The 57,671-nt window shown below is 65.6% G+C and carries 42 protein-coding genes and 7 pseudogenes (2 of these 49 only partly in view); 29 read left to right on the top strand and 20 right to left on the bottom strand.

Translation table 11 applies throughout. The features are described 5' to 3' along the window. Window positions 1–1,647: the 5' portion of a feruloyl-CoA synthase gene (locus ACETMP_RS25640; RefSeq protein ID WP_375158338.1), read on the bottom strand. It extends 207 nt beyond the left edge of the window; 1,647 of the gene's 1,854 nt are visible here — the first part of the coding sequence; the start codon lies at window positions 1,645–1,647; its stop codon lies off the left edge, out of view. A 151-nt stretch (window positions 1,648–1,798) separates the two neighbouring features. On the opposite strand from ACETMP_RS25640, the gene ACETMP_RS25635 reads away from it, so the two are divergent. Beyond that, on the top strand, window positions 1,799–2,293 hold the full coding sequence (locus ACETMP_RS25635; RefSeq protein WP_375158337.1) for a MarR family winged helix-turn-helix transcriptional regulator: 495 nt from the start codon (window positions 1,799–1,801) through the stop codon (window positions 2,291–2,293). Window positions 2,294–2,487: 194 nt separating this feature from the next. Further along, window positions 2,488–4,317, top strand: a complete 1,830-nt coding sequence (gene atzF / locus ACETMP_RS25630; protein ID WP_375158336.1) for an allophanate hydrolase — start codon at window positions 2,488–2,490, stop codon at window positions 4,315–4,317. Between the two features lie 197 nt (window positions 4,318–4,514). Here atzF and ACETMP_RS25625 read toward each other — a convergent pair whose 3' ends face one another. The 10 genes and pseudogenes from ACETMP_RS25625 to ugpB all read right to left on the bottom strand — a co-directional run bounded on the left by ACETMP_RS25625 (window position 4,515) and on the right by ugpB (window position 16,171). Further along, window positions 4,515–5,237 (bottom strand): GntR family transcriptional regulator, encoded by a 723-nt coding sequence (locus ACETMP_RS25625; RefSeq protein ID WP_257197523.1) that lies wholly within the window; start codon window positions 5,235–5,237, stop codon window positions 4,515–4,517. After that, window positions 5,234–5,629 carry an oxalurate catabolism protein HpxZ gene (hpxZ, locus tag ACETMP_RS25620; RefSeq protein WP_028133903.1) on the bottom strand — a complete coding sequence of 132 codons (396 nt, stop codon included), beginning with the start codon at window positions 5,627–5,629 and terminating at the stop codon, window positions 5,234–5,236. The genes ACETMP_RS25625 and hpxZ overlap by 4 nt, the downstream gene beginning before the upstream one ends. 1 nt (window position 5,630) lies before the next feature. Then, window positions 5,631–7,026: pseudogene (locus ACETMP_RS25615) on the bottom strand (AtzE family amidohydrolase). A 7-nt stretch (window positions 7,027–7,033) separates the two neighbouring features. Further along, the gene (locus tag ACETMP_RS25610; protein WP_028133901.1) at window positions 7,034–7,213 is read right to left on the bottom strand and encodes a DUF4089 domain-containing protein; all 180 of its coding nucleotides are present in this window, start codon (window positions 7,211–7,213) and stop codon (window positions 7,034–7,036) included. 19 nt (window positions 7,214–7,232) lie between these two features. Next, window positions 7,233–9,014: a dipeptide ABC transporter ATP-binding protein gene (locus ACETMP_RS25605; RefSeq protein ID WP_375158335.1), complete on the bottom strand. Its 1,782-nt coding sequence runs from the start codon at window positions 9,012–9,014 to the stop codon at window positions 7,233–7,235. A gap of 274 nt (window positions 9,015–9,288) precedes the next feature. Then, complete coding sequence (locus tag ACETMP_RS25600) at window positions 9,289–10,188, bottom strand: ABC transporter permease (RefSeq protein ID WP_375158334.1); 900 nt, start codon at window positions 10,186–10,188, stop codon at window positions 9,289–9,291. Window positions 10,189–10,409: 221 nt separating this feature from the next. Continuing rightward, the gene (locus ACETMP_RS25595; protein ID WP_126257204.1) at window positions 10,410–11,423 is read right to left on the bottom strand and encodes an ABC transporter permease; all 1,014 of its coding nucleotides are present in this window, start codon (window positions 11,421–11,423) and stop codon (window positions 10,410–10,412) included. Between the two features lie 214 nt (window positions 11,424–11,637). Beyond that, a complete protein-coding gene (locus ACETMP_RS25590; RefSeq protein WP_375158333.1) occupies window positions 11,638–13,260 on the bottom strand; it encodes an ABC transporter substrate-binding protein in 1,623 nt (540 codons plus the stop codon). Between the two features lie 406 nt (window positions 13,261–13,666). Then, complete coding sequence (locus ACETMP_RS25585) at window positions 13,667–14,626, bottom strand: aminoglycoside phosphotransferase family protein (protein WP_375158332.1); 960 nt, start codon at window positions 14,624–14,626, stop codon at window positions 13,667–13,669. A gap of 221 nt (window positions 14,627–14,847) precedes the next feature. Next, window positions 14,848–16,171 (bottom strand): annotated as a pseudogene (ugpB, locus tag ACETMP_RS25580) (sn-glycerol-3-phosphate ABC transporter substrate-binding protein UgpB). Between the two features lie 204 nt (window positions 16,172–16,375). Here ugpB and ACETMP_RS25575 point away from each other — a divergent pair. The 10 genes and pseudogenes from ACETMP_RS25575 to ACETMP_RS25530 all read left to right on the top strand — a co-directional run bounded on the left by ACETMP_RS25575 (window position 16,376) and on the right by ACETMP_RS25530 (window position 27,738). Then, window positions 16,376–17,371 carry a TRAP transporter substrate-binding protein gene (locus ACETMP_RS25575; RefSeq protein ID WP_375158331.1) on the top strand — a complete coding sequence of 332 codons (996 nt, stop codon included), beginning with the start codon at window positions 16,376–16,378 and terminating at the stop codon, window positions 17,369–17,371. Between the two features lie 63 nt (window positions 17,372–17,434). Continuing rightward, window positions 17,435–19,457: pseudogene (locus tag ACETMP_RS25570) on the top strand (ATP-binding protein). Next, the gene (locus tag ACETMP_RS25565) at window positions 19,427–21,172 is read left to right on the top strand and encodes a DUF3369 domain-containing protein (protein WP_375158330.1); all 1,746 of its coding nucleotides are present in this window, start codon (window positions 19,427–19,429) and stop codon (window positions 21,170–21,172) included. The pseudogene ACETMP_RS25570 and the gene ACETMP_RS25565 overlap by 31 nt, the downstream one beginning before the upstream one ends. Window positions 21,173–21,182: 10 nt before the next feature. Beyond that, window positions 21,183–21,920, top strand: a complete 738-nt coding sequence (locus ACETMP_RS25560) for a response regulator (RefSeq protein ID WP_028133891.1) — start codon at window positions 21,183–21,185, stop codon at window positions 21,918–21,920. 353 nt (window positions 21,921–22,273) lie between these two features. Further along, window positions 22,274–22,885 (top strand): sigma-70 family RNA polymerase sigma factor, encoded by a 612-nt coding sequence (locus ACETMP_RS25555; RefSeq protein WP_375158329.1) that lies wholly within the window; start codon window positions 22,274–22,276, stop codon window positions 22,883–22,885. A gap of 356 nt (window positions 22,886–23,241) precedes the next feature. Then, complete coding sequence (locus ACETMP_RS25550) at window positions 23,242–23,940, top strand: cytochrome c biogenesis CcdA family protein (protein ID WP_375158328.1); 699 nt, start codon at window positions 23,242–23,244, stop codon at window positions 23,938–23,940. A 31-nt stretch (window positions 23,941–23,971) separates the two neighbouring features. Next, entirely contained in the window at window positions 23,972–24,535 is a 564-nt protein-coding gene (locus tag ACETMP_RS25545) for a redoxin domain-containing protein (protein WP_375158327.1), read from the top strand. 103 nt (window positions 24,536–24,638) lie between these two features. Further along, window positions 24,639–25,611 (top strand): annotated as a pseudogene (locus ACETMP_RS25540) (hypothetical protein). A 365-nt stretch (window positions 25,612–25,976) separates the two neighbouring features. Continuing rightward, window positions 25,977–26,570, top strand: coding sequence for a L,D-transpeptidase (locus ACETMP_RS25535; RefSeq protein ID WP_028133886.1), 594 nt, complete (start codon window positions 25,977–25,979; stop codon window positions 26,568–26,570). 130 nt (window positions 26,571–26,700) lie between these two features. Then, window positions 26,701–27,738 carry an amino acid ABC transporter substrate-binding protein gene (locus ACETMP_RS25530; protein WP_375161987.1) on the top strand — a complete coding sequence of 346 codons (1,038 nt, stop codon included), beginning with the start codon at window positions 26,701–26,703 and terminating at the stop codon, window positions 27,736–27,738. A 329-nt stretch (window positions 27,739–28,067) separates the two neighbouring features. On the opposite strand, the gene ACETMP_RS25525 is transcribed toward ACETMP_RS25530, so the two are convergent. Both ACETMP_RS25525 and ACETMP_RS25520 read right to left on the bottom strand, forming a co-directional pair. Beyond that, window positions 28,068–29,207: an acyl-CoA dehydrogenase family protein gene (locus ACETMP_RS25525; protein WP_375158326.1), complete on the bottom strand. Its 1,140-nt coding sequence runs from the start codon at window positions 29,205–29,207 to the stop codon at window positions 28,068–28,070. A 123-nt stretch (window positions 29,208–29,330) separates the two neighbouring features. Continuing rightward, a complete protein-coding gene (locus ACETMP_RS25520; RefSeq protein ID WP_375158325.1) occupies window positions 29,331–30,530 on the bottom strand; it encodes an acyl-CoA dehydrogenase family protein in 1,200 nt (399 codons plus the stop codon). A gap of 138 nt (window positions 30,531–30,668) precedes the next feature. Here ACETMP_RS25520 and ACETMP_RS25515 point away from each other — a divergent pair, with 138 nt between their 5' ends. Together ACETMP_RS25515 and ACETMP_RS25510 are read left to right on the top strand one after the other, a co-directional pair. Further along, window positions 30,669–31,214 (top strand): carboxymuconolactone decarboxylase family protein, encoded by a 546-nt coding sequence (locus ACETMP_RS25515; protein ID WP_375158324.1) that lies wholly within the window; start codon window positions 30,669–30,671, stop codon window positions 31,212–31,214. A 109-nt stretch (window positions 31,215–31,323) separates the two neighbouring features. Beyond that, the gene (locus tag ACETMP_RS25510; RefSeq protein ID WP_375158323.1) at window positions 31,324–31,818 is read left to right on the top strand and encodes a VOC family protein; all 495 of its coding nucleotides are present in this window, start codon (window positions 31,324–31,326) and stop codon (window positions 31,816–31,818) included. A 224-nt stretch (window positions 31,819–32,042) separates the two neighbouring features. Here ACETMP_RS25510 and ACETMP_RS25505 read toward each other — a convergent pair whose 3' ends face one another. Together ACETMP_RS25505 and ACETMP_RS25500 are read right to left on the bottom strand one after the other, a co-directional pair. Then, window positions 32,043–33,275 carry an MFS transporter gene (locus tag ACETMP_RS25505; protein WP_375158322.1) on the bottom strand — a complete coding sequence of 411 codons (1,233 nt, stop codon included), beginning with the start codon at window positions 33,273–33,275 and terminating at the stop codon, window positions 32,043–32,045. A gap of 229 nt (window positions 33,276–33,504) precedes the next feature. Further along, entirely contained in the window at window positions 33,505–34,752 is a 1,248-nt protein-coding gene (locus tag ACETMP_RS25500) for an MFS transporter (protein ID WP_375158321.1), read from the bottom strand. A gap of 209 nt (window positions 34,753–34,961) precedes the next feature. Here ACETMP_RS25500 and ACETMP_RS25495 point away from each other — a divergent pair, with 209 nt between their 5' ends. Further along, on the top strand, window positions 34,962–37,031 hold the full coding sequence (locus ACETMP_RS25495; RefSeq protein ID WP_375158320.1) for a prolyl oligopeptidase family protein: 2,070 nt from the start codon (window positions 34,962–34,964) through the stop codon (window positions 37,029–37,031). A gap of 422 nt (window positions 37,032–37,453) precedes the next feature. On the opposite strand, the gene ACETMP_RS25490 is transcribed toward ACETMP_RS25495, so the two are convergent. Then, window positions 37,454–38,125 carry a DUF938 domain-containing protein gene (locus ACETMP_RS25490; protein ID WP_375158319.1) on the bottom strand — a complete coding sequence of 224 codons (672 nt, stop codon included), beginning with the start codon at window positions 38,123–38,125 and terminating at the stop codon, window positions 37,454–37,456. 240 nt (window positions 38,126–38,365) lie between these two features. Between ACETMP_RS25490 and soxX the strand changes: the two genes are divergently transcribed. From soxX to ACETMP_RS25445, 9 genes and pseudogenes are all read left to right on the top strand, one after another. Next, complete coding sequence (gene soxX / locus ACETMP_RS25485) at window positions 38,366–38,716, top strand: sulfur oxidation c-type cytochrome SoxX (RefSeq protein WP_375158318.1); 351 nt, start codon at window positions 38,366–38,368, stop codon at window positions 38,714–38,716. A 24-nt stretch (window positions 38,717–38,740) separates the two neighbouring features. After that, a pseudogene (soxY, locus tag ACETMP_RS25480) lies at window positions 38,741–39,223 on the top strand (thiosulfate oxidation carrier protein SoxY). Between the two features lie 13 nt (window positions 39,224–39,236). After that, window positions 39,237–39,548 carry a thiosulfate oxidation carrier complex protein SoxZ gene (gene soxZ / locus ACETMP_RS25475; RefSeq protein WP_375158317.1) on the top strand — a complete coding sequence of 104 codons (312 nt, stop codon included), beginning with the start codon at window positions 39,237–39,239 and terminating at the stop codon, window positions 39,546–39,548. Next, window positions 39,548–40,411, top strand: a complete 864-nt coding sequence (gene soxA / locus ACETMP_RS25470; RefSeq protein WP_375158316.1) for a sulfur oxidation c-type cytochrome SoxA — start codon at window positions 39,548–39,550, stop codon at window positions 40,409–40,411. The genes soxZ and soxA overlap by 1 nt, the downstream gene beginning before the upstream one ends. Next, window positions 40,408–40,713: a hypothetical protein gene (locus ACETMP_RS25465; RefSeq protein ID WP_375158315.1), complete on the top strand. Its 306-nt coding sequence runs from the start codon at window positions 40,408–40,410 to the stop codon at window positions 40,711–40,713. The genes soxA and ACETMP_RS25465 overlap by 4 nt, the downstream gene beginning before the upstream one ends. Before the next feature lie 54 nt (window positions 40,714–40,767). Then, the gene (soxB, locus tag ACETMP_RS25460; protein WP_375158314.1) at window positions 40,768–42,519 is read left to right on the top strand and encodes a thiosulfohydrolase SoxB; all 1,752 of its coding nucleotides are present in this window, start codon (window positions 40,768–40,770) and stop codon (window positions 42,517–42,519) included. After that, window positions 42,516–42,971, top strand: coding sequence for a hypothetical protein (locus ACETMP_RS25455; protein ID WP_375158313.1), 456 nt, complete (start codon window positions 42,516–42,518; stop codon window positions 42,969–42,971). Before soxB ends, ACETMP_RS25455 begins: the two co-directional genes overlap by 4 nt. Window positions 42,972–43,180: 209 nt before the next feature. After that, complete coding sequence (locus ACETMP_RS25450; protein ID WP_375158312.1) at window positions 43,181–44,218, top strand: MBL fold metallo-hydrolase; 1,038 nt, start codon at window positions 43,181–43,183, stop codon at window positions 44,216–44,218. Window positions 44,219–44,306: 88 nt separating this feature from the next. After that, window positions 44,307–44,477 carry a hypothetical protein gene (locus tag ACETMP_RS25445; RefSeq protein ID WP_375158311.1) on the top strand — a complete coding sequence of 57 codons (171 nt, stop codon included), beginning with the start codon at window positions 44,307–44,309 and terminating at the stop codon, window positions 44,475–44,477. Window positions 44,478–44,657: 180 nt separating this feature from the next. Here ACETMP_RS25445 and ACETMP_RS25440 read toward each other — a convergent pair. Then, window positions 44,658–45,806 (bottom strand): annotated as a pseudogene (locus tag ACETMP_RS25440) (IS4 family transposase); the annotation flags it as partial. A 339-nt stretch (window positions 45,807–46,145) separates the two neighbouring features. Here ACETMP_RS25440 and ACETMP_RS25435 point away from each other — a divergent pair. Then, complete coding sequence (locus tag ACETMP_RS25435; protein ID WP_375158310.1) at window positions 46,146–47,357, top strand: MFS transporter; 1,212 nt, start codon at window positions 46,146–46,148, stop codon at window positions 47,355–47,357. A 141-nt stretch (window positions 47,358–47,498) separates the two neighbouring features. Here ACETMP_RS25435 and ACETMP_RS25430 read toward each other — a convergent pair whose 3' ends face one another. Then, the gene (locus tag ACETMP_RS25430) at window positions 47,499–48,848 is read right to left on the bottom strand and encodes an MFS transporter (protein ID WP_375158309.1); all 1,350 of its coding nucleotides are present in this window, start codon (window positions 48,846–48,848) and stop codon (window positions 47,499–47,501) included. A gap of 142 nt (window positions 48,849–48,990) precedes the next feature. On the opposite strand from ACETMP_RS25430, the pseudogene ACETMP_RS25425 reads away from it, so the two are divergent. The 4 genes and pseudogenes from ACETMP_RS25425 (at window position 48,991) to ACETMP_RS25410 (ending at window position 53,593) form a co-directional block, all read left to right on the top strand. Further along, window positions 48,991–49,643: pseudogene (locus ACETMP_RS25425) on the top strand (ABC transporter ATP-binding protein). Next, window positions 49,640–52,102 carry an FtsX-like permease family protein gene (locus ACETMP_RS25420; protein ID WP_375158308.1) on the top strand — a complete coding sequence of 821 codons (2,463 nt, stop codon included), beginning with the start codon at window positions 49,640–49,642 and terminating at the stop codon, window positions 52,100–52,102. The pseudogene ACETMP_RS25425 and the gene ACETMP_RS25420 overlap by 4 nt, the downstream one beginning before the upstream one ends. Then, entirely contained in the window at window positions 52,092–53,174 is a 1,083-nt protein-coding gene (locus tag ACETMP_RS25415) for a lipocalin-like domain-containing protein (protein ID WP_375158307.1), read from the top strand. Before ACETMP_RS25420 ends, ACETMP_RS25415 begins: the two co-directional genes overlap by 11 nt. 29 nt (window positions 53,175–53,203) lie before the next feature. Continuing rightward, window positions 53,204–53,593: an MAPEG family protein gene (locus ACETMP_RS25410; RefSeq protein ID WP_375158306.1), complete on the top strand. Its 390-nt coding sequence runs from the start codon at window positions 53,204–53,206 to the stop codon at window positions 53,591–53,593. A gap of 158 nt (window positions 53,594–53,751) precedes the next feature. Here the strand turns inward: ACETMP_RS25410 and ACETMP_RS25405 are convergent, their stop codons facing one another. Both ACETMP_RS25405 and ACETMP_RS25400 read right to left on the bottom strand, forming a co-directional pair. Beyond that, the gene (locus ACETMP_RS25405) at window positions 53,752–54,942 is read right to left on the bottom strand and encodes an ABC transporter substrate-binding protein (protein ID WP_028133862.1); all 1,191 of its coding nucleotides are present in this window, start codon (window positions 54,940–54,942) and stop codon (window positions 53,752–53,754) included. A 284-nt stretch (window positions 54,943–55,226) separates the two neighbouring features. Further along, window positions 55,227–57,671, bottom strand: partial view of an efflux RND transporter permease subunit gene (locus ACETMP_RS25400; protein WP_375158305.1) — the 3' portion only. The gene runs 723 nt beyond the window's last position; the window shows 2,445 of its 3,168 coding nt (coding positions 724–3,168); its start codon lies beyond the right edge, outside the window; its stop codon occupies window positions 55,227–55,229.

Genomic DNA, 57,671 nt, shown 5'->3' with positions numbered 1-57,671 from the left:
CGCGATGGCGCGCCTGACCTTGTCATGGGCGAGCAGCTCGCTCACGTCGGCCGTCTCGCCCAAGCCGGCCTGGGCGCGGCAGGCCGCGATGTTCGGGAACACCAGAAATCGCACCTCGTCGCCGCCATGGCCTGCGACCACGATGTCCTGCGCCAGCGGCGCCAAGGCGGCGATGCCGGCGACGCGCAGCGTGCCGACATTGACCCATGTGCCGGAGTTGAGCTTGAAATCCTCGGCGACGCGGCCGTCGAAGAACAGGCCGCGCTCCGGCCGCGCATTGTCGGCAAGCTTGACGGCATCGCCGATCAGGTAAAAGCCCTCGTCGTCGAAGGCCTGCCGGGTCAGCTCCGGCGCCTTCCAATAGCCCGGCGTGACGTTGGGGCCGCGCACCCGCACCTCCAGCTTGTCGCCGGAGGCGACCAGCTTCAATTCGGTGCCGGGAATGGGCACGCCGATATTGCCGGAGCGCTCGGCGAGGAAATGACAGTCGGTCGCGAGCGGCGACGTTTCCGTCGAGCCCCAGGCCGAAACCATCGGCAGCGCGCGGCCGACGGTCTTGATCGAAAGCTCCGCGAGCGCGTCCCAGAGATTCTGCGGCAGCGCGGCGCCGGCATAGAAGGCGAATTTCACCTCGCCGAAGAAGCGGCGGCGCAGCTCCTCGTCGCCGCGCAGCGCCGCGATCAGCATGTCGAAGCCGCGCGGTACGTTGAAATAGACCGTCGGCAGCACGCTCTTGAGGTTGGCCAGCGAGGTCGCGAACAGACCGGGCGCGGGCTTGCCGCCGTCGATATAGAGCGAGCCGCCATTGCGCAGCACGAGATTGAAATTGTGGTTGGCGCCGAAAGTATGGCTCCACGGCAGCCAGTCGAGAATGACGAGATCGCCGCGCGTCTGCTCGAGAAAGGTCCAGGTCTGCGCCTTGGCCTGCTGGCTCGAGGTCAGCATGCGCTGGGTGTTGATGACGGCTTTCGGCGTGCCGGTCGAGCCTGACGTGAACAGGAACTTTGCGATCGTGTCCGGCGTCACCGCGGCGAACGCCGTTGCGACGTCCGGGCTCTCCGGCGTTGCCGCGATGATGCCGAAGGCGAGCGCGTCGGTATCGTCGGCATTGCCGCTGATGATCTGCGCATCGTGCAGCGGCGCGATGGCCGCCAGCGCGGCCGCGAAGGGCCTGGTCGCAGAGACGTAGATCGCGCCCGGCTCGAGCAGCGCGATCATGCTCTTGAGCTTCTCGAAATCCCGCGACATCAGCGAATAGGCCGGCGAGATCGCGGCCGAGGGCACGCCGACATGCTGGGCGGCCAGCGCGAGCAGCGCGTGATCGATGCTGTTATCGGAGAGGATCGCGAGCGGGCGTTCCGCGCTGAGGCCCTGCGCCAGGATCCAGGACGCCGCCGCACGCACCTGGCGCAGCGCCTGCGCATAGGTGACGGTGATCCAGGGCGCTTCGACATTGCCGCGCTCGGCGAGGAAGATCGCATCCGGCGTTTGACGCGCAAAATGCTCCAGCCAGTCGCCGACACAGCGCGCGCTTTCGCCGAGCGGATCGGGCGATCGCAACACGATGCTGCCGTCGGCGCGATGCTCTGCGACGGTCCGCGGGCTTGCGAACAGGCCTGCAACGTCACCACGTGGGGCGACTGTCATGTGGGTCTCCTCCCTCCGTCCGGATACGGATCGGCCGCAACCTCGTTCGGGCTGCTTTGGCCATAATGTTGGGCATGACAATTGTTGTCGTCAACAACAATCTTTCGCTTGTGCCCCTGACGCGCTAAGGTTGGCGGGCGGGAGACACGATGTGACAGCCAGCGCCCCCCAGACTGCCCCACGCAAACGCACCGGCAATGGCGCGGCGCCTCGCGATGCCACCGACGACATCGGGCTCGATGCGCTGGTCGGGCACGCCGGCTACGCGGTGCGGCGCTTCCAGATCTGGATTTTCCAGGACTTCATCAAGACGCTCGGCGCGGTCGACATCCGGCCGACGCAATATTCGGTGCTGACGCTGATCGGCGCCAATCCGGGCCTGTCACAGATGGCGGTGGCCAAGCGCCTCGGCATCGAGCGCGCCCGGCTGGTGCACCTGCTCGACAGCCTCGAGCAGCGCAAATACCTCAAGCGGGTCAAGTCGAAGGCGGACCGCCGTTCCCATGCGCTGCACCTCACCGCGCAGGGCGAGACGGCGCTGGCGAAATTCAAGCGGCTCGCGGCCGAGCACGAGCGGCACGTGGAAGAGAAGATCGGCAAGGAAAACCGGGCGCAGCTGCTCCGGATCCTCGCTGGCTTCACTTGATCCCGACCGCCTATTATTTGAGCAGATGCCTGTCGGAGGGCGGTGATGTCGCCGCCGATAAGCTTGCTGAAATTCCTCATAAGCAACTGATAAAACGATTACTTTCCAGATCTGTCGTGCCGCCCTGGCATTGTACACAATGGCACATCGCTTGCTTCCTCGCGATGAGGCCAGATGGCCGGAGTTTTGTCGCCATGGGGGCTGAAATGGGGGCTGAGCAGCCTGAAACGATCGCCGCGATTGTGGCCGCGCATCGCGCCGGCACGCTGACGCCGGCGGAGACGGTCGCGCGGACCTATCAGCGCATCCGCGACCACAACGATCCCGCCATCTTCATCAGCCTGCGCGAGGAGAAGGATGCGGTCGCGGAGGCCGAGAGGCTCGCCGCGCGCGCGGATGCCGCCGGCCTGCCGCTGTACGGCGTGCCGGTCGCGGTGAAGGACAATATCGACGCGCTGGGCTTTCCGACCACAGCCGCGTGCCCGGCCTTCGCTTACACGCCGGCGCACGATGCGACCGCGGTGGCACGGCTGCGCGCCGCCGGCGCCATCATCATCGGCAAGACCAATCTCGACCAGTTCGCGACCGGTCTCGTCGGCGTACGCTCGCCCTACGGCATTCCCCGGAACTCGATCCGTGAGGATCTCATTCCCGGCGGTTCGAGCTCCGGCTCGGCCGTGGCGGTCGGCGCCGGCCTCGTGCCGCTGTCGCTCGGCACCGACACCGCCGGCTCAGGGCGCGTGCCGGCGATGCTCAACAACATCGTCGGGCTGAAACCGAGCCTTGGCATGATCTCGAATGCCGGCCTGGTACCGGCCTGCCGCACGCTCGACTGCATCTCGGTGTTCGCGCTGACGGTCGACGATGCGGCGCTGGCGCTGTCCGTGATGGCGGGACCGGACCCGGCCGATCCGTTCTCGCGCGACCGGCCGCTCGGCGCGATGACGCCGCTCCCGGCAGATCTGCGCCTCGGCGTGCCGCGCAACGGACAGCTGATCTTCTTCGGGGACCGGGATGCCGAGACTGCCTACGCCGAGGCGCTGAAGCGCTGGACCGCGCTCGGCGCAACGCTGGTGGAGTTCGATCTCGAGCCGTTCTACGAGACGGCGCGGCTGCTCTATGAGGGACCGTGGGTCGCCGAGCGCTACCTCGTGATCAAGGATCTGCTCGCCTCCGCGCCCGATGCGATCCATCCTGTCACGCGCGAGATCACCGCGGCCGGTGCGCGGCTGACGGCGGCAGAAACCTTCTCCGCGCTGTATCGCCTGCAAAGCCTGCGCAGGATCGCCGAGCGCACCTTTGCCAATATTGACGCGCTGGTGCTGCCGACGGCGCCGACGGCCTATACGACCGCGCAGGTGCTCGCCAGTCCGATCGAGCTCAACAGCCGGCTCGGCACCTACACCAATTTCGTCAATCTGCTCGACCTCTGCGGCCTCGCGCTGCCGGCGTCGATGCGCGCGGACGGCATTCCGTTCGGCATCACGCTGCTCGCGCCCGCGGGACGCGACGCGCTGCTCGCGAGCATCGGCCGCGTGTTCCATGCGGATACGAAGCTAGACCTCGGCGCAAAGGGCGCGGCACAAGCACCGCTCGCGCCGCTGCCGGCACCCCGCAGTGACGACATCCCGATCGCCGTGGTCGGCGCGCATCTGTCCGGCATGGTGCTGAACGGCGAGTTGAAAGCGCTGAACGGACGCCTGATCGAGGCAACCAGGACTGCGCCAGATTACAAGCTCTACGCGCTCAAGACCACGCCGCCGAAGCCCGGCATGATGCGCGTCGCCGCCGGCACGGGCGCGTCGATCGAGCTGGAGATCTGGTCGCTGTCCCCAGCCGCCTTCGGCCAATTCGTCAACGCGATTCCTTCGCCAATGGCGATCGGCACGGTGCGGCTTGCCGATGGCCGCAGCGTGAAGGGATTTCTCGTCGAGCCGGAGGTGCTGGGCGACGCGCGCGATATCACGGCTTATGGAGGATGGCGGACGTTTATGAAGGAGGTTGCGACGGCGCACGTCCCGTAGGGCGGGCAAAGCGAAGCGTGCCCACGATCTCCATCCATCACGCAAGAAGCGTGGGCACGGCGCGTTGCGCCTTTGCCCACCCTGCGGCGCTGCTGAATCGGGACCCATGAAGCAGCGCGTGAAATGGACAGATGGGTCCCGGCTCTGCGGAGCAGCGCTGAAGGAGCGCTGCACCGCGTCCGGGACACGAGTTTGCCCTACACCGACACCGCGTAGATCTCGTACTCCCCGCGCACCAGCTCGATATGCGCGCGCATCGCGGCGGCGGCGCCCTGCTTGTCGCCGCGCATGATGGCGACGACGACGCGGTCGTGCTCGGCATGCGATTTTGCCAACCGGCCGAGGTTGCGGAACTGGGCGCGGCGGAACGGCTGCACGCGGACGCGGGTGGCCAGCGTGATCTCGGCGATGTAGCCGTTCTGCGAACCGGCATAGATGGCGTTGTGGAAGCGTTCGTTCACCTCGTGAAAGCGATCCGGGTTGCCGGTGTAGCTCAGCACGCGCAGCTCTTCGTGGATGGCCTCCAGGCCGTGGCGCTCGGCGGCCGACATGCGCTCGGCCGCAAGGCCGGCGCACAGCGCCTCGAGCTCGGCCATCGCCTCGAACATGCTTGTCAGCCGCTCGATCGAGGGCTGCGCCACCACCGCGCCGCGATGAGCGCGCGCCTCGACGAGGCCGCTTGCCACGAGCTGACGCAGCGCCTCGCGCACCGGCGTCCGCGAGACGTTGAAGCGGCGTGCGACGTCGGTCTCGTCCAGCGGCGCACCGGGCGCGAGGGCGCCGCGCACGATCTCGTCGGCGAGTTGCAGCCGCAGCTCTTCGGCGCGCGTGACCTTATGCACGCTGGGCCGCGCCCGGTCGACGCGAGGCACCACCGGCTCGGCCGGCGCTGTCCCCTGCGGAAGATCGTCGAGCGTCATGCGGACTCTTTCGGCTCGTCGATGACGCTGACATGGGCGGCGACCACGCGCCAGCCCTCGGGGAAGCGAATCCAGGTCTGCATCTGCCGGCCGACCTTGCCGGGCGCGGTGTCGCGATAGAACAGGGTGGAGGCCACCGCGGTGTCGCGGCCATAGCTGGTAATGACCGTCCTGGCCGTGCGGCGGTTCAAGCCGACGGGCGAGCGTGCGGCGCGGAAGCCGCTGATCGCCGCATGGCCATAGAGGTTCTCGCCGATGCCGTAGCGCAAGGTGCGGGGATCGTTGCGGAAGAGTTCGCCGAGCACGGCGACGTCGTTGCTGACGAGGGCCTGCTCATAACGATCGAACGCGGCTTTGACTTCCGCGATCACGTCGGGGAGATCGATCTCCATCTCAGAGTCCTCTCGGCGACGGCGCGGCGACCACGCCCATCTTTTCCAAGGCGTAGGCGACGCGGAGCGCAATGTCCTCGCGCCAGGGCGCGGCGATGATCTGCACACCGATCGGCAACGGCTCGAGCGGCACCGGGACCGCCACGACCGGGAGACCGATGAACGAGATCGGCTGGGTGTGGATGCCGATATTGGCGCGCACTGGCAGCTCGACGCCGTCGAGATTGAAGTTCACCTGGCCGAGCTTCGGGGCCGTACAGGGCGTCGCCGGTGCCAGGAGCACGTCGATCGACTTGAAGATGTCCGCGAGCTGCGCGCGATACCAGCGGCGGAATTTCTGGGCGCGGTCGACCAGCGGCGCCGGCACCATCGCGCCCGCGATCAGCCGGTCGCGCACCGCCGGATCGAAATCGTTCGGGCGCCCGCGCAGGCGATCGAGATGCAGCGATGCGCCTTCGGTCGTGGTGATGACATAGGCCGCCGCGCGCGCACGGGCGGCCTCGGGCACGTCCACGACCTGCGTTGCGCCGAGTGCCTTGGCGACGCGGCTGACCGCTTCGACGGCCTCCGGAAACACGTTTTTCTGGAAGTAGCCGCCGGCAATCGCGATGCGCAGATCCGACACCGGATTGGCGATCAGCGGCAGCGTCGGCTCCAGGCCACGCGTGGTGCAGGCGCTGTCCTCCGGATCCGGCCCCTGCATCACGTCATAGGCCAGCGCGAGATCGGTGACGGAGCGTGCGAACGGACCGAGATGATCGAGGCTCGCGACGAACGGGAACGAGCGCGCCCGCGACAGCCGGCCATAGGTCGGCTTCAAGCCGAAGATGCCGCAGAACGACGACGGCACGCGGATCGAGCCGTTGGTGTCCGAGCCGAGTGCGATCGGCACCAGCGCGCCGCCGACGGCGCTGCCCGAGCCGCCGGAGGAGCCACCGGTCATCCGCGTGGTGTCATGCGGATTGCGCGAGGGGCCGTCATGGACGTTCTCGCCGGTGAAATCGTAGGCGTATTCGCCCATGTTGAGCGCGCCAACCAGAATGGCGCCGGCGGCTTTCCATGCGCTCGATCAGCGTGGCGTCGCGCTTGGCGGGTGCGAGATCGCGATTGATCTTGGAGCCGGCGCGCGTCGGCAGGCCCGCCACGTCGAACAGGTTCTTCACGGCGAAGGGAACGCCGGCGAGCGGGCCGACCTCCTTGCCCGCGGCGAGGTCGGCATCGATCGCACGCGCCTTGGCGCGGGCGCGATCGGCGGTGACGTCGGTGAAGGAATTGAGGATGCCGTCATGCTGCCTGATGCGCGCGAGCGCGGCTTCGACGGCATCGAGAGCGGACATTTTGCGGGCCGCAACCGCGCCCGCGATGTCCGCGGCCGTCATCTCTGGCTTGCCGGTCATGACAGCATCACGCCGTGAAGATCGGCGCCGGCTCGGTCTCGTCCGGCAGCGCGAATTCGTCGACCATGCGGCCAAGCCGCAGCGAGACCTCGAGATTGGCGCGCACCGCGGGCCTCCAGGCGTCCTCGACCGGCAGCGCCAGCGCCTTCGATAATGCGTCGATGTAGTCGTCCAGCGGCTCGGCCATCACGCTCCCAAACAATCTCTCAATGCACCGGCAACGGCGGATGCGGGATCGCCGTCAGCAGTTCCTTGGTGTAGTCGTCCTGCGGATCGCTCAAGACCTGCTCGGAAGAGCCCTCTTCGACGATCCGCCCCGTCCGCATCACAATGACACGATCGCACAGCAAGCGCACCACATTCAAATCATGCGAGACGAACAGATAGCTCATACCTAGCCGCGCCTTGAGGTCCTGAAGCAGGTTCAGCACGACGGCCTGAACCGAGACGTCGAGCGCCGCCGTCGGCTCGTCCAGGATGACGAGCTTCGGATGCAGCGCGATGGCGCGGGCGATGCCGACGCGGGCCTTCTGGCCGCCGGACAATTGGTGCGGGAAGCGGTCGAGCAGATTGTGCGGCAGGCCGACCATGGTGGCCAGTTCCTCGCAGCGGGCGCGGAGCGCGTCGCGCCCCTTGATGTCACCCAATTGCATGATCGGGTCGGCGATGGCGCGCACGGCGGTGAAGCGGGGGTTGAGGCTGTCGGTCGGATCCTGAAACACCATCTGGATGCGGCTGCGCTGCGGCAGCCGGGCAAAGGCCGCGGGTGCGATGCCGGAGATGTCCTCGCCGTCGAACTGGATCAGGCCGGAGGTCTGGTCCAGGAGCCGCATCACCATCATCGACGTCGTCGATTTGCCGCAGCCGGATTCGCCGACGAGGCCGACGCTCTCGCCATGGCCGATCGCAAAGCTGATGCCGTCGACAGCGCGGAACACGTCCGGCTCCACGGGAGGCTTGCGGCCGAACAGCTTGCCGAGCACGGCAGTGGCGCCCTGGCGGGGGTACTCCTTGACGAGCTTGTCGACGAGAAGCAGGGGCTGTGCGCTCTCATCACCCCCGGGCTTGACCCGGTGGTCCATCGACTGAGACGGATCTTGCGAAGCGTCATGGATGGCCGGGTCAGGCCGGGCCATGACGGCTGAGGCTTGCAAAGCGCCCTCCTCTTCCGGCAACAGGTCGCGCAAGTTCACGCCCAGCCGCGGCGTCGCGCGCATCAGCTTCTTGGTGTAGGGGTGCTGCGGGTTGGCAAAGATGTCGGCAGCCTTGGCGGTCTCGACCACGCGGCCCTTCTCCATGACGACGACGCGGTCGCAATAGGCAGCAGCGAGGCCGAGATCGTGGGTGATCAGGATGGTCGACATCGCGCGGCGCCTGGTCAGCTCGACGATCAAATCCATCACCGCCTTCTGTGTGGTGACGTCGAGGCCGGTGGTCGGCTCGTCCGCGATCAGGAGCTGCGGATTGCAGGCGAGCGCGAGCGCGATGACGACGCGCTGGCACATGCCGCCGGACAGCTCGAACGGATAGGCGTGGTAGCGCTCGCGCGGGCGGGCGATCTTGACCTGCTCCAAGGCCTCGATCGCCTTCTCGCCGCGATCTCTGACCTGGGCCTGCTGCACATGGGTGCGCAGCACGTCCTCGATCTGATCGCCCACTTTCCGGATCGGGTTCAGCGCGGCGCGCGGATTCTGGAAGATCATCGAGACTTCGCGGCCGCGCAGGTCGCGCATCTGGTCTTCGGTCGCGGCCTTGACGTCGATGCCGGAGAACATCACCGAGCCCTCGGCGATGCGCCCGGCGCGGTCGAGGATGCGCATCACCGCATAGGACGTCACCGACTTGCCGGAGCCGGACTCGCCGACGATGGCGAGCGTCTCGCCCTTGGCGACGGAGATGTTGACGTGCTGCACGGCTTTGACAATGCCGCGGCGAGTGGTGAATTCGACGGTGAGGTCCTTCACGTCGAGCAGCGGCTGGGCGGTCATGAACGGCACCCCCGCTCGAAAAAGTGCGAAAACAACCCCATGCACAGTAGAATGAGATTGATTTCATTGGGGAATTTTGGGCACAGATTTGCGCGTGAGAGAGGCACAAGCCTCTCGCTCCCTCCCCCTTGTGGGGGAGGGTTGGGGAGGGGGTAGCCCCAAGCGAGGTCGGAGTTCGTGGCTACCCCCTCCCTGCCCCTCCCCCACAAGGGGGAGGGGATGAGAGAGGCGCGCCCACCTCACTTCCAGGCGTCAAACCGGGCTGGATCATCGCTCACGTCCTCCGCTGGGGATCGACGATGTCGCGGAGGCCGTCGCCGAGGAGGTTGAAGCAGAATACGGCGATCATCAAAGCGAGGCCGGGAAAGAGCGCGATCCACCATTCCCCCGACACCATGAAGCCGGCGCCTTCGGCGACCATGATGCCCCATTCGGCCGTCGGCGGGCGGACACCGAGGCCGATGAAGGACAGGCCGGCGGCGTTGAGAATGGCGTAGCCCATGGTCAGCGACATCTGCACGATCATGATCGGCATGATGTTGGGCAGGATGTGCACCAGCAGGATGCGGAATTCGCCGTTGCCCGAGAGCCGCGCGGCCTGCACGAAGCCGGCGTTGCGGCGGACATTGGCCTCGGCGCGGGCGACCCGGGCATAGAGCGGGAAGTTCACGATGGCGGTCGCCAGGATGATGTTCTGCACGGTGTTGCCGAGCGCGGCGACGATGCCCATCGCCAGCACGAACAGCGGGAAGGCCATGATGGTGTCGGCGATGCGGCCGACGATCCGATCGGTCCAGCCGCCGAAGTAACCGGCCGCGATGCCGGCGAGGCCGCCCATCAGGAACACCAGCGCGACCGAGGCGACCGCGATGAAGGTGTCGAGCCGCGTTGCCACGATCACGCGGCTGAAGATGTCGCGCCCGAGTTGGTCGGTGCCGAACCAGTGCGCCGCCGACGGCGGCTTCAGCGCCGCAGCGGTGTCCGAAGCGAGCGGATCATACGGCACCACGTAGGGGCCGAAGATCGCGGCAAGAAGGATCAGGATCAGGAGCGCGAAGGCAAAGCCCGTGACCTTGTTCTCGCCGAGGACGTAGCGGGTCTGTTCGAGGATGGCCGTCAGCCCGGATGTGCGGGCGGGACCGACGGGTTCGACAGCAGGCGCAACGGAGCTCATGGATTCTCTCCTGGAGCTTTGGAGCGTTGGGACGAACGGACCAGCGGCAAGCTCGCTTCACCTCTCCCGCTTGCGGGAGAGGTCGCGCCGAAGGCGCGGGTGAGGGCTTTCTCCTCTTGGGGGCTCTCGCCCGCGGAGAGACCCCCTCCCCAACCCTCCCCCGCAAGCGGGAGAGGGAGCGCACCGTCCATGTAATTCGCATCGAACGCGATCATGGTCGGCTAGCCCTCCAGCCGCACGCGCGGATCGATCACGCCGTACAAAATGTCGATCACGAGATTGAGCAGCACGTACATCACCGCCATGGTCAGCACGAAGCCTTGCACCGGTGCAAAGTCCGACGCGATCAGGGCTTCCACGGCGTAGGAGCCGATGCCGGGCCAGGCGAATACTTTTTCCACCAGCACGTTGGCGCCCAACAGAAACGAGAACACCATGCTGAGCGTGGTGATGACGGGCAGCATCGCGTTGCGGAAGGCGTAGGTGACGATCACGGTCGCCGGCGACAGCCCGCTGGCGCGCGCGGTGCGGACGAATTCGGATGCAAGCACCGCCAGCATCGAGGCACGCGTCATGCGCGCGATCGGCGCCAGCGAGAAGATCGCAAGCGTCGTCGCCGGCAGGATGAGCTGGCTCAGCGCCGAGCGGAACGCCTCGAGGTCGCGCGCGATCAGCGTGTCGATCAGGTAGAAGCCGGTCACCGTCGGCGGCGCGCTGTAGAACACATCGAGACGGCCGAGCGGCGCGGGCGACCAGCCCAGGCGGAAATAGAACACGTAAACCAGCACGAGGCCGGTAAAGAACACCGGCAGCGAGACGCCTGCTGTCGTCGTGACCCGGCAGAGATGGTCGATCCACGACCCCGGCCGCGTCGCAGCCAGCACGCCGAGCGGAATCGCGATCACGACCGAGACGATCAGGCCGAGCAGCGTCAACTCGGCGGAGGCCGGCAGACGGTTGCGGATCTCGGCGGCGACCGGCTGGCCTGTCGTCAGCGAGTTGCCGAAATCGCCATGGGCGAGATCGCTGGTGTAGCGGAAGAATTGCTCGATCAGCGGTCTGTCGAGGCCGAGTTTTTTCCGGATCTGCTCGACCGCTTCTTTCGTTGCGGCGGGGCCGGCGAAGTAGGCGGCGGGATCGCCGGGCAGCGCGCGCGTCAGCAGGAAGGTGACGATGACGACGCCGATCAGCGAGGGAATCGCGAACATCAGGCGCTTGCCGATCATGGTCAGCATGGGATGCTCCGGCGCGTGTTGCGCACGCTGCTCGCCACGCACTCCGCCGCGTTCCCTCCCCCTTGTGGGGGAGGGTTAGGGAGGGGTGGCCCCGGGAGAGGTCTGAGTTCGTGGCTACCCCTCTCCCCAGCCCTCCCCCACAAGGGGGAGGAAGCCCGAAGAGCGTGCCCGCCTTACTTGGGAGGACAGCCAGCACTGTTGGCGCCATGCCGCCTCACCCCTTCGCCATCGCGCGATAATCGAGCCTGCGGTGGAACCAGTACTGGTAGCCGCTGATGTTCTTCTGCATCGCGACGTTGACGAAGGGCTGATAGAGCGGAATGCGCGGGATGTCGGTGAAGGCGAGATCGACGAAGCCTTTGACGTCCTTGTCGTAGGCCGCCTTGTCGCCCGCTGCCGCCGCCGTGCGCGCGCCGTCGATCAGCTTGTCCATCTCCGCCGACTTGTAGCTCATGGTGTTGAAGACGGAATTGTTGCCGTGATAGCACCAGTAGAAGAAGTATTCGGGGTAATCGAGCCAGCCCGAGAACACGTTGGTGAAGAGCGGCATCTCCTTCTTGTTCAATTCGGTGCGCCAGTTGGCGCCGGGCACCTTGTTGATGGTGGTCTTGATGCCGATCTGGGCCAGAGATTCCTGCACCAGCACGCAAAGCGGCTCGTTGACGCCGGCGAAGTTGAGATCGAACGAGATCGTGGTCTCGAAACCGTTGGCGTAGCCGGCCTCAGCCAGCAGCGCCTTCGCCTTCTCCATGTCGGTGTTGAATTTGTGCGGCTGCGGCCAGGCCACTTCGGTCGGCTTGTCTTTGGCGGCACCGAACATCGGATTGGCGAGGCCGAACATCACGGCGTCCATGATCTTCTGATAGGGCAGCGCGTAGGCGACGGCCTGGCGCACCTTCGGATTGTCGAAGGGCGGCTTGGTGACGTTCATGCCGATATACTGGATGCCGTTGGAGAACGGCAGCGACACCACGTTGAGCTTGCCGTTCGCCTTCATCTCCTGAAAGTCCTTGTTCGGCAGCTCGTAGGAGATGTCGGCATCGCCGCGCTCCAGCAGCGCGCGGCGGTTGCCGGCCTGCGGCACCATGCGCCAGATCACGCGCTTGATCTTCGGCAGCGGACCGCAGACCCAATCGTCGTTGCGCTCCATGATGACTTCGGTGCCGGCGGTCCATTTCGTCACCTTGTAGGCGCCGGAGCCCGCGGTCTGCTGCTTGGTGAATTCCAGACCCCAGGGATCCTTCTCGCTGGCATTCTTCTTCACCAGCTCGGAATTGACGATGCAGGGCACGATCACGGCGAGATCGGGAATCGTCAGCTTGTCCTTCTTCAGGAAGTCGACCCGCACGGTATGGTCGTCGATGACGACGAACTGCTCGGGCTTGGTCAGCGAGCCCGCGCTCATCTGGAAGGTCGGGAAGCCGCCGACGCTGACGGCGCGGTCGAGCGACCACTTCACGTCCTTGGCGGTGACGGGCGTGCCGTCGTGGAATTTGGCGTTCTTGCGCAGCTTGAAGGTGACCGACATGTCGTCGATCTTGAAGTCTTCGGCGAGCTCGCCCTTGAACTTGTCGCGGTCGTAATAGGGCACCCCGCCGGGGCCGCTCTTCATCTCGTGGCTGATCAGCCGGTCGTAGCAATTCCAGGACACCTCATAGCCGGGCACGTTGGTGCCGACGCCGTGGATGTCGAGATTGTTGGGGCCGCCTTCCGAGACGATCAGCAGCGTCTCCGAGCGGGCGTCGGCATAGGCGGTGGAGATCACGGACGGCATGGCCGGAAGCGCCGCCCCGGCGGCCAATCCGGAAACGGACTTGAGGAAATCGCGGCGCTTCATGAAATGCTCCAACACAAAGGTTTTGGTTGGAACCGGATTCGCAAGGTTCGTGCCAGAGCTTAACGAGGCGTTAGAAACATATAAACCATTGATCTAATTCGATTTATCAGATGATGGCTAAGACTGCGGAGCGCGGCGATGCTCCAATTGCATACAAAGATTGTTATTTGCATATAAATTAGGCAGCTCAATATGGTCGCTCGTCGCGAGGCGACACAGGATGACCCCTTCGGAGAACGATCCGCTGCGGCTGCACCATCGCCGTCATTCCGGGGCGATGCGCCGCATCGAGCCCGGAATCTATCGGGTGGCAGCACGCGCGGGACAATGGATTCTCAGGTGCGCAATTGCGCACCATAGCTCGCCTCTTCGCGGCGCCGCGGAATGACGGTAGCGCCCGGAGTGATCAGCCCGGCCAGATCAGCTCCTGCAGCCCGACCAGATCATCCGCCTGCTCCTGCCAGGCCTCGATGCAGATGTGGCTGTTGAGATCGCTGGCCCGGTGCAGCAGCATCAAGGCCATCAGGCGGCGCTTGAGCGCGAAATCCGATTTTGAATAGCCAAAGCCTTCGAGCAGGCTCTTCACCCTTCCCGGCCGGCTCGCCGCCATGAACGCGCTGGGGCCGAGCAGGTCGTATTCGCGCCACCCCGCCAGCACGTCGCCGAAGTCGAACAGACCTTTGAGCGACCATTGATCGTCATGGCAGGCGAGGAGGAAATTTTCCGGGATGTACTCGCCGATCAGGATCACCGGCGGCGCGTCCATCGGGATCAGCGCTTCTGCATCGCGCAGGAGATCGTCGAGGCCGGCGAGAAACTTCGGCGCAAGGCCGAGACGGGTGTGCCTGGCACGGCAGCCCTGCATCTGCCGGCACATGAAGTCGTTCCAGCGCGGCTCAATCGACGCGAGCGGTCCGAGCGGGACGCGCTGGACGGCCACGATGGTCTCGCCGATCTGGCGCAGCAGCCGCTCCTTCTGGTCTTCCGGCAGTGAGGGCCAGACCTCCGAGCCGAGCGTGCCTGATAGCCGCGTGATGATCAGGTAAGGCCAGCCGTCGCGCATCCCCTCTGCGACGATCTCGGGGATCGGCAGCGGAAGGCGGCCCGCGAGCTGCATCAACGAGGCGCGCTCGGAGACGAATTGCGCGTGCAAGAGCGGCGGGAAGATTTTCAGGATCAGCGTCTCGCCGAGACCGACGACGAGATTGGTACCGGTTGCGAACACATGCGGCGCGCTGGTATCGAGGCCGTGGCTGCGGGCGATGTCGAGCGTGATCGGCAACCAACGCGATGCATCGGAGCGGAAGGCGCGGAAGCTTTCTGCGTCGGTGAGGTGAGGCAGCTGTTGCAATGAGGCGGTGGTCATCTGCACTCGCTCATCGATACAAGTTTGATTGATTCAGTGCGAACCGAGCAGGCGGTGCACCTCTCCCGCTTGCGGGAGAGGTCGCGCCGAAGGCGCGGGTGAGGGCTTTCTCCTCCTGGGGATGTCCCGTTGCGGAAGCACCCTCTCCCCCGCCCTCCCCCGCAGGCGGGGGAGGGAGCGCACCGTGCTCGCGGCGACAGCCCGGCTCATCCGCAACTCCGCTACCGCTCCGGGCTGGCGCGCTCGAACTGGCGGAGCAGCTTGTTGCCGCGCTCGACGGCGGAATCCAGCGCGGCCTGCGCGCTCTTGTGGCCGGCAAAGGCCTGCTCCAGCTCGTCCTCGATCACCCCGCGGATCAGCACGAAGGAGCCGAGCCTCATGCCCTTCGAATTCTCCGTCGGCGGATGCAGGGTGATCTCCTCGAAGGAAATCGCCGAGCCCGGATTGCGCTCGTAAAAAGCCTTGCGACCGCGTCAGCTCGAACGCGGCGCGGGTGATCGGCAGGTAGCCGGTGTTCTGGTGCCAGGCGGCCTGCACGCCGGGCTGCGACAGATAGGCGAAGAAGCGCGCCACGCCCTTGTATTCCTCGCGCGGCCGGTCGCGCAGCACCCACAGCGTGGCACCGCCGATGATCGAGTTGCGCGGCGCGTCCTTCACGTCGGGCCAATACGGCATCATGCCGTAGCCGATATCGAATTTGGAATTCGCCTTGATGTCGGCGCGCGTCGCCGAGGAGCCGATGAAGATGCCGCATTCGCCGCTCTGGAAGCGCGGCTCGGCCGCTTGTCCGCGGCCGCCATAATCGAACAGCTTGGTCTTCTGCCATTCGGCGAGCTGGGCGACGTGACGCACGAGGGTGGGATTGTTGATGGTCAATTCCGCATCCAGCCCGGCAAAGCCGTTGGCCCGGCTCGCCACCGGCAGATTGTGGAAGGCGGAAAAGTTCTCGACATGGATCCAGGACGGCCAGGACGTGGTGAAGCCGCAAGGAGCGCCGCGGTCGCGCAGGCGCTTTGCAGCCAATCCCAATGCCGGCCAGGTCTTCGGCGGCGTCTCGGGATCGAGGCCGGCGTCGCGGAACATGGTCTTGTTGTAATAAAGGATCGGCGTCGAGGAATTGAACGGGAACGACAACAGATTGCCGGCCGCATCGGTGTAATAGCCGGAGACCGCGGGCAGGTAATCGGCGAGCGAGAACGGCTCGCCCTGGTCCCGCATCAGGCTGAACACCGGGTAGATCGCGCCCTTGGCCGCGGTCATGGTGGCGGTCGCGACCTCGTTGACCTGGACGATCGCCGGCTGGCTGCGCGAGCGGAAGGCAAAGATCGCGGCCGTCACCGTCTCGGTGTAATTGCCCTTGTAGACAGGCACGATGCGGTAGTCGGACTGCGAGGCGTTAAAGTCCGTGGCGAGCTTTTCGAGCTGCCGGCCAAGCTCGCCGGACATGGCGTGCCACCAGGCGATGTCGGTGGCGGCGCGCACGGGGGCGGCCAATGAAAGCGCCGCAACGACGGCAGCGAGCTGCAAGAGGCGTAAGGCTGACATCAGGATGGCTCTTCCCGGCCCGCGGTCAAAAAACGCGGCTGTCCTGCTTAAGGCGCGGCATCCCCGGTTTCAACCGGGAATGAACGGCGGCCGCGCCGCACAATCGGTCCGCGGACTTACGCGGGATGGCCTTCCCCTTACCATCTGCTAGATTGCATTGAACCTTTTCCATCCGCCATAGACTCCACCACTGAGGGGTTGAGTGTGCCAGTGTTGAGCCGTGCCGAACTCTCGCGGACCGGGGTGATCTTCGTCGCGCTGCTGCTTGCCGTCTGGACGACGGGCGCCGCTGCGCGCGAATTTCGCGCCGCCGACACCCAGGCCGAGGATTACCCGACCGTCCAGGCGCTGCGCTACATGGGCGCCCTGATCGCCGAGCGCACCCAGGGCCGCCACGAGATCAAGGTGTTTCACTCCCGCCAGCTCGGCGAGGAAAAGGAGACCATCGAGCAGACCCGGGTCGGTGCGATCGACCTCAACCGGACCAATGTGGCGCTGATCGGCAACTTCGTTCCGGCGATGAACGTGCTCGCCATGCCGTTCCTGTTCCGGTCCATCGAGCACATGCAGAAGGTGCTGGACGGGCCCGTCGGCAGCGAGATCCTCGACAGTTTCGAGCCGTACGGCTTCGTCGGCCTCGCCTTCTACGATTCCGGCGCGCGGTCGATCTATAACGGCGTCCGCCCGGTGCGGGGGCTTGCGGACCTCAAGGGATTACGGATCCGGGTGCAGCAGTCGGAGTTGATGAGCCAGATGATCCGCGCGCTCGGCGCCGAGCCGGTCGAGCTGCCCTATGGGCAGGTGCTGACCGGCCTCGCCAACCATCTGATCGACGGTGCGGAAAACAACTGGCCATCCTTCGTGACGACGGACCATTACAAGCATGCCGGCCACTACACCCTTACCGAGCACACGATGAGCCCCGAGGTCCTCGTGATCTCGCTGAAGGCCTGGCAGAGCCTGTCGCCGGACGACCGGAAGATCTTCCGGGAGGCCGCCCAGCGCTCCAGCCGGTTCATGCGCGAAAAGTGGCGCGATCTCGAGGAGCAGTCGCAGCGCAAGGCGCAGCAAGCCGGCGTCACCATCATCAGGGATATCGACCGGAAGCCGTTCGAGGACGCGATGGCCCCGATCTACGCCAAGGCCGGCCGCGATGCCGCCGCGGCCGCGCTGATCGAACGCATTCGCAAGGTGGAGTGAGCCGCGTTGGCTGCGCTTGGACATCACGAGCACGCGGAACGGTCGCCCGGCCCGATCGGGCGGATGCGCGCGCGCCTGGTCGGGGTGCTGCGGGCAGTGCCGATCCGCTGGCGCATCCTGTCGATCGCCGCGCTGAACTCCGCCGTGGTGGTGGTGCTGGTGGCGATGATCTGGAACGGCGCGCAGGTGCTCGGCTCGGCCTGGGACGATGTCCGACAGGTGCGCGAATCCGACCGCATCCTGGCGTTGCTCGAAAGCGAGACCGGACGGCTGCACAATCTGATCCACCGCTATATCAACCAGCCGAGCCCGGACCTGTTCGCCGAGATCCTGTTGCTGCGCGAGGCAGTGCTGGGCACATTGTCCAACCGCGCCGCCAAGGACCCGATGCTGTCGGGCTCGGTCGAGGAGCTCGAGCGCACCACCGACCGCTTCCTCAACGGCTTCGGCGAGCTGCGCGGCGTGCAGGCCACCATCGCGAAGACTTATGAGGAGCAGGTGCAGGGCCCGGCGCGGGACATGGCAGGCCTCTACTCCATCATCGAAGGCGCCACCGGCCACCGCGACGCGCTGATCTGGCCCTCGCTCGGAAAATCCCGCGAGGCCTTCACCGCGATGCTGGTCGCCGCCAATTCCTATTACCTGTCGCTGTCGACGGGCGCGGCCGACGACGCGCGCCGCAATACCGAAACGATCGAGAAGACCATCCCCGTGATGATCGATCTCGCCGACAACGACCTCCAGCGCATGGCGCTGCAGCGGCTCGCGGCCCGCACCGCCGCGCTGCGCGAGGGCTTTGCCAAGCTCTCCGAGCAGCTTGCGAACCGCACCGAGCTCCTGCGCAACAGCATCGACGCCAGCCAGGCCGAGGCGATCGGCGCCATCGACGACCTCTCCACCAAGATGCGCCAGCGCGAGCAGAAGGCGCAGGCAACCTTTGACCGCACGCTGGCGGATATTTCGCGGCGGGTGCTGTCGATCGCGGTGATCTTCCTCGGCATCATCCTCACCGCCGGCGTGATGATCGCGCTGTCGATCCGGCTGCCGCTGCAGCAGATCATGACCGCGATGCGCGCGATCACACTGGGCGACCTCGACCGCGAGGTGCAGGGCACCAAGGCGCGCGACGAGGTCGGCGCGATGGCGCGCGCGGTGGAGGTGTTCCGCGAGAACGCCATCGCCAAGCGCCAGACCGAGGACGAGCTGCGCGCCTCCAAGGAAAAGGCCGAAAGCGCGCTGCTCGAGCTCAATACCGCGCAGCAGAACCTGATCGACGCCGAACGGCTGGCGGCGCTCGGCGGCCTCGTCGCCGGCGTCGCGCACGAGGTCAACAACCCGATCGGCATCAGCCTCACGGTTGCCTCGAGGCTTTGCCCGGCGCACCGAGATCTTCGAGGCCCAGCTCAGGGGCGAGGGCGGCCTGCGCCGCTCGCAGCTGGAAGAGTTCGTGCAGTCCTCGCGCGACGCCTCGCAGCAGCTGGTCGCCAATCTCCAGCGCGCCGGCGAGCTGATCCAGTCGTTCAAGCAGGTCGCGGTCGACCGCTCCCATGCCGAGCGGCGGCAATTCTCGCTCAGCGAGGCCACCGACCAGATCATCGCCAGCCTGCGCCCGGTCTTGAAGCGCTCGCCGATCACGCTCAAGGTCGACGTGCCCGAGGGGCTGCTGCTCGACGGCTATCCGGGCTCTTATGGCCAGATCCTGACCAATTTGTTCCTCAACGCCGCCAACCACGCCTTCGCCGACGGGCGCGCCGGCACCATCACGATCTCGGCGCGGCCGCGCGGGGCCGAGGACATCGAGATCATCTTCACCGATGACGGGGCCGGCATGACCCCGGACGTGCAGCGCCAGGCCTTTGACCCTTTCTTTACCACCCGGCGCAATGAAGGCGGCACGGGTCTCGGCCTGCATATCGTCTATAACCTCGTCACCCAGCAGCTCGGCGGCCGCATGATGCTGGAATCCAAGCTGGGACAAGGCACTACTTTTCGCATTATCATGCCCCGCATCGCCAAGGGCGGCGCGCAAAGCACAGAAATCGACGGGACTTCTCAATGGCCGAACAGGACGATGTCCTCCACCTGATCGACGACACCGGTACCGCATCGGAGGATGCCAATGCCCGGAAATGGAAGATCGCCGTCATCGACGACGATCCGGCGGTGCATGACGGCACCCGTTTCGCGCTGTCGGATTACAGCCTGAACGGCCAGAGCCTGGAGATCCTGTCGGCCTATTCCGCAGCGGAAGGCCGCAAGCTGATGGCCGAGCACAGCGACATCGCCGCCGTGCTGCTCGACGTCATCATGGAGACCGACGTCGCCGGCCTCGAGCTGGTCGAGTTCATCCGCAACGAGATCAAGAACGAGACCGTCCGCATCATCCTGCGCACCGGCCAGCCCGGCCAGGCGCCGGAGCGGCGCGTGATCGTGCAGTACGACATCAACGACTACAAGGCCAAGACCGAGCTCACCGCCGACAAGCTGTTCACCTCGCTGACCGCGGCGCTGCGCTCCTATCAGCAGCTCGAGCGCATGGTGCAGACAAGGCGCGGGCTGGAGATCATCATCGACGCCGCATCGACGCTGTACGACTTCAAGTCGATGCAGCGGCTCGCCGAGGGCGTGCTGACCCAGCTCGCCTCGCTGCTCAACGTCGACTGCGCCGGCATCCTGGTTCTGCGCGACAATGGCGGCATCGATCCCGAGCTCTCGGTGCTCGCCGGCAGCGGCTGCTACAGCCGCTTCATCGGCACCACCACGTCGAAAGCGCTGGATCCCGATCTGCGGGCGATGGTGGAAGCCGCCTTCCAGCGCCGCAAGAACGAATTTGCCGACCATCGCAGCGTGATCTATCTGCGCACCGGCTCGGGCCGCGAGGTGGTGGTGCTGCTGCAGGCCGAGCGCGAGCTGTCCGAGACCGACCGCTCGCTGGTCGAGATATTCTCCTCCAGGCTCTCGATCGCCTTCGACAACGTGATCCTGTATCAGCAGCTGCAGGACGCCAACACGCAGCTGGAGGACCGCGTCGCCCAGCGCACCCGCGCATTGATGCAGGCCAACCGCCGCCTCTCGGCGCAATGGCTGCGGCTGCAGCGCGCCAACGGCTTCAAGAACGAGATTCTCGGCACCGTCGCCCACGACCTGAAGAACCCGCTCGGCGTCATCCTCGGCCGCACCGAGATGCTGAAGGAGCTGATCTCGACCGGCGCGTCGCAAAGCGGCGTGGTCGCCCAGGTCGACCACATCCGCGACGCCACCAAGCGCCTGACCACGATGGTCGATCATCTGATCTCGGATGCGATGGCCGACGCCTTCGACATCACCATCCGCCGCGAGCCGGTCGACGTCGCCGCTCTGGTCAAGGAGGTCGCCGAGGCCAACCAGCCGCTTGCCGTCAACAAGCAGCAGGCCATCAGCGTCACCGCGCCGGCCAACATCGTGACCATGTGCGACACCGACCGCATCCGCGAGGCGATCGACAATCTCATCAGCAACGCCATCAAATACTCGCCGATCGGCGGCCGAATCGACGTCGCCGTCAGCCATGAAGGCGGCGACACCATCGTCCGCGTCAGCGATGAGGGCGCCGGCCTGTCGCCGGAGGATCTCGGCCGCCTGTTCGGCCGCTTCCAGCGGCTGTCGGCCAAGCCGACCGCCGGCGAGAGCTCGACCGGGCTAGGCCTCTCCATCGTCAAGCGCATCATCGACATGCATGGCGGCGAGGTGACAGCCAACAGCGGCGGGCCCGGCCAGGGCTCGACCTTCACCATCACCCTTCCCGCGACCGAAATGCCGTGATCAAGCCGCCATGACCCAAAGCCAGCACATCATGATCGTCGACGATGAAGCCCCGGCCCGGGAGATGGTCGGCGATTATCTCAAGATGCACGGCTTCACCGTGACGCTGTGCGACGGCGGCAAGTCGCTGCGCACGGCGATCCAGGGCAGCATGCCCGATCTGGTCGTGCTCGACCTCAACATGCCCGAGGAAGACGGCCTCTCGATCATCCGCGACCTCAAGAGCCGCATCAACGTGCCGGTCATCATGCTGACGGCGACGGCGAGCCCGATCGACCGCGTCGTCGGGCTCGAGCTCGGCGCCGACGATTACGTCGCCAAACCCTGCGAGCTGCGCGAGCTCATGGCGCGCATCCGCTCGGTGCTGCGCCGGAGCGTGCCGGCCAAGGCCGCAGCACCCGACGCGTCGGCGGCGAAATCGGACAAGGAGCAGCTGGTGCGGTTCGGCACCAAATGGCTCGATCTCGAAGCCCAGGCCCTGCGCGACGACGAGGGCAACGAGCATCCGCTGACGGCGTCCGAGTTCGGGCTGCTGAAGGTGTTCGCGGCCAATCCGAAGCGCGTGCTGTCGCGCGAACGCCTGCTGGAATTGGCCAATGCACGCGACGCCGAAGCCTTCGACCGCGCCGTCGACCTGCGCATCATGCGCATCCGCCGCAAGATCGAGCCCGATCCGGCCAAGCCGGCCGTGATCCGCACCATCCGCGGCGGCGGCTACCTGTTCTCGCCGCAGGGCGAGAAGGCGTAAGGGCTCCCGTCATTCCGGGGCGCCCGAAGGGCGAACCCGGATCTCGGAGATTCCGGGTTCGATGCTATGCATCGCCCCGGAATGACGGGAAACGGCGCGAGCGAACGCAAATCGCCGAGATTCGTTCCGGGGCGCTTCAGTCCGCCTCCAGAATCCCACCCCCGTATTTCCCGTACGTTGAAATTCCACGGCTTTTTGCCGCGAATGTTTCGTCATCCCCCGTTCGACGAAACAATTTGGCGGCGCACGAAACCATTTTCCGCTTTTCGTGCAGACGTCCCGAAACGTTGGCTGATTAACACTTTGGTCCAAGGAAACGCCGCTCGGTTGCGGCGCTACGGGGAGCCAAGTCCATGCCGAACGTCATCGCCATCAACGCCCAAGCCAGCCAGAGCATTATCGCCGCTCAGGCGACCTCGGACGACATGCTCCTGGAGAGCATTGCCGACGGCAACCGGACGGCCATGCACATCCTCTATTGCCGGCAGAATGTGCGGGTGTACCGCTTCATCCTGCGCATCGTGCGCGATGCCACCGCGGCGGAAGACCTGGTCAGCCAGGTGTTCCTGGACGTGTGGCGGACCGCCGGCCAGTTCCAGGGCCGCTCGCAGGTCTCGACCTGGCTGCTCTCGATCGCCCGCTTCAAGGCCCTGACCGCGATGCGCCAGCGCCGCTTCGAGGATATCGACCAGGAGGACGTGCGCCAGATTCCCGACGGTAACGATACGCCCGAGACCTCGCTCGACCGCAGCGACACCAGCGCCATCCTGCGCGCCTGCGTGCAGAAGCTGTCGCCCGCCCATCGCGAGATCATCAACCTCATCTACTACCACGAGAAGTCGGTGGAGGAGGTTGGGCAGATCATCGGCATTCCCCAGAGCACGGTGAAGACGCGGATGTTCTACGCCCGCAAGCAATTGGCCGAATTGCTTAAAGGCTGCGGCGTCGAGCGCTTCGCCGCCTGAAGCCCAGGTATTTCAATGGGATAGGACCTCAAATTTGGTCCTGTCCAGGACACGGAAGTGTTACCGCCCGCGAAACAATTGAAACAAAGCACAACATCAGGCGGAAAAACTTCCCCCCTATAAAGCTCACATACGGTTTTGCTTAAACCTCCCAAGGACCTCCAACGACCCGGACGGGATGCCCCCCTCCGGGTCGTTTTGTGTTTGGGGGCCGTGACGTGGGCATTGCGAGCCCCGCTGGGTCCTCCACCGTCATGGCCTAAAGGTAGATGCCGCCCGTCACGAAGGCGTGACGCCGCGTAACGACTGCCCCGCCGCAGCCGAACTGCCCTCGTGACCTCCCCCGCGAGTGCGCCATGCTCGAGCTACTCTTCGCTTTCCTTGCCGGCATTCTCACCATCGCCGCGCCGTGCACGCTGCCGATGCTGCCGATCCTGTTTGGCGCCTCGATCGGGCGCGCCGGGCATTGGCGTCCCGCGATGATCGCGCTCGGCTTCGTCGTCTCTTTCTCGGCCGTCGCGCTGCTGCTCGGCGCGCTGACGCGGCTGTTCGATTTCGATCCGAGCGTGCTGCGCGAGGCCGCCTCGATCCTGCTGCTCGGCTTCGGCCTGTTGATGCTGTGGCCGGCGCCATTCGAATGGCTGTCGAGCCGGCTCAATGGCTGGCTCGATCTCGGCAGCGCAGGCGGCGCGCAGCGCGAGGGCGCGCTCGGCGGGCTGATCCTCGGCACCACGCTCGGTCTGGTCTGGACGCCCTGCGCAGGGCCGGTGCTCGGCTCGATCCTGACGCTGGTTGCGACGTCGAAGAATCTCGGCTGGGCCGGCACGCTGCTGATCGTCTACGCCATTGGCGCGGCGATCCCGATGCTGGCGATCGCTTATGGCGGACAGGCCGCGACCATGCGCGTGCGCAGCCTCGCGCGGATCACCCCGCGCCTTCAGCAGGGCTTTGGCATCGTCGTGATCGGTTTCGCGGTCGCCGCCTATTTCCAATACGACACGCTGATCGTGGCGTGGCTCACCGGCTTCTACCCGACCGGCCAGATCGGCCTGTGACCATCCAAGATTTCACCTGGAGAACGCTTCCATGACTTTCAAACTGCTCGCTGTGACCGCCGCCTTGATCGGCATGGCCGTAACAGGCGCCGTCATCCCCGGCCTCTGCGGCGAGGCTGCGCGCGCAACGCCGATCACCGTCGCCGCAGCAAGCCAGCAGGCCGCGCCGGACTTCACCGGCATAAACACTTGGTTCAACTCCAAGCCGCTCAGCCTCGCCGAGCTCCGCGGCAAGGTCGTGCTGGTCGACTTCTGGACCTATGGCTGCGTCAACTGCGTCAACACGCTGCCGCACGTCACCGAGCTCTATGCCAAATACCGGGACAAGGGGCTCGTCGTGGTCGGCGTGCACACGCCGGAATTCCCGTTCGAGCGCTCGGCTTCCAACGTACAAGCCGCGCTGAAGCGTCACGGCATCACCTATCCGGTGGCGCAGGACAATGATTCCAAGACCTGGAACGCCTACCGCAACCAATATTGGCCGGCACAGTACATCATCGACCAGAGCGGCAAGATCGTGTTCCAGCACGCTGGCGAAGGGGCTTACGACCAGATCGACCGCACCGTGGCAAAGCTGCTCAACGCCGGCAGCTGATGCCGCACGGGCATCGCGCGGCGGGGTTCAGTTGCCGGCCTTGTTGCTTGACTCCGCGGACCCGTCCGTGGAGTTTCGCGAGCGACGGAATCAGCCGCCCGCAATGGACGCGAACACCAGCACAGATATTCGCCTTCGTGAAGGCGCTTCGATCGCGCAGCGGCTGGTGATGTCCGCCTTTGCGGCGGCCGTTGCGCTGTGCTTCACGCCCGGCCTGTTCACGCACGACACGCTGGAGATCATCATCTCCGTGGTTGCGCTGCTCGTCGGCGCGGGATTCGTCGTCGGCATCATGATGGCGCCGGCCGTGGTGTGGATCATCACGGCGAACGAGATCCTGATCGGGCGGCAGAGTCCGTTCGGCAAGCTCCGCACGCGGGTCGTCGGAAAAGACGACATCACGGCGTTACAGGTTCCGGGCAGCAAGCGGGTCAAGGCGCGCTTCCAACTCGTGTTCACGCTGGCTTCGGGAGAGCGCTTGACGTCTCCACCGATCTCGGACGTCACCCATGTTCGCGACACCGTGGCGCGGATCGCGGCGCAGTTCGAGGTTCCCAATGTCGAGGAGCCCGTCAATCCGCTCGACGCCAGCAATCCCGAGATGCATCTCGGCGAGCCGCTTCGAGGCGTTTTCCGCGCGGGACATCAGGATCGTGTCGCTGATCGCCGTCGCGCTGTTCGCCCTGCCCTACGCCTACAAGCTGTGGCGCGGATGGCCGCCCAGCCATGTCGACATCCTGCTACTGCCGCTCGGCGCGCTCGCCGCGTTCGCGGTCTACAGATATGCCAACCTCCTGACCGGTGCGTTCTGGATCATCCGGCAAGGCGATATACGCGTCGAGCGGCTGTGGGGCGACGGCACCCCGCGCGCCGATCATATCGAGGGCCCCGACGTGAAGACGATCACCGTCGAGCGCCGCGGCCGCTCCGAGGATGAACATTGCATCGTCACGATCCGTTTGCGCTCGGGGCGAAGGTTTCGCAGTCCCCGAATCGGCTCGCGGATCGAGGCCCGCGCGGTGGCGACGGAGATCGTGCGGCGGCTGGGAATCGCGCCGGAGAACAACAAGATCTGACTGGATTCCATTGCCAATTCTCGAGGTTGATGTCACCGCGCGTTCGGTCTGAGCCTCTCCCGCTTGCGGGAGAGGTCGCCGCGCAGCGGCGGGTGAGGGTTCTCTCCACGTCGGGAGTGTCCCATTGCGGAAGCACCCTCTCCCCCTGCCCTCCCCCGCGAGCGGGGGAGGGAGTGCACTGTCCCCGCGGTTGCCATCTATGCTTTTCGCGCCATCCCCTGATTGTGGCATTGCCGGGCACGGTCAAGAAACCGTAGGTATTCTCGTGACATATCGGGGCGGCGCGCCATCAACTTGCCATGAACTTGCCCCTCAGGTTTGATGCTTATGAATGATTTGCGCTGTGGCAGCGGGGAGAGCTTCACATGACCGATTTTCGTCGCCTGACAGGGATGTTCATGGCTGCAGTGGGGCTCATCCTGTCCGCACCGCAAAGCTTCGCCCAGCAGCCCGACCGCGGCGACGAGCCGGGCCTGATCGCGGATGACGGCTACCAGCTCGATCCGGAATGGCAGAAGCAGGTGGTCTACTTCCGCACCACCGAGCCGCCGGGCACGATCATCGTCTCGACCGCCGAGCGTCACCTCTATCTGGTGCAGCCCGGCGGGCGCGCGATCCGCTACGGCATCGGCGTCGGCCGCGACGGCTTTCAGTGGCAGGGGCTGGTGACCATCACCAACAAGAAGGAGTGGCCGGACTGGACGCCGCCGCCGGAGATGATCCAGCGCCAGCCCTATCTGCCGCGCTTCATGGCCGGCGGGCCCGGCAATCCCTTGGGGGCCCGCGCCATGTATCTCGGCACCACCGTCTACCGCATCCACGGCACCAACCGCCCCGACACGATCGGCACCAAGGTGTCGTCGGGCTGCTTCCGCCTCGTCAACAACGACGTCGCCGATCTCTACGACCGCGTCCCTGTCGGCACCAAGGTGGTCATCCGGCAGAAGCCGGAGCTCTGAGAGACACCATTCGAGCATGATCTCTTCGGACGACCGCGTCGCGCCTTGCCGGCGCGGCTTGTCCGGATCGGGATCACGCTCTCCCGCCCTCGCCTAATTCCGTTTCCCGATTTTTCGAGAGAACAACATGATGCGCACTTTTCGTGGCGGCCTGCTGATCGGGCTCGCGGTCGCCGTGCTGGTCGCCGTCCTGGCCATCATCTATGAATTCTACGACACCCGCACGCTGAAGCGCACCGTGCGCCGCGGCGAGGTGCTGTGCGGCGTCAACAAGGGCCTGCCGGGCTTCTCGATCCCCGACGACAAGGGCAACTGGACCGGCTTCGACGTCGATTTCTGCCGCGCGGTCGCCGCCGCGATCTTCAACGATCCGGGCAAGGCGAAGTTCGTTCCGCTCGACGCCAACGAGCGCTTCAAGGAATTGCAGAGCCGCAAGGTGGACATCCTCTCGCGCAACACGACCTGGAGCATGGCGCGCGAGCTCGACTACGACCTGTATTTTCCGGCGGTGGCCTATTACGACGGCGTCGGCTTCATGGTGCCGCGCACGCGCAACAAGGAGACCTCGCTGGACCTGACGGATAGCAAGGTCTGCGTGCAGAACGGAACAACGACGACACTCAACGTCGCCGATTACTTCCGCGTCAACAACATGAAGTATGAAGAGGTGAAGTTCGACAAGCTCGACGACGTCGTGAAAGCCTACGACACCGGCAGGTGCGACACCTTCTCCGCCGACGTATCCCAGCTTTATGCCCTCAGGTTGAACCTGTCCAAGCCCGGCGACCACATGATCCTGCCGGACATGATCTCCAAGGAGCCGCTCGCCCCCGTCGTGCGCCAGCGCGACGACGACTGGATGATGATCGTGAAGTGGACGCTATATGCCATGATCAACGCCGAGGAGCTGGGGGTGACCTCGGAGAACATCGACGAGGCCTTGAAGTCGAAGAAGCCGGAAGTGATGCGCCTCGTCGGCACCGACGGCCGTTACGGGGAACAGCTCGGCCTCACCAAGGACTGGGCCGCCCGCATCATCCGCCACGTCGGCAATTACGGCGAGATGTACGACCGCAACATCGGCGAGAAGTCCAAGCTGAAGATCCCGCGCGGCATGAACCAGCTGTGGAACGCCGGCGGCGTGCAGTACGCGCCGCCGATGCGGTAGGGGACGGTCTCTCCGCCGTCATTGCGAGGAGCGCAGCGACGAACCAATCCAGACTCAGACTCGTCTTCGCGGAAAGATCTCGGATTGCTTCGCTGCGCTCGCAATGACGAGATTGGGGCAGGCGCTCTCTACAATCTCAACTGTCATCGCCCGGCTTGACCGGGCGATCCAGTATTCCAGAGACGGTCGTGATCAATCGAGAGCGTCGTAGGGTGGGTTAGCTCTGCAGATGCACGAAGTGCATCTGCACGGCGTAACCCACCATGCATCCGCGTATGCCGAACGAAGTTGGTGGGTTACGCTTCGCTAACCCACCCTACGAGAGCCCCTCAATACCCCCGCGCCCGCGCCAGCTGCTCGGTGTGGTAATTCGCATCGCCGAACAATTCCTCGCACACCCTTGCGCGCTTCATGAAGAAGCCGATGTCGAACTGGTCGGTCATGCCCATGCCGCCATGCATCTGCACGCCTTCCTGCACCGCGCGCGTGGCGGTGGTGCCGGCGCGCGCTTTCGCCACTGCGACGCTTGATGCGGCCTTGGCGACGTCGGCGTCCAGCGCCTGCAGCGCCTTCATGGTGGCGGCGCGGGTGATCTCGATGTCGACATAGAGCTCGGCGGCGCGGTGCTGCAGGGCCTGGAATTCGCCGATCAGCCTGCCGAACTGCTTCCTGTTCTTGAGGTACTCGACGGTGCGGCCGAAGACTTCGTCGCTGAGGCCGACCATCTCGGCGGCGACCGCGCCGCGGCCGATGTCGAGCACGCCGTCGAGCAGAGCGGCGCCCTGATCGATCTCGCCGAGCACGCCGTCGGCATTGACTTCGACATTGGCAAGCTCGATCCGCGCGGCATTGTGGGCGTCGACCATGATGGTGCGCTCGATCGCAACGCCCTTGGCCTTGGGGTTGACCAGGAACAGCGTCAGGCCGTCACGCTCGCCGGCCGAGCCCGCGGTGCGGGCGGCGACGATGACGAGATCGGCGACGTGACCGTCGACCACAAGCGCCTTGGCACCGGAGAGCCTGAAGCCGTTGCCGGCACGCACGGCCTGCAGGCTGGTCTGCAGCGGACGATGCTTGGCGCCCTCGTCGATCGCCAGCGTCGCGAGCAGCGAGCCGCTCGCGATCTTCGGCAGGTAGTCCGATTTCTGCGCGGCATTGCCGCCGCGGTTCAGCGCCGAGGCCGCAACCACTGAAGTGGCGAGGAAGGGCGACGGCATTAGGGTGCGGCCGATTTCCTCCATCACGATTCCGGCTTCCATGAAGCCAAGCCCGCTGCCGCCGAATTCCTCCGGCACCAGGAGGCCGGCAAAACCCATCTCGGCGAAGGAATGCCAAAGCTCCTTGGAGAAGCCGGTCGGGTCCTTGCTGTCGCGCAGATGCCGCAGGTGCGACACCGGCGCCTTGTCGCTGATCAGCCCGCGCGCGGAGTCGCGGAGCATGGATTGTTCTTCGGTGAGGACGAGGGCCATGGCTTAAGTCTCTAACGTCTGGCGGAATGCATGTTTGTTGCTGTCATTCCGGGGCACGCGAAGCGTGAACCCGGAATCTCGAGGTTCCGGTTCGCGCTTCGCGCGCCCCGGAACGACGGTGAGCTACGCCCCCGGCAGATCCAGGATGCGCTTGGCGACGATGCCGAGCATGACCTCGGAGGTGCCGCCCTCGATCGAATTCGCCTTGGTGCGCAGCCAGGCGCGCGGACGGGCGCCCTGCCTGGAGCGCTCGCTCTCCCATTCCAGCGCGTCGACGCCGCCCGCCGACATCAGGATCTCGTGGCGGCGCTTGTTGAGCTCGGTGCCGTAATATTTCATCGCCGACGAGAACGCCGGATGCGCCTGCCCCGCCTTGGCGAGATCGACGGCGCGCTCGGCGCAGGCCGCAAGCGCGGCCTCATCGACGTCGAACGTCGCGATCCTGCCGCGCAGCATGGCATCGTCGAGCCGCCCCAGCGCATCGGTGCCGACGGAATCGGCCGCGATCTGGCCGAGCGGACGGCCGACGCCGCGCTCGCCCATCCCCGAGATCATCGCACGCTCGTGCTGCAGCAGATATTTCGCGACGTCCCAGCCGCGGTTGATCTGCCCGACCACGTGCGATTTCGGCACCCGGACGCCGTCGAAGAAGGTCTCGCAGAACGGCGAATAGCCGGAGATCAGGAGGATCGGCTTGGTCGAGACGCCCTTCGAGGTCATGTCGAACAGGATGAAGCTGATGCCGTCGTGCTTCTTCGCCGCGGGATCGGTGCGGACCAGGCAGAAGATCCAGTCGGCGTAATTGGCGTAGGAGGTCCAGATCTTCTGGCCGGTGATGATGAAATCGTCACCGTCGCTCTCGGCGCGGGTCTGGAGCGAAGCGAGATCGGACCCGGCGTTCGGCTCGGAATAGCCCTGGCACCAGCGGATCTCGCCCGCCGCGATCTTCGGCAGATGCTCCTTCTTCTGGGCCTCGTTGCCGTACTTCAAGAGCGCCGGCCCCAGCATCCAGATGCCGAAGCTCGACAGCGGCGGCCGCGCGCCGATCCGCGCCATCTCTGCGCGAAGCACCTTGTGCTCGGCCGCGCTGAGGCCGCCGCCGCCATATTCCTTCGGCCAGTCCGGCACGGTCCAGCCCTTGTCGCGCATGCGCTCGAACCAGATGCGTTGCGGCTCGGACGAGAACTTCGCGTTGCGGCCGCCCCAGAACACGTCGGCGTCCGACGTCGCGGGCTTGCGCATCTCCGGAGGACAATTGGCTTCCAGCCAGGCGCGCGTCTCGGCGCGGAATGCTTCGAGCTCGGCGGTCTCAGTGTCGCTCATGGTCGTTTCCATCAATCGTAGTCGACTTGTTGGCGAGGACTCTGGGCCAAGCTCCCGTGGAATTCAACCACTTCCGCGCGCCGCATTCCGCTATAGTCCGCGGCGAGGACGGTGGTTGAAAACAAAGAGGAAACGACGATGCGCCTGAAGCTTCTTTCGCCTGGCGAAATGAACGAGAGCCAGCGGCAGACCTATGATGAGTCGATTGCCGGCAAGCGCGGCAAGCCGCCGGCGCCGATGATGGCCTGGCTCAACAGCCCGGAGATGGCGCGCCACGCCACGCGGCTCGGCGAGGTGCTGCGCTTCGACACGATCTTCCCGGCAAAGCTCTCGGAGATCGCGATCCTGGTGACGGCGCGGCACTGGACCGCGCATTACGAATGGTACGCACACAAGCGGCTCGCGCTCGCCGGCGGCATGGACCCTGACGTCATCGACGCCATCCGCGACCGCCGCACGCCCGCGTTCGACGATCCCAAGGCCAAGATGATCTACGATCTCGCGAAATCGCTGCATGAAGGCCACGGCGTCGAGAAGGGCCTCTACGACGCGGCAGTCAAGCTGCTCGGCGAGCGCGGCGTGGTCGAGGTGATCGGCCTGTGCGGCTATTACACGATGGTGTCGATGACGCTGAACACGTTCGAGTTCGAGCTGCCCGAGGGCGAGGTTAAGGAGCTCGCCTAGTTGCCGATCCTGATGCGCAATTGCGCATCGGGAAACGCTGAGTTTCGGGATCGGCCGTAGCGCCGCCCCGGGGCGCGCCTTAGGTGTGTGTTTTGAAGGGAGCATCCACATGTCGCAGACTGAGCCCATCGCCCCCGGCACCAGGATCGGCCACGTTCACCTCAAGGTCGCCGACCTCGATCGCGCGCTCGGTTTCTATTGCGGCGTGCTCGGCTTCGAGCTGATGCAGCGGATGGGCTCGGGCGCGGCCTTCATCTCGGCCGGCGGCTATCATCACCATCTCGGGCTCAACACCTGGGAAAGCAAGGGCGGGTCACCGCCGCCGCCGGGCTCGACGGGCCTCTATCACACCGCAATCCTCTATCCGACGCGACCGGCGCTGGCGGACGCGCTGCATCGTGTGCTCGCGGCCGGGATTGTGCTGGATGGGGCCAGCGATCACGGCGTCAGCGAGGCGCTGTATCTGCGCGATCCCGACCAGAATGGCGTGGAGCTGTATTGGGATAAGCCGAGAGAGCAATGGCCGTTCAGCCCGGATGGGAAGCTCGCGATGTTCACGAAGCGGCTGAATGTCGAGGCGTTGCTGAAGCAGCGGGAAGCGTGAACTCCGATCTCTCGCCGTCATTGCGAGCGTAGCGAAGCAATCTAGTCTTTCTGCGGAGGCCGTCTGGATTGCGTCATCGCAAGAGCTCCTCGCAATGACTGAGCATGTTGAGGCGACGTCACGCCTTTACGGGTGCCGTAGGGTGGACAAGTCGGAGCGTGCCCACGAACCCTTGTGAGTCATTGAGAAATCGTGGGCACGGCGCATTGCGCCTTTGCCCACCCTTACGAGGGCTTTGTCCGCGGCTTGCCACGCACCATGATCAGCGCCGCGGCGACAACCTCCAGCGCAAGGCACAGATAAAACGGCAATGAATAGCCGCCGGACCAATCGCGCAAGGCCCCGACGACGCCAGGGCCGAACGCGTAGGTAACCTGGTTGATCGCGGTATTCAGGCTGATCAGCACGCCGAACGCGGCACTGTCGAACTCCTGCTGCACGATCAGCGACGGCAGCGTGATGAGGTTGCCGACGGAGAAACCGAACAAGGCGCAGGCCGCGATCAGCACATAATCGTCGTGCAGGTTGATGACGACGAGGAGCGCCGCGGCCTGGCTGAGGAACGACAGCGCCGAGGCGAGGCGCTGGTTGAGACGGTCGATCACCAGCGAGAACAGCACGCGGCCGACCACCGCCATCGCGGTCAGCACCGCGACCGCGACGGCGGCGCGCTCGCGGCCGATCAGGGGATCGAGGAACGAGATCAGGTGCACGATGAAGCCGACCTGCGCGAACAGCACCAGGGCGAATGCAATGGTCCCCGTCAGGAAGCCGACGTCACGCAGCGCCCAGGCGCGGATCTGCGTCGATGATCGCGGCCTGGAATTCGCCGCCGCATGCCGGCGGTGGTGATCGGGCGGCCGGCCGACGAGAACCAGGATCACCGGCAGCAGCAGCACCAGCATGGCCCCGGCGGCGATGTACATCGCGCTGGCGAAACCGACATGGCCGATCAACATGACCAGCAGCGGCACGCCGGCAATGCCGCCGAAGCTGGCGCCGTTGAGCGCGAGGCTGATCGCCATGCCGCGCTTGTGGTCGAACCACAGGCTGATCGTGTTGGTGATCATGGCAAGGCTGGTGCCGGCCCAGCCGAAGGCGAGCACGGCGTTGGCGAGATAAAGCTGCCAGGGCTCGCGCACCGCGCCGATCGCGACGCCAGCTGCCGCCATCGCCAGCGTGCCGGCGATGAGGCTGCGCCGCGGACCATATTTGCGCACGGCTTCGCCGACGAACACGACGAGCAGCGCGCCGAACAGATAGAAGAACGTGGTGCCGGAGGAGATCAGCGTGGTCGGCCAGCCCCGCGCGCGCTGCAGCTCGGCGACATAGACGCTCTGGCCGTAGAAACCGAGCCCCCAGCCGAAGGTCGCGAGCAGGAAGCAGACCGCGACGATGCGCCAGCCTTCGTAACGGAGCGAGGATTCGTCCAGGGTGGCGGGCCTTGATGTGTCCACTCGTTCTTCTCGTTGTCGCCTCTTCCGTCATTCCGGGGCGCCCGAAGGGCGAACCCGGAATCTCGAGATTCCGGGTTCGATGCTGCGCATCGCCCCGGAATGACGGCAAGAACTGAAACACGCTCCGGGCAGGGACAAACCCGGCCATGCCTACATCTAGACGACCCTCACTCGAAAATCACTTCGACGGCGGTCGAAGCGTCAACGTTGCTGACAGCCTCCTGCCAACCTAGACCGCGTCCGGAAACTCGCCCATGGCCGCGTCCAGCCGCGCCTTGCGACGACGGGCCCAGGAGACGAGCGAGAGCACGATGAGGCCGAGCACGACCGGCGGAAACACCACGAGGTTCACCGCCGACCAGCCGTAATTGGCGAGCAGCTGCCCGGAGGCGAACGAGCCGAGCGCCATCATGCCGAATACCAGGAAGTCGTTGAAGGCCTGCACCTTGTTGCGCTCCTGCGGGCGGTGCGTCTCCAGCACCAGTGCCGAGGCGCCGATGAAGGAGAAATTCCAGCCCACGCCGAGCACGACGAGCGTGGCCCAGAAATGCATGGCCGTGAGGCCCGAAAGGCCGATACCGGCAGCGCCCGCTTCCAGCAGCAGGCCGACGGCCACGATCTTCGGGGCGCCGAAGCGGGCGATCAGCGCGCCCGTGAAGAAGCTCGGCCCGTACATGGCGACGATGTGCCATTGAATGCCGAAATTGGAATCGGACACGGACAGGCCGCACATCTGCATGGCAAGCGGCGCCGAGGTCATCACCAGGTTCATCATGGGATAGGAGATCACGCCGCACAGCGCCGCCGCGATGAAGCGCGGCTGAGTCACGATGGTGAGCAGCGGCCGGCCGCCGTGCAGGTCGGCCGGCGCGGGCTTCGGAATGTCGACGCCGGCGACGATGCCCATCGCGATCAGCGCCACGGCCGCCTGCACCAGGAAGCTGAAGGCGAACAGATAGGGCTGCCAAACGTCCATGGTCCATTGCACGAGCTGCGGACCGAGCACGCCGGCGAACACGCCGCCCGCCATCACCCAGGACAGCGCCTTGGGCCGGTAGGCCGCGCTGGCGCCATCGGCCGCGGCGAAGCGATAGGATTGTGCGACGGAGCCGTAGAGGCCGCCGAGGAAGGTCGCGACGCAGAACAGCACGAACGAGCCGCGCAGAATCGCGAACGAGCCGAGCAGCCCGGTCAGCGTGCCGAGGCCCGTGCCGATAACGAAGGCGACGCGGCGGCCGAAACGGCGCGAGATCGCGCCGGTCGGCAGCGTGCCGGCAGCGAGCCCGAGCACGTACATCGACAGCGGCACGGTCGCGAGCGACATGTCGGGCGCGAGGGTGGCGCCGACGATCGAGCCGGTGGCAAAGATCACGGCCGAGTTGGCACCGGTCAGCGCCTGGGCTGCGGCGAGGCGCACCACATTGGCGCGCGCGCGGGCGTCGTCGGCGATCTCGTGGGCTGCAGTCACGTCAAGCATCGGCTTTTCCGCCCCAATGGGCTTTCAAGGGGCTCTCGGGGCTCTGTTGATTCCCGGCACTATGGAGGGACGCAGGAGGGCGGGCAACCGGCGCAAACGGGCGCAGGCCATGCCTCTGACGCAATCGGTGCAATGATAGCGGCTCGCGCCCTTGACGGCTTGCGCTCGATCAAATCTGATCCGCCGCGATTTTCCCGGGAGTTTCCTTCATGTCCGTCGACGACAGGCCCACGCTTCAAGCTCCCGACGACGATCCCTTCCTGTGGTTGGAGGAGATCGAAGGCAAGCAGGCGCTCGATTTCGTCGAGCGGCAGAATCAGCTGACGCTGCAGGCGTTCGGCGGCAAGGCCTACGAGCACGACCGCGACGTCCTGGCTGCGATCTACGACCGGCCCGACAACATTCCCTATGTCACCCGGCGCGGCTCCGATCTGCACAATCTCTGGAAGGATGCCGCCAACCCGCGCGGCCTGTGGCGGCGGACCACGCTTGCGGAGTTTCGCAAGACGACGCCTGCGTGGGAGACCATGCTGGATATCGACAAGCTCGCCGCGCGCGACGGCGAGGACTGGCTGCTCAGCGGGATCGCGACCATGCCGGGAAGCTCGCGCGCGGTCCTGAGCCTGTCGCGCGGCGGCAGCGACGCCGTGACGTTGCGGGAATTCGACATGGCGACGAAGAGCTTCGTGACGGATGGCTTTACGCTGCCGGAGGCGAAGGGCGGCCTCGACTGGCTCGATGCCGATACGCTGCTGCTGTCGAGCGCGCGTGGCGGGGGCATGGCCACGAGCTCGGGCTATGCACGAACGGTCCGGCTGTGGCGGCGCGGCCAGCCCGTCGATCAAGCCGAGGTGATCATCGAGACCATTGCCGAGCACATGATGATCCATGGCATGGTCGACGACACCGGCCCTGAGCCGCGGGTCTGGATCGTCGACCAGATCGACTTCTTCAATCATGCGATCTGGCTGCGCGACGCAGCCGGCAGCATGACGAAGCTCGATCTGCCCACCGGCATCTGGCTGCAGGCGCATGGCGACTGGTTCGCGATGAAGCTGCGCAAGGACTGGACGGCCGGGGGCCGGACCTACGCCACCGACACCGTGCTCGGCATCTCGCTCTCGGCGTTCCTCGCCGGCAGCCGCGATTTCGCGGTGCTGTTCGAGCCGGCGCCGCGGCGCGCGCTGCAGGGCCTGTTCTGGGCGGCGGGCAGGCTTGTGCTGTCGATCCTCGACGAGCTGCGTCCACGCTTCGAGATCTGCACGCCGTCCGCGACCGGCTGGAGCCGCGAAACGCTTGCCGGCCTGCCTGAGATCGGCGTCGTCGACGTCTGGCCGCTCGATCGTCACCCATCCGAGAGCAATGGCGATCTGCTCGCCAACGTGCAGGATCCGCTCACGCCGCCGTCGCTGCTGTTGCTCGAACGCGGCGTCGCCAGCCCGATCGTGCTGAAGCAGGCGCCGAAGACCTTCACCGCCGACGGTCTTGTGGTGACGCAGCACGAGGCGGTCTCGATCGACGGCGAGCGCATTCCCTATGTGCAGACCGGCCCCGCCCAAGAGACCGGCGATGCACCGGTCTATATGAGTGCCTATGGCGGCTTCGGACTTGCGGTGAAGCCTTATTACAATGCCTCGCTCGGCAAGCTGTGGCTGGAGCGCGGCGGCACGACGGTGCAGGCGAATTTGCGCGGCGGCGGCGAGTTCGGCACGCGCTGGCACGATGCCGGGCGGCTCGCGGGCAAGAAGCTGTCGCACGACGATTTCGCGGCGGTCGCGGTCGATCTCGTGCGCCGCGGCGTGACGAGCGCGAAGCGCATCGCCGCGCAGGGCGGCTCGAACGGCGGCATCCTCATCACCAACATGCTGGTGCGCTATCCCGAGCGCTTCGGTGCGCTGTTCTGCACCATCCCGCTGATCGACATGCGCCGCTACACCAAGCTGCTCGCGGGCGCGAGCTGGATCGCGGAATATGGCGACCCCGACAAGGCCGAGGAATGGGACTGGCTGAGGACCTACTCGGCCTACCACAACGTGAGGGCCGGTCAGCCCTATCCGCCGATCCTGATTGCCACCACGCGACGCGACGACCGCGTCCATCCCGGCCACGCGCGCAAGATGGCGGCGAAGCTGCAGGCGATGGGCTACGAGGCCTGGTTCTACGAGCCGGCAGCCGGCGGTCACGGCTACGGCAAGGACAACAAGGAGCGCGCGGGATTCGAGGCGCTTGGCTTCCGATTCTTGAAGGAGAAGATCGGGTGGCGGGACGGCGAGGGCTGATTGCCGCTTGATGGGTAAACGCGAGCGTCGCGGGTGGTGCACCTCTCCCGCTTGCGGAAGAGGCCGACGTGCGCCGGAGCGATCCGAAGCATCGTCCCGCGCACGGCGGGTGAGGGCTTTCTGCTCTGGGGGACTGTCCCGTTGCGGAGACACCCTCTCCCCAACCCTCCGCCGCAAGGGCTATCGCATATGGCGCTTTGCGAGACCTGAGCGCGCGCCTCGTCCTTCGAGACGACCGCTTTCGCGGTCTCCTCAGGATGAGGCTAAGCAGCATTGGTGCTCGTTGAAATTGGTGCCGCGCACCTGGTCCTCATCCTGAGGGCCCGCCAACGGCGGGCGTCTCGCAGGATGGCCAGAGGCGAGATCGCTCCCATATGCGATTGCCCTGCCCCGGAGGGGGAGGGAGCGCACTGCCTGCGTAGCTACCGTGCAAACACCAGCGTCAGATTGTTCGCGGGCATGTCGATGGAATCGACGAGGCGAAGGCCCACGGCGGTCGCGAGGGTCTCGACATCGCCGATGTCGCGCACGCCCCATTCGGGATTGCCTTCGCGCAAGGAGGTGTCGAACACCGCATTGCTGAGCGCGGTGTGCTTGCCGTCGCGCTTGAAGGGGCCGTAGAGGAACAGCTTGCCGTCGGCGCGCAGATAGCGGCCGGCGCCGGCGAACAGGCCCTCAGCCACGGCCCAGGGCGCGATGTGGATGACATTGGCGCAGAACACGGCGGCGAGGCTCGTCGGCGCCAGCCCGCTCTTCATCTCGGGACACCAGTCGGGATCGGTGAGATCGATCCGCAGCGGTGAGCGGACGTTTGGCAGGCCGGCATAGACGCGCCAGGCCTCGATGCTCCTGAGATGGCGCTGATTGAGGTCGCTCGGCCACCAGATCAGGCCGGGCGTGTGGCGCGCGAAATGGACCACGTGCTGGCCGGTTCCGCTGCCGAGCTCGACCACGTTGCCGGTCACCCCGGTGAGGTGCTGTTCCAGCGCCGCCCAGATCGGCACGTGATTGCGATGGAACGCCGGCGCGTCGAGCCGCCCATCCGGCTCGACCCGTCCACCATCCCTGCCAAACTCGACGACATATTCAGCCAAGCGAGATCCCCAAAATATGCGAACAGAAAAAGGAAAGGCCCGAGGGCCAAACGCCCTAGAATAATTTGCTAGTGCCGCCCTATTGGATGAACGAACTATCTCATGGGTTGCAATGCGGAGGATATTAACTCCATTTTGCCGTGTGCATAGTCTTGATTGTCAGGCGATGCCCTTTGTGCTTTGGAACGCACTATATATTTCCACAAATGAGATCATCGACATAACGCTCGGGACGATGCCTTGACCGCTTTTCCCTGCAAGCCTGCCATCCTAGTGGCGCTGGTCCTCTGCGCCGGTACGGCTGCGGCATGGGCGCAATCCAGTGTGGCCGACGGCCAAAAGCTCGCGTTCGACCGCGGCAAGGGCAATTGCCTGACCTGCCACGTCATCAAAGGCGGCGACCTGCCGGGAACGATCGGTCCGGAGCTGAAGGACCTCAAGGCCAAGTATCCCGATCGCAACGAGCTGACCGCGATCATCTTCGACGAGACCAAGCGCAATCCGCAGACCATGATGCCGCCGTTCGGCCGCAACCGGATTTTGACCGAGCAGGAGATCAGCGCGATCGTTGATTTCCTGCAGACCCTGTAACGGCCGGCTGCCAGGAGACCAGAGATGACCATGACCACCGGCCCCCTTGCGACACGGCGCCTGATCCTTCAGGGCGCGGCCTCCGTCGCACTGCTCGGCCTTGGCAATCTGCCGTTCGCCGCCGCGCGCCGCGGCCAACGACAAATATCCGGAGGAGGCCTTCAAGCAGAAGCACGAGGCCGACGCGATCAAGGCGCTCTACGGCAAGACCGCCGAGCCCTCGGACAAGGTCAAGCTGGATGCGCCCGAGATCGCCGAGAACGGCGGCGTCGTGCCGGTCTCGGTGGCGACGACGCTCGACAAGGTGAGCTCGATCTCGTTCCTGGTGGCCGAGAACCCGTACGCGCTCGCGGCGTCCTACAAGATCGCCGAGGGCACGATTCCGGCCGTCGCCAACCGGCTGAAGATGGCCAAGACCACAAAATGGTCGCCATCGTCGAGGCCGACGGCAAGCTCTACAGCGCGACCAAGGAAGTGAAGGTCACCGTCGGCGGCTGCGGCGGCTAGGAGGATCGGTCCGATGGCATCAAGCATTCGCGTGCGCGCAACATCCAACGGCGACATCACCGAGGTGCAGGCGCTGATCCAGCATCCCATGGATACCGGCCTGGTGAAGGATCCCAAGGGCGAGCTGATCCCCGCGCACTTCATCCAGCAGCTGAAATTCGAATGGAACGGCAAGGACGTCTTCGTCGCCGATTGGGGCACCGCGGTCTCCAAGGACCCCTATGTGAAGTTCAGCTTCAAGGGCGCCAAAAAGGGCGACGAGCTCAAGATCTCCTGGACCGACAACAAGGGTGGCTCGGATACGACCACCGTGAAGATCGCGTGATGAAGACCCGGTCCGCCCTGCTGCTTGGCTCGCTCGGCGCCGCGCTCGTTGCGTTCGCCCTCACCTCTCCGCGCGTCGTCGCAGCCGACAAGGTCGATCCCGTGGCCGACGCCAAGGCGTTCCAGAACTTCTTCTTCCAGAAGTTTCCTGACGTGAAGCACGAGGACTTCGTCAACGGCCCGTACTCCATGAACGCCGATTTAAAGCGGCAGTGGCAGGAGAAGGAGGAATTTCCGCCCTACGAGTTCGCACTTGAGGCCGGCAAGGAGATGTTTGCGACGCCGTTCAAGAACGGCAAGACCTATGCCGACTGCTTTCCGAACGGCGGTATCGGCGTCCGCCAGAACTATCCCTATTTCGACACGAAGGAAGGCAAGGTCATCACGCTGGAGCTCGCGCTCAACCGCTGCCGCGAGGCCAATGGGGAAGCGCCCTATTCCTACGTCAAGGACGAGATGGCCTCACTGACCGCGTACATGGCCTACACCTCGCGCGGCAAGCCGATGGACATCAAGATCCCCGACGATCCGCGCGCGCTCGCAGCCTTCGAGAACGGCAAGCGCTATTTCTACACCCGCCGCGGCCAGATGAACTTCTCCTGCGCCAGCTGCCATGTACAGAGCCCGGGCGAGCGCATCCGCGCCGAGATCCTGGCGCCGGCGCTCGGCATCGTGAACGCGATGCCAATCTACCGCTCCGAATGGAGCGGCATGGGCACGACCAGCCGCCGCTTCGTCACCTGCAACAGCCAGACCCGCGCAGTTCCGCTGGAGCCGCAGGCGGATGAATACCGCGACGTCGAATATTTCCTGTCCTACGTCGCCAACGGCCTGCCGATATCGGGCCCGGGAGCGCGGCCATGAAGCGGACACTTGCTCTCGCCATGCTGCTCGCGCTCGACCTCACCGCCACGGCGCGCGCGGCGAGCGAAGCGGACTACAAGGCGGCGTACACCGCCGCCGAAGCCGCATCGAAGGAGGCTGCCGGCTTGCGCAACCAGTGGACCGTGACCGTCGCGATGCTGGCCGCGGCCAGGAAAGCGGCCGATGGCGGCGACTTCGACCGCGCCATCGCCGCAGCCAGGGAGGCCGAGGCGCTGGCAAAGGCGTCGATCTTCCAGGCGACGTCTGAAAAAGAAGCCTGGAAGGCGATGGAAATCCGCTAGACTGGCCTCAACTGGACCAGTCTTGCGACCATTGAGGGCGCGGAGAATTTTTGGATGGCGATCCGCCGCCGCGATTTCCTGAAGTCTGCAGGCCTTGCCGCCGCATCGCTCGGTCTGCCGCGGCTCGCACGTGGTGCCGAGACCGCTGGCATCTACGACCTCGAGCGGTTCGGCAATGCACGCATCCTGCACATCACCGACGCGCATGCGCAGCTGAACCCGGTTTATTTCCGCGAGCCCAGCGTCAATATCGGCATCGGCGAGATGGCCGGACGGCCGCCTCATCTGGTCGGCCGCGCCTTCCTGGAGCGGTTCGGCATTCGCTCCGACAGCGCCGATGCCTATGCCTTCACTTGTATCGAATTCGAGAAGTCGGCAGGCCGCTTCGGCAAGCTCGGCGGCTTTGCCCATCTGAAGACGCTGGTCGACCGCCTGCGCGGCGACGTCGGCGAGCAACGTTCGCTGCTCGTCGACGGCGGCGATCTCTGGCAAGGCACCGGGCTTGCCAATGTCATGCAGGGCCGCGACATGGTCGAGGTCGCCAACCTGCTCGGCATCGAAGCGATGACCGGACATTGGGAGTTCACCTATGGCGAGCAGGCGCTGCGCGACAATCTCGAGCGCTTCAAGGGCGAATTCCTGGCGCAGAACGTCTTCCTGACTGAGGAAGCCGCGTTCAACGACGCCCCCGCCTTCGACAAGGCCACGGGGCGCGTGTTCAAGCCGTCGATGATCAAGGAGATCGGCGGCCATCGGGTCGCGATCGTCGGCCAGGCCTTCCCTTACGTGCCGATCGCGCACCCGAAGCGGTTCACGCCGGACTGGACCTTCGGCATCCGCGAGGAGGAACTGCAGAAACATGTCGATGCCTTGCGTGGCACCGACAAGGTCGATGCGGTCATCCTGCTGTCGCACAACGGCATGGACGTCGACCTCAAGCTGGCAAGCCGCGTCACCGGCATCGATGTCATTCTCGGCGGCCACACCCATGATGCCGTGCCGCAGCCGATTGCGGTGAAGAACGCCGGCGGCATCACGCTCGTCACCAATGCCGGCTCCAACGGAAAATTCCTCGGCGTGCTCGATCTCGCCATCGACAAGGGCAAGGTCAGCGACGTTCATTATCATCTGCTGCCGGTCTATTCCGAGCTGCTGAAGCCCGATCCGGCCATGGCCGAGCTGATCGGCCGGCTGCGCGCGCCGCATGTGACCGATTGGTCGGAGAAGATCGCAACGCCTGACCGCCTGCTCTATCGCCGCGGCAATTTCTCCGGACCGGTCGACGAGCTGATCTGCACCGCGCTCCGCACCGAGCTCGACACCGAGATCGCGCTGTCGCCGGGCTTCCGCTGGGGCGTCACCGCGCTGTCCGGCCAGGCGCTGACCATGGAGGATCTGCTCGCGGAGACCGCGATCACCTATCCCGAGACCTATGTGCAGGAGATGACGGGCGCCCAGATCAAGGACGTGCTCGAGGACATCTGCGACAACCTCTTCAACGCCGATCCCTACTACCAGCAGGGCGGCGACATGGTGCGCGCCGGCGGGCTCAGCTACACCTGCACCCCGACCGCCGCGATCGGCAGCCGCATCTCGGATCTGAGAATCCATACTGGCAAGGCGATCAGCGCCGGCCATCGCTACAAGGTCGCAGGCTGGGCTTCGGTCACCGGCCAGCAAGGCGCGCCGGTGTGGGACGTCGTCGGCAAATATCTGCGCTCGGGCCGGATGTTTCAGGAGCGGCTCGGCTCCGGGGTCACCCTCAAGGGGGTCGACGACAATCCAGGCATCGCGGGGCAGGGATGAGGCGCGCGCAGATCCTGTCCGCGCTGATGCTGGCGCTGCTCGCCTTCGCCGTCCCGCCGGCCTCGGCGCAACAGGTGCCGCTCCAGGACAAGCCATTCGCCGAGCACAGAATCGTGCTGCAGCTCTCCGACGGCGATGCGAAGAAGCAAGCACTGGTGCTCAGCGTCGCCAACAACCTGCTGAAGGCCTACGCCCCCGACAAGATCGCGCTCGAAGTCGTGACGTTCGGCCCCGGCATCGACCTCCTGCTGTCGGGCAGCGAGCGACGCAAGCAGGTCGAAAGCCTGATCGCCCAAGGCGTGCGGTTCGACATCTGCCTCAACACGGTGGACACGATCGAACGCGAGACCGGCAAGCGGCCGGAATTCATCCCCGCGGCAACGCCGGTGCAGGTCGGCGTCGGGCAGATCCTGTTTCTGGCGGAGAACGGGTACACGGTCGTGAGGCCATAGCGAAGCCACTGTCATTCCCGGGCGATGCGAAGCATCGAACCCGGAATCTCGAGATTCCGGGTTCGGCTCTTCGAGCCGCCCCGGAATGACAGCTAGCCTCGTGATAAGGATCTTCTAAATTTTCCTCTCCGTACAGTGAATTACTTCTCTTTTCAGCCGGGATCGTAGTAGAATCCCTCGATACCAGTTCCACTGCCGGACTTCCTGCCATGATCTTCCGCCAGCTCTTCGACAGCGTCTCGGGCACCTATAGTTATCTCCTTGCCAGCCGCTCCGGCGGCGAGGCGCTGATCCTGGATCCCGTGCTGGAGAAGGTCGACCGCTACTGCCAATTGCTGCGCGAGCTCGACCTCAAGCTGGTCAAGGCGGTCGATACCCATCTGCATGCCGACCACGTCACCGGACTCGGCGAGCTGCGCGACCGCACCCATTGCATGACCGTGATGGGCGACCAGACCAAGGCCGACGTGGTGGCGATGCGGGTCGCCGACGGCGACAAGGTGACGATTGAGGGCCTGTCGCTCGACGTGATGTACACGCCCGGCCACACCGACGATTCCTATTCCTATCTGATGGGCGATCGCGTCTTCACCGGCGACACGCTTCTGATCCGCGGCACCGGCCGCACCGACTTCCAGAACGGCTCCTCGCGCGCGCAGTACGATTCGATCTTCAACCGGTTGCTGAAGCTGCCGGACGAGACGATGGTGTTCCCGGCGCACGACTACAAGGGCGACACCGTCTCCACCATCGGCGAGGAGAAGCGCTACAATCCCAGGCTCCAGGTGCGCTCGGTCGACGAATATATCGAGCTGATGGCCAATCTGAAGCTGCCCAATCCGAAGATGATGGACGTGGCGGTGCCGGCCAACATGCATGTCGGCCTGCATCAGGAGGAGCTGGAGAAGGAGGGCCGCGCACTCAGCGCGGCCGAGGCGATCCGCAGTCTCGGCCGGCCGGATATCCTGCTGGTCGATCTGCGCGAGGGCAACGAGCGCGCCAAGCACGGCATGCTCGAAGGCGCACTGCACGCGCCGTACCAGTCGGTGGAGGAAAGCCTCAAGCCCGGCGGCATGCTGCGCGAGGTCGCAGCCGCCACCGGCCGCCGCATCGTGTTCTTCTGCGCCTTCGGCGAACGCTCGGCGATGGCGGTGGCGGCGGCGAAGGAGGCCGGCCTTGCCAATACGGCGCATATCGCCGGCGGCCTCGATGCCTGGAAGAAGGCCGGCGGGCCGCTCGTGCACTGACGGCCCCACGGGGCTTCTTGAGATAAGTCAGCAACCGCCCGCATATTCGGACTAGGATCGGATGCAGCATCACCATCCGGGACCAGCCATGAGCAAGACCGCCAAGCCGAGCGCGCCGCCCAAGCCTGCCGACGAGAAGCCGGCGGACAGCAAGGCGAAGAAGCCGCTGCCGCGCGTCATCGACGACGACGATTACGAAGACGGCGACATCGCAACACCGAAGCGTGACCGCTACGGGCCGGATGACGAGCCGTTGTGAGGGCGCAGCCCCGAACACCGTCGTCGTCCCTGCGAACGCACTAGGGCATGCACATATCTCTGAGGCTCCATCCCGCCGCGACGGCGTGGAAGTATTCGAGGCCGTTCTTGAAGGTGATGGGGCCGGCGGCTTGGACGATGGGTAGCCATCCCAGCCACCGAGACGGCCGATGATCCAGGCGGCCCAAGCGAGGCGGTCGGGCGGATATGGGTTCTTTAGTCGTTTGCTCGCGGCTTCGAGTTGCTGGTTGAGGGCAATGAGCGCGCCAATTTGGCTGGTGTCGAAGGCAACGCCAATAGGCTGGCGACTACCATTGCGGGCCTGCAGAAGCTGGATGGTGATGACGGCCGCCTTGGCGGCGATTGCGACCAGCTTGAGAAGCCGATCGGCGGATCCGATCTGGCTGTCTTCGAGCTTGAGGCCTTGCGTCTTCAGAGTGCGGAAGAACTGCTCGATAATCCAGCGCTGCTTGTACCATTGGACGATGCGCCAGGCGTCCTCGATGCCGGCAACCTCGTGAGAGGTGAGAAGCCGCCAGTGCAGCGGCTCTACGCCGGCTTCGACATTGACCTCTCGCACATCGACCACCGTCAATGGCAAGCTTTTCGGCAGATGGTGCAGGAACTTAGTCTGTGGGCGGGCAAGCTCGATTGCGTCAAAGCGAAGTTCGAGGTGGACCAGGCGAGCGGGCCGCGGGGCGCGCGCAGGCAGTTGGATCGTACGCCGGTCCACCGCAGCCATGGCATCGCTGACCTGATACAGACTGCTGCGGTCGGCAAGCTTGCGATCATGCATGCTGCGCGCGATGATGTGGAAGTGTTGCTCAGCCGAGCTGGCATAGAGGGCAAAAATATCGCTCTCGCGATCCCCCAGCAACGTCACCACCGCGGCCTTGGCAAGCAGTGGTCGCGCCGCCACGGCAGAGGATATCCAGCGCTGCGATTCCTTGTCCGATAATTCCCGATCGTCGTGCGAGGTCGTGCGGCGACCTGCGCGTGTCCATATCTGCCCGCTCACAAGCCCAAGACAGCTGCCGTCATCGGCATCCACAGCCAGCAGCGGGTGCAGCAGCACGCCGTGGCTATTGCCTTTGCCGATTTCTCCGAGCCCGCGCCGGCTTTGCGGCGTGGTGTTGAAGTGGACCTCGCTGGTGTCCTGGATGGCCAGCACGTGGCGGCCTTCCACCGCAGCGACCGTGCTATCGCTCCAGCTTTCGATGATCCGCTCCACCGTCACCTTGTCATGGCCAAGAAAGCGGTTGAACCGCACTTCCAGCGCGCGGTTCCCCCTGGAGAGCTGTCGAAGGCAGACAGTTCTGCCCGCAACCATGCGTTCGACGAACGCCGCCCCCTTTATCGAGACGACGATCCCCGAACCGGCCCAGCGTCCAGTCAATCCGTGACAACATCGCAGCACCCCGTCCGAACCATGGAGTGCAGCAATAGGAATCACACAGACTTCCGATTCTGGAATCCCCCAAGGCGGACCCGAGTCAATCCGCCGCACCAGATATGTGCATGCCCTAGTGCGCAAGCAGGGACGACAGCGTGGAGGCATCTCGGCGGCGTCACTTCCCCACCCGCGCTACCTGCCATGCGCTTGCGTTCATGGACAAATAACCGCCCTTCGATAGTTTCCGCATCCCGAAGGAAGTCAGACGGAACCGCAATGGTCGACGTTCTCGCCGCACCGCAGCAAGGCAAGGCGGACAGCGCGCTGCGCACGCTGACGGGAATCTCGATCGCGCATTGGGTCAGCCATTTTCATCTGCTGGTCCTGCCGATGCTGTTCCCGTTTCTCAAAGCGCAGCTCGGCGTAGGCTATATCGAGCTCGGCTTCGCACTCACCGTCTTCGCGGTGGTGTCCGGACTGACGCAGGCGCCGACCGGCTATCTCGTCGATCATTTTGGCGCGCGCAGGATCCTGCTGATCGGCCTCACGCTGGGCGGCTTCGCGCTGATCCTGCTCGGCCTGCATCTCAGCTATGTCTCGCTGATTGCCTGCGCCGTGCTGCTGGGCCTCGCCAACAGCGTCTATCATCCCGCGGACTACGCGATCCTGGCCGCGCACATGGACGAGGCGCGGATGGGCCGCGCCTTCTCGATCCACACCTTTGCCGGCTTTCTCGGCGGCGCGGTGGCGCCGGCGATCGTGGCGGCGCTCGTCGCCGTGTCCGGCGGCGTCGGCGCGCTGATCGCGTCGGGCGCGATCGGCATTCTGGTGGCGCTGCTGCTGCTCGTCATGAACATTCCCGACGCCGGCGCCAGCAAGACAAAGCCGGGCGCGGAGAACACGCCGAAGCAGGCGGTCATCACCCCGGCGCTGATCACGCTGACGGCGCTGTTCATGCTGCTCAGCCTGTCCGTCGCCGGCATCAACAATTTCGGCGTCGTCGCGCTGATGAGCGGCTACGGCACGTCCTATTCGGCAGCCAACGTCATGCTGACGGCATTCCTCGGCGCCAGCGCCGCCGGCGTGCTCGCCGGCGGCTTCCTCGCCGACCACACCGAACGCCACGGCTATGTCGCGGCGGCCTGCTTTGCCGTGAACGCGGCGATCGTGCTGCTGATCGCGCTGATGACGCTGCCCGGCTGGGCCTTGACCGCGGCGATGACGGTCGCGGGCTTCCTCTCCGGCGTGATCGCCCCGTCGCGCGACATGCTGGTGCGCAATGCCGCGCCGGCGGGCGCCGCGGGCCGGGCCTTCGGCATCGTCTCCACCGGCTTCAATCTCGGCGGCATTGTCTCGCCGCTGCTGTTCGGCTGGATCATGGACCAGAGCGCGCCGCACTGGGTGTTCGGCGCGTCCGTGATCTTCATGGTGGCGACGGTGGTGCTGTCGCCGTTCACGGAACGGAGGCGGCAGGCTCCTGCCAATTGAGCAGTCGGTAGCGCTGCGAGTTCAACTGTCGTCCCCGCCTGGTGCGCAATTGCGCACGCGGGACCCATAACCGTCTCCACAGCGTCATGGCCGGGACGACTGTGATTGTGGCCGGCAGCGTTCGCCACGCCGCCGCCACCTTTACGTCGGCGACACCGCGCCCTTCAGCGCGCTGGCCTGTGCCGCGGCACCACGGCTCAACCTCGTCCGCTCCGTGTTCGGCCAGAGCAGCAGCAGGCCGAGCAGACCGGAGCCGACCATGATCACGGCGTTGATGGTGAAGCCGGTCATGTAGCCGTCGAGCGTGCTGCCGGCGCGCTGGATCGTAGCGCCCATCACGGCCGGGGCGATGATGCCGGCCAGCGTGTAGAGCGCACCGTAGATCGCGAGGATGGCGCCGCGCTGCGAGGTCGGCGTGAACTCGCCGAGCATCGGCGGGCAGACGACATAGATCGCGCCGCACAGGCCCGAGCCGACCACCAGCAGCGCGATCTGCAGGCCCGCACCCTGAACATGCGGCATCATCGCCAGAACCAGCCCACCGATCACCAGCGGCACCGAGCCGAGCACGCCGCGTGCGACGCGCGTGTTGTAGCCGCGCGCCATCATCACCTGCGAGATCCAGCCGGTGAGGATGACGATGGTGGCGCCGAACACCCAGGGGAGGATCGAGACGAAGCCGGCCTGGCTCTGCGAGAAGCCGAGGCCCTTGACGATGAACGGCGTGAACCAGGTCAGGCCGAGCGACAGCGCCCAATAGGCACCGAAAGTCGCGGCGACGCAGCCGATGAAGGTGCGCGAGGTCAGCAACTGCAAGTAGGGAATTTTCTGCTCGGTCTCGGCGAGGACCTGCGTGTCCTCCAGCGGCCCTTCCTTGCCGAGCACGAGCCAGGCCGCAACCCAGATGAGGCCGACGATTCCGAGCGCGCCGAAGGCATAGTGCCAGGAATGATTGACGATGACCCAGTTCAGCGCCGGCACGGCCAGGATGACGCCGAAGGCCGAGCCCTGCGACAGGATCGCGGTCGGCAGCGTGCGCTTCTCGTCGGGGAACCATTTGTAGATGGCGTGCGCGGCGACAGAGAAGGCCGGGCCTTCGCCGGCGCCCAACACGATGCGGCAGATCAGGAGCGTGGTGAAGGAGACGGTGCCGACCATCGGAAACTGCGCCAGCGCCCAGATCACCGCGAGCGTCAGCAGCACCCAGCGCGTCGGCACCTTGTTGACGATGAAGCCGACCACGATGGCGGCGATCGAGAACAGGAAGAAGAAGGAGGAGCCGAGCAGGCCGAACTGCTCCGGCGAGAGCTTCAGATCGGTCATGATCGGCACGCCGGCGAGGCCGACGACGATCTTGTCCGCAAAGTTCACGACCATGAAGAGAAAGAGGAGAAAGGTAACGGTCCAGGCGCCCTTCGGCGTTGGCTTCGCCGAATCCCTGGACTGCCCTGCCGTCCTGCCCGCCGCATCGGGCGTTCCCTGAGCGCTCATCGTTCTCCCCGCATGTCTTTTTGGCACCTTTTTGATTTGGCCATCTTGGAAGCTAACAACGGCTTCGAGACCAACGCAACCCGGCATTTCCACAGCAAGTGTGCTACGCAACAAGTCCTCATTCCGTCCGGCGCCATTCATCGTGCTGAGCATCCGAAATCTCTCCAAGACCTTCTCCTCCGCCGGCGAACCGGTCCATGTGCTGCGCGGCGTCGATCTCGACCTCGGCAAGGGCGAACGCGTCGCGCTGACCGGCGAGTCCGGCAGCGGCAAGAGCACGCTGCTGCACCTGATCGCGGGATTGGATGCCGCCGATGGCGGCACGATCCGGCTGGAGGATGTCGAGGTCACCAAGCTCTCCGATGCGGGTCGCGCCAGCTTGCGGCGTGACCGGATCGGCCTGGTCTTTCAGCAATTCAACCTGATCCCGAGCCTGTCGGTCGCGGACAATCTGGTGTTTCAGGCGCGGATCGCCGGCCGTCACGATGCAGCCTGGACCAACGAGCTGACCGAACGGCTCGGGCTTGATCACTTCTGAAGCGCTATCCCGAGCAATTGTCCGGAGGTCAGCAGCAACGGGTCGCGATCGGCCGGGCCTTGGCGACAAAGCCCTCGCTGCTGCTGGCGGACGAGCCGACCGGCAATCTGGATGAAGACACCGCCGAGGACGTGCTGGCGCTGGCGCGCGACCTCGTCGCGCGCACTGGCTGCGGCTTCCTGATGGTGACGCACAGCCTGCATCTGGCCGCAACACTCGACCGCCACCTCACCCTGCATGCGGGGCGGATCGCATGAGACGCGCGCTCTGGATCCTTGCGGTGCTGCTCAGCCATTGGCGACGTCACAAGATGCAGTTCGCGACGCTTCTGGTCGGGCTGATCGCGGCGACAGCGCTGTGGAGCGGCGTGCAGGCCATCAACCAGCAGGCCCGCACCGCCTATGACCGCGCCGCGGCGACATTCGGCGGCACCCGCACCGCAATGCTGGTGGCACCGCATGCGGCAACTTTCTCGCAGGATCTTTTCGTCAAGCTCCGCCGCGCCGGCTGGCCGGTGTCACCGGCGCTGGAGGGACGGGTCCAGATCAACGGCCGCTCGGTGCGGCTGCTCGGGATCGAGCCGGTGACGCTGCCGGCCGAAATCGGCAATGCGCCGCGCCTCGGTGCCGCGGATTTGAGCAGCTTCGTAGCACCGCCCGGCCAGACCTTGGTGGCGCGCGAGACGCTGGCCGACTTGCAGGCGCCGGAAGGCGCGAGGCCCGCAATCAGCGACGGCGCAGAACTGCCGCCCTTGCGCGTGCTGCCCCAGCTCGCGCCCGGCGTGCTGGTGGTCGATATCGGCGTGGCGCAGCGCCTGCTGAACAAGCCGGATCAGCTGTCGCGGCTGCTGATCGGCAAGCCGAGGAGCAGGCCTGCGCCGCTGGCAAGCGTTGTCGGCGACCAATTGCAGCTGATCGAGCCGAATGCGGAGACAGAGCTGGAGCGCCTCACCGACAGCTTCCATCTCAACCTCACGGCATTCGGCCTGTTGTCGTTCTTCGTCGGCCTCTTCATCGTCAACTCGGCCGTCGGCCTCGCCTTCGAGCAGCGGCTGCCGATGCTGCGGACGCTGCGCGCCTGCGGTGCCTCGGCGCGGCTCGTCAACACCGTGCTGGTGGTCGAGCTCGTCGCGTTGGCGCTGGTCGCAGGATTGATCGGGCTCGTGTGCGGCTATTTCATTGCCGCCGTGCTGCTGCCTGACGTCGCAGCCTCATTGCGCGGGCTCTATGGCGCGCAGATCCCGGGGCAGCTCAGCTTGCGGCCCGAATGGTGGCTCGCCGGCATCGGCATCAGCATTGCGGGCGCGCTCGTCGCGGCGGCCACCAGCCTGATCAAGGCGGTCACGATGCCGGTGCTGGCGACGGCGCAGCCTCGCGCCTGGCAGCAGCAACAGCGCCGCTGGCTGGTTCTGCAGAGCTGTGCGGCCGGCGCCGTGTTCGCGGGCGCACTGCTGCTGCTGCGCTACGGCGAATCGCTGATCGCGGGCTTTGGCTTGCTGGCGGCCCTGATGCTCGGCGCGGCCCTGATCCTGCCGGCGTTGCTCGAACTCCTCCTGCTCGCAGGCCAACGTACCGCGCGAAGACCGCTGGCGCTGTGGTTCTGGGCGGACAGCCGGCAGCAGCTCTCCGGCCTGTCGCTGGCGCTGATGGCGCTGCTGCTGGCGCTCGCTGTCAATGTCGGGGTGTCCACCATGGTGGAGACGTTCAGCCGCACCTTCCTTGGCTGGCTGAACGGACGGCTCGCCGCCGACGTCTACATCAGCGCCTCCGACAACGCGCAAGGTGTCGCGATCCGCAACTGGCTGAAGCAACGCAGCGATGTGCAGGCGATCCTGTCGGGCGGGCGCGCCGAGGCGCAGCTTCAGGGCCAGCCGGTGGAGCTGCTCGGTCTGCCAGACCACGCGCTCTATCGCGAGCGCTGGCCGCTGCTGGACGCCGCGCCGCGGGCCTGGACCCGGCTGGTGCCCGGCAACGCCGCCTTCATCAGCGAGCAGCTCAGCCGCCGCCTGAATGTGCGCATCGGCGACGTCGTCGCGGTGCCGGCAGCTGGCGGGACCTGGGAGCTCGACATCGTCGGCATCTATGCCGATTACGGCAATCCCCGCGGACAGCTGACCGTGAATGTCGCGGCGCTGATCCGGCAGTTTCCGCAGACGCCGCAGACGCGGATCGGCCTGATCGTCGCGAAGGAGAACATCTCGGGCCTGATCGCGGCGTTGCAGAAGCAGTTCGCGCTCGACGACCGCAGCGTCGCCGACCAGGCGACGGTGAAGGCGGAATCGATCCGCATCTTCAACCGCACCTTTGCGGTGACCTCGGCGCTGAATGCCTTCACGCTCGGTGTCGCCGGCATCGCGCTCTTCACGAGCCTGCTCACGCTGGCGAATTCCCGTCTGCCGCAGCTCGCGCCGCTGTGGGCGATCGGCATCACGCGGCCGCGCCTTGCCGCGATCGAGCTGGCCAAGACGCTGTCGGTGGCGCTGTTCACGGCGCTGCTGGCGGTGCCGCTCGGCCTCCTGGTGGCATGGTGCCTGATCGCAATCGTGAACGTGAAGGCGTTCGGCTGGCGGCTGCCGTTCCATGTGTTTCCGGAGCAGTTGATCGGGCTGGTCGCGGTGGCGCTGCTGGCCTCGCTGCTGGCGGCCCTCCTGCCGGTGGTGCGGCTGGCGCGGATGCAGCCGGCGAGCCTCGTCAAGGTGTTTGCCAATGAGCGCTGATCGCATCTCGCGCCGCGCCTTCGCCGGCGGCATTGCCGCGCTGGCGCTCGCGCGCCGCGCCGCTGCGCAAGGCTATGCCGGGCTCGGCGAAACCGCGGACGGCTTTGCGAAGGTGACGCCGGGACGACCGTTTGCCTTTCCGGCCGATCACGGGCCGCATCCGGAGTTTCGCATCGAGTGGTGGTATCTCACGGCCAACCTCGTCGACGGCCGCGGTGCGGCTTGCGGCCTGCAATGGACGCTGTTCCGCCAGGCGGCGCAGCCGGGCCCGCAAGGCGAAGGCTGGGCCAATCAGCAGGTGTGGATGGCCCACGCCGCGGTGACGCGCGCCGACACTCATCGCTTCAACGAAACATTTTCGCGCGGCGGCGTGGGGCAGGCCGGGGTCACGGACAAGCCGTTCGCTGCCTGGATCGACGATTGGCTAATGAAGGGCCTCGAGCCCGCCGACGATCACAATCTCGCGCCGCTGACGCTGAAGGCATCCAGCACCGACTTCAGCTACGCGCTGACGCTCGAGGCCGACCGTCCGGTCGTGTTGCAGGGAGATCGCGGCTACAGCCGCAAATCGGAGCGCGGCCAGGCGTCCTACTATTACAGCCAGCCGTTCTACCGCGCCCGCGGCACGCTCACCATCGACGACAAGGCGGTCGACGTCTCGGGCCAGGCCTGGATGGACCGCGAATGGAGCAGCCAGCCGCTCGACACGGATCAGACCGGCTGGGACTGGCTGTCGCTGCATCTGTCGTCGGGCGACAAGCTGATGCTGTACCGGCTGCGGCAGAAGGACGGCAAGAATCATCCGTTCGGCAATTGGATCGACGCGGCAGGCAACACGCAGATGATCGCGGGGGATGACATCCAGATGATTCCGATGGCGACGGCGGAGGTCGCAGCACGCAAGGTGCCGGTGGAATGGCAGATCGCGATCCCTTCGCGATCGTTCTCGATCCAGTGCAAGCCACTCAATCCGAAAGCCTGGATGGGGACCGGCTTCGCCTATTGGGAGGGGCCGATCAGCTTTGCCGGAAGCCATGACGGTGTTGGCTATCTCGAGATGACCGGCTATTGAAGCCGGGGCCTCTCCAAAGGGATTCCGCGATGTATCACCTCACCGCCCTCGTCACACTGCTGGCGATCGCATTTTACTTCTTCACCATCATCAACGTCTCGCGCTCGCGCGCCAAGACCGGCGTCAAGGTGCCCGCGACGTCAGGCCATCCGGATTTCGAACGCGCCTTCCGCATCCAGATGAACACGCTGGAATGGCTGCCGATCGTCCTGCCGGCGCTGTGGCTGTTCGCGATCTATATCGGCGACGCCATCGCCGCGGGGCTCGGCGCGATCTGGATCATCGGGCGCGTCGTCTATTTCATCGGCTATTCGAAGGCAGCGGCCAAGCGCGGCCCGGGTTTTGCGATTCAGATACTCGCGGCGTTCGCGCTGTGGGTGGGAGCGCTGGGGGCGGTGGTGTTGCGGCTGGTGAAGTGAAGCACTGCATCGTGCGTGCTCGTGTCCCGGGCGCGGTGCAGCGTGCAACGCTGCGCCGCTGAACCGGGACCCAGTCGAGCCTCTGCGCCGGGCGAAGCGTGGGTCCCGGCTCTGCGCAGCAGCGTTTCACGCCGCAGCGCGTCCGGGACACGAGAGCCTCACTTCGTCAGCGGGCAGCCGCTTTCCTTGGCGGTGAAGAAGGCCTTGTCGCCGGGGACGGTGGCGAGCAGCTTGTAATAGTCCCAGGGCTTCTTCGACTCCGCGGGCTTCTTAACCTCGAACAGATACATGTCGTGGACCATGCGGCCGTTCTCCAGCACCTTGCCGCCTTGCGCGAAGTCGTCGTCGACCGGGAGTTCCTTCAGCTTCTTGGCGACGGCATCCGGATCCTTGGTGCCGGCGGCCTTGACCGCCTTCAGATAGCTCAGCGTCGCCGAATAGGTGCCGGCCTGGATCATGTTCGGCATCCGGCCGGTGCGCTTGAGAAAGCGCTCGCCGAGATTGCGGCTCTTGTCGTTGACGTCCCAGTAGAAGCCTTCCGTCAACACCAGGCCCTGCGCGGCCTGCAGGCCGAGGCCGTGCACTTCGGCAAGCGTCATCAGGAGGCCGGCGAGCTTCTGGCCACTGGCGACGATGCCGAACTCCGACGCCTGCTTGATCGAGTTGGTGGTGTCGAGCCCGGCATTGGCGAGGCCGACGATCTTGGCCTTGGAGCTCTGCGCCTGCAGCAGGAAGGACGAGAAGTCCGAGGAGTTGAGCGGCACGCGCACCGAGCCGACCACCTTGCCGCCGTTGGCGGCGACGATCTCGCTGGTGTCCTTCTCCAGCGCATAGCCGAAGGCGTAATCCGCGGTGAGGAAGAACCAGGTGTCGCCGCCGGCCTTGGTCAACGCGCCGCCGGTGCCGACGCCGAGCGCGCGGGTGTCGTAGGCCCAGTGGAAGCCGTAGGGCTGGCAGGCATCGCCTGTCAGCCGCGAGGTCGCGGCGCCGACGACGATGTCGATCTTCTTCTTTTCCTTGGACAGCTCATGGATCGCGAGCGCGACCGAGGAGGTCGTCAGTTCCGTGATCATGTCGACGTTCTCGACGTCGTACCAGCGCCGCGCGATCGAGGCTGCAAGGTCCGGCTTGTTCTGGTGGTCCGCGGTGACGAGCTCGATCTTCTGGCCGAGCACCTCGCCGCCGAAATCCTCGATCGCCATCCTGGCCGCCTCGACCGACCATTTGCCGCCGTAATCGGCATAGACGCCGGACTGGTCGTTGAGGATGCCGATCTTGACGCCTTGGGCGGAGGCCGGCGCGGCAAGCAATGCGGCCGACGCCGCTGCGGCCAAAAGTGCTGATTTCATCTATTATCTCCCAGCAGTTTCTGTTTTGAAATCGCGCCGATACTAGGGAAGAACCCCGCGTATGCCCATCCGTTTCACGTTGGTCGTTAGTATGGGTGGCCGTGCGCTAAACAACCGCTGTCGTCCCGGACAAGCGCGCGTAGATCCGGGACCCATAATCACAGGGAGCGGTTTGACGAAGACTCGGGCTTGCTAGCGTCGCCCCAAGCTCCTCCCTGTGGTTATGGTGCCCGCCTTCGCGGGGACGACACCGAAGGTGCGGACACGCCGGCGGCCACAATGAATCAGGCAACCACCTCCGGCTTCTTGCCCTCGTTCCGCCCCTCCGCCAGGTTCCGCACCACCACATAGAAGATCGGCGTGAACAGAAGCCCGAATAGGGTGACGCCGATCATGCCGAAGAACACGGCAACGCCGACCGCCTGCCGCATCTCGGAACCGGAGCCAGTCGAGATCACCAACGGCAGCACGCCGAGGATGAAGGCGAAGGAGGTCATCAGGATCGGCCGCAGGCGCAGGCGGCAGGCCTCGATCACGGCCTCCAGCCGCGGCCTGCCTTCATTCTCGATGTCGCGCGCGAACTCGACGATCAGAATCGCGTTCTTCGCGGCGAGCCCCACCAGCACGACGAAGCCGATCTGGGTGAGGATGTTGACGTCCTGGCCCATGAGGCGCACGCCGATGGTGGCAGCCAACAGGCACATCGGCACGATCAGGATCACCGCGAACGGCAGGGTCCAGCTGCCATATTGCGCGGCGAGCACGAGATAGACGAACAGCACGCAGATCGGGAACACATAGAGGCCGGCATTGCCGCCGGTGACCTGCTGATACGACAGATCCGTCCACTCGAAGGTGAAGCCGCTCGGCAAGGTGTCGTTCGCCAGCTGCTTGATGGCGTTGAGCGCGGTGGTCGAGCTTACGCCTGGCGCGGGCTCGCCCTGGAGCTCGGATGCGGCATAGAGATTGTAGCGCGCGACGCGGTCGGGACCCGAGACGTCCTTGAACTCGACTACGCTGCCGAGCATCACCATGTCGCCGGAGGCATTGCGCGTGCGCAGGCGTGCGAGATCGCTCGGCTCCTTGCGGAACGGAAAATCGGCCTGCGCGGTGACGTGATAGGTGCGCCCGAACAGGTTGAAGTCGTTGACGTAGGTCGATCCGAAATAGCTCTGGATCGTGTCGTTGATGTTCGAGATGGGAACGCCGAGCTTCTGCGCCTTGGTGCGGTCGATATCGACGAAGAGCTGCGGTGTGTTGGCGGTGAACGGCGAGAACACGGAGGGGCCGAGCAGGAAGGGCGATTTGCGCGCTGCGGCGACGAGTTCGTCGGTGGCCGCGGCGAGCATTTCGGGTCCGCGGCCCTGGCGGTCCTGGATGCGGATAGTGAAGCCGCCGCCGGTGCCGATGCCGGGCACGGCCGGCGGCGGAATCACGATGATGAAGGCGCCCTGGATCGCGGACAGGCGCTTGCGCAGCTCCACCGTGATCGCGCTCGCAGACAATCCCTTCTTGATGCGCGCCTCGGGCTCGTCGAACACGGGGAACAGCGCCGCCGCATTGCCGGCCTGGGTGCGGGTGGCGCCGGAGAAGCCGGCAAAGGCGGCGACGCGGACGATGCCCGGCGTGTCGAGCGCAATCCGCTCGATCTCGCGCACGACCTCGGTGGTGCGCGCCAGCGAGGCCGCACCGGGCAATTGCACGGAGACGATGACGTAGCCGCGATCCTGCGCGGGGATGAAGCCCTGCGGCGTGGTCACGATCAGCCAGCCGGCGCTGCCGATCAGCACGAGGTAGATCAGGAGCATCAGCACCGAATGCCGGATCACGAAATTGGCGAGGCCGGCGTAACCGTGCGCCAGGCGGTCGAAGACGCGGTTGAACACGCCGGTGAAGGCACCCCACGCCCGCGCGACGACATTCCAGCTCGCCGGCGGCCGCTTCGCTTCGTGCGGGGTGAGGATCAGCGATGCCAATGCCGGCGACAGCGTCAGCGAGCAGAAGCAGGAGATCGCGGTCGCGACCGCGATGGTGACGGCGAATTGCTGGAAGAACTGCCCGGAAATGCCGCCGAGGAAGGCGGTCGGGACGAACACCGCGCACAACACCAGCGCGATCGAGACCAGCGCGCTGCCGACCTCCTCCATGGTCTTCAGCGCGGCATCGCGCCGGCTCATGCCGTGCTCGAGATGTCGCTCGACATTCTCGACGACCACGATCGCGTCGTCGACCACGATGCCGACGGCGAGAACCAGGCCAAATAAGGTGAGATTGTTGATGGAGAAGCCCAGCGCCGCCATCACCGCGAAGGTGCCGACCAGCGACACCGGTATCGCGATGATCGGAATGATCGCGGGCCGCCATCCCTGCAGGAACACCAGCACCACGATCACCACGAGCAGCATGGCCTCGTAGATCGTCTTGATCAGCTCGTGCACGGACTGCGCGATGAACTCGGTCGGGTTGTAGCCGATATTGTAGTCGAGACCTTTCGGGAAGCTCTCCTTCAGCCTCGTCATGGTGTCGTTGATGTTCTTTGCCGTGGCGAGCGCATTAGACCCGGGCCGCTGCGTCACCAGCATGGCGACCGCGGATTTGCGCAGCAGGAAGCTGTTGGTGGAGTACGCCAGCGCACCGAGCTCGACGCGGGCGACGTCGCGCAACCGCACGACGCGGCCGTCGGACCCGGCCTTGATCAGGATGTCCTCGAACTGCTTCTGGTCCTTCAG

It is taken from the genome of Bradyrhizobium dasycarpum (genome assembly GCF_042019905.1).
Classification (GTDB): domain Bacteria; phylum Pseudomonadota; class Alphaproteobacteria; order Rhizobiales; family Xanthobacteraceae; genus Bradyrhizobium; species Bradyrhizobium japonicum_B.
Note: the sequence above shows the minus strand (reverse complement) of the source record. Positions and strands in the feature narration are given on the sequence as shown.

What these genes read in the sequence shown, in the direction of transcription:
- ACETMP_RS25410 (WP_375158306.1), top strand. Translation starts at nt 53,204, where the DNA reads ATGTATCACCTCACCGCCCTCGTCACACTGCTGGCGATCGCATTTTAC.
- ACETMP_RS25430 (WP_375158309.1), bottom strand. Translation starts at nt 48,848, where the DNA reads ATGAGCGCTCAGGGAACGCCCGATGCGGCGGGCAGGACGGCAGGGCAG.
- ACETMP_RS25495 (WP_375158320.1), top strand. Translation starts at nt 34,962, where the DNA reads ATGTCCGTCGACGACAGGCCCACGCTTCAAGCTCCCGACGACGATCCC.
- atzF (WP_375158336.1), top strand. Translation starts at nt 2,488, where the DNA reads ATGGGGGCTGAAATGGGGGCTGAGCAGCCTGAAACGATCGCCGCGATT.
- ACETMP_RS25625 (WP_257197523.1), bottom strand. Translation starts at nt 5,237, where the DNA reads ATGACGCTCGACGATCTTCCGCAGGGGACAGCGCCGGCCGAGCCGGTG.
- ACETMP_RS25420 (WP_375158308.1), top strand. Translation starts at nt 49,640, where the DNA reads ATGAGACGCGCGCTCTGGATCCTTGCGGTGCTGCTCAGCCATTGGCGA.
- ACETMP_RS25465 (WP_375158315.1), top strand. Translation starts at nt 40,408, where the DNA reads ATGAAGCGGACACTTGCTCTCGCCATGCTGCTCGCGCTCGACCTCACC.
- soxZ (WP_375158317.1), top strand. Translation starts at nt 39,237, where the DNA reads ATGGCATCAAGCATTCGCGTGCGCGCAACATCCAACGGCGACATCACC.
- ACETMP_RS25455 (WP_375158313.1), top strand. Translation starts at nt 42,516, where the DNA reads ATGAGGCGCGCGCAGATCCTGTCCGCGCTGATGCTGGCGCTGCTCGCC.
- soxB (WP_375158314.1), top strand. Translation starts at nt 40,768, where the DNA reads ATGGCGATCCGCCGCCGCGATTTCCTGAAGTCTGCAGGCCTTGCCGCC.
- ACETMP_RS25525 (WP_375158326.1), bottom strand. Translation starts at nt 29,207, where the DNA reads ATGGCCCTCGTCCTCACCGAAGAACAATCCATGCTCCGCGACTCCGCG.
- ACETMP_RS25510 (WP_375158323.1), top strand. Translation starts at nt 31,324, where the DNA reads ATGTCGCAGACTGAGCCCATCGCCCCCGGCACCAGGATCGGCCACGTT.
- ACETMP_RS25590 (WP_375158333.1), bottom strand. Translation starts at nt 13,260, where the DNA reads ATGAAGCGCCGCGATTTCCTCAAGTCCGTTTCCGGATTGGCCGCCGGG.
- ACETMP_RS25535 (WP_028133886.1), top strand. Translation starts at nt 25,977, where the DNA reads ATGACCGATTTTCGTCGCCTGACAGGGATGTTCATGGCTGCAGTGGGG.
- ACETMP_RS25520 (WP_375158325.1), bottom strand. Translation starts at nt 30,530, where the DNA reads ATGAGCGACACTGAGACCGCCGAGCTCGAAGCATTCCGCGCCGAGACG.
- ACETMP_RS25555 (WP_375158329.1), top strand. Translation starts at nt 22,274, where the DNA reads ATGCCGAACGTCATCGCCATCAACGCCCAAGCCAGCCAGAGCATTATC.
- ACETMP_RS25545 (WP_375158327.1), top strand. Translation starts at nt 23,972, where the DNA reads ATGACTTTCAAACTGCTCGCTGTGACCGCCGCCTTGATCGGCATGGCC.
- ACETMP_RS25500 (WP_375158321.1), bottom strand. Translation starts at nt 34,752, where the DNA reads ATGCTTGACGTGACTGCAGCCCACGAGATCGCCGACGACGCCCGCGCG.
- ACETMP_RS25605 (WP_375158335.1), bottom strand. Translation starts at nt 9,014, where the DNA reads ATGACCGCCCAGCCGCTGCTCGACGTGAAGGACCTCACCGTCGAATTC.
- ACETMP_RS25550 (WP_375158328.1), top strand. Translation starts at nt 23,242, where the DNA reads ATGCTCGAGCTACTCTTCGCTTTCCTTGCCGGCATTCTCACCATCGCC.
- ACETMP_RS25405 (WP_028133862.1), bottom strand. Translation starts at nt 54,942, where the DNA reads ATGAAATCAGCACTTTTGGCCGCAGCGGCGTCGGCCGCATTGCTTGCC.
- ACETMP_RS25595 (WP_126257204.1), bottom strand. Translation starts at nt 11,423, where the DNA reads ATGCTGACCATGATCGGCAAGCGCCTGATGTTCGCGATTCCCTCGCTG.
- soxA (WP_375158316.1), top strand. Translation starts at nt 39,548, where the DNA reads ATGAAGACCCGGTCCGCCCTGCTGCTTGGCTCGCTCGGCGCCGCGCTC.
- ACETMP_RS25415 (WP_375158307.1), top strand. Translation starts at nt 52,092, where the DNA reads ATGAGCGCTGATCGCATCTCGCGCCGCGCCTTCGCCGGCGGCATTGCC.
- ACETMP_RS25515 (WP_375158324.1), top strand. Translation starts at nt 30,669, where the DNA reads ATGCGCCTGAAGCTTCTTTCGCCTGGCGAAATGAACGAGAGCCAGCGG.
- ACETMP_RS25560 (WP_028133891.1), top strand. Translation starts at nt 21,183, where the DNA reads ATGACCCAAAGCCAGCACATCATGATCGTCGACGATGAAGCCCCGGCC.
- ACETMP_RS25610 (WP_028133901.1), bottom strand. Translation starts at nt 7,213, where the DNA reads ATGGCCGAGCCGCTGGACGACTACATCGACGCATTATCGAAGGCGCTG.
- hpxZ (WP_028133903.1), bottom strand. Translation starts at nt 5,629, where the DNA reads ATGGAGATCGATCTCCCCGACGTGATCGCGGAAGTCAAAGCCGCGTTC.
- ACETMP_RS25600 (WP_375158334.1), bottom strand. Translation starts at nt 10,188, where the DNA reads ATGAGCTCCGTTGCGCCTGCTGTCGAACCCGTCGGTCCCGCCCGCACA.
- ACETMP_RS25530 (WP_375161987.1), top strand. Translation starts at nt 26,701, where the DNA reads ATGCGCACTTTTCGTGGCGGCCTGCTGATCGGGCTCGCGGTCGCCGTG.
- ACETMP_RS25565 (WP_375158330.1), top strand. Translation starts at nt 19,427, where the DNA reads ATGGCCGAACAGGACGATGTCCTCCACCTGATCGACGACACCGGTACC.
- ACETMP_RS25585 (WP_375158332.1), bottom strand. Translation starts at nt 14,626, where the DNA reads ATGACCACCGCCTCATTGCAACAGCTGCCTCACCTCACCGACGCAGAA.
- ACETMP_RS25435 (WP_375158310.1), top strand. Translation starts at nt 46,146, where the DNA reads ATGGTCGACGTTCTCGCCGCACCGCAGCAAGGCAAGGCGGACAGCGCG.
- ACETMP_RS25450 (WP_375158312.1), top strand. Translation starts at nt 43,181, where the DNA reads ATGATCTTCCGCCAGCTCTTCGACAGCGTCTCGGGCACCTATAGTTAT.
- ACETMP_RS25445 (WP_375158311.1), top strand. Translation starts at nt 44,307, where the DNA reads ATGAGCAAGACCGCCAAGCCGAGCGCGCCGCCCAAGCCTGCCGACGAG.